A 57,671-nucleotide genomic window follows, 5' to 3' on the forward strand; every position below is an offset into this window, starting at 1 on the left:
AGAAATACGACATCAGCCGTGAGCAGCAGGACGCCTTTGCCGCTCAGTCTCAGCAAAAGGCCGCGGCCGCCATCGAAGCTGGCCGCTTTAAAGATGAAATCACCCCCATCAAGGTGCCTCAGCGCAAGGGCGACCCCCTTGTCTTTGATACCGACGAAGGCCCCCGCGCCGGCACCACTGCCGAGAGCCTGGCCAAATTGCGCCCGGCCTTTAAAAAGGACGGCACCGTGACCGCCGGTAACGCGTCGAGCATCAACGACGGTGCCGCCATCGTGGTGATGATGAGCCGCGAAAAGGCCCAGCAGCTGGGTCTGGAAGTGCTGGCCCATGTCAAAGCCTACGCCAACGCCGGGGTGGACCCGTCCATCATGGGCATTGGCCCTGTCCCCGCTACCCAGCGCTGCCTGGCTCGCGCCGGCTGGAAGGTAGAAGACTTGGACCTGATTGAGGCCAACGAAGCCTTTGCCGCTCAATCCCTGGCGGTGGGTAAAGAGCTGGGCTGGGACACCAGTAAGGTCAACGTCAACGGCGGCGCCATTGCCATTGGCCACCCCATCGGCGCCTCCGGCTGCCGGGTGCTGGTCACCTTGGTGCACGAGATGCTCAAGCGGGACGCCAAAAAAGGCCTGGCGACCCTGTGCATCGGCGGCGGCCAGGGGGTTGCCCTGGCCATCGAGCGGGACTGATAACCGCGTTTTAAAAAAGGGGCCGGTTGGCTCCTTTTTTATTGGTTGGGTGCATTGATTTCAAGCCAGCGCGGCACCGCATCGGCCGGCAGCGGCCTTGAAAAATAAAAGCCCTGGGCCTGCTGGCAGTGATGTTTGGCTAAAAACTCAGCCTGGGCCGCCGTTTCCACCCCTTCGGCTATCACCTCCAGCCCAAGGCCTCTGGCCATCCCCAGCACCGCCAGGCTTATCTCCACCTCCCCTTGGCTGCCCGGCAGGTTCTGTACAAAGCTGCGGTCCAGTTTCAAGGCATTGATGGGCAGTTTGCGAAGGTACGCCAGGGACGAATAACCGGTGCCGAAATCGTCGATGGAAAGGCGAATACCACGGCTGCGAATGGCCTCGAGCATGGCCAGCATCGCCTCGGCCCGTTCGGGAATAAAAAAGCTCTCGGTGATCTCCAGCTCAATCAGCTCCGGGGCTATCTGATAGCGGCTCAGGCAGTGGTCCAATACCCGCAGGAAGTGCTCAGACTGCAATTGCAGCACCGAGAGGTTTACCGCCACCGGCACCCGGGCCAGGTGCTGCCACTTTTGAAGCTGCGCGCACACCATCTCCAGCACCTGGGTGCCCAAGGTTTCAATCAGCCCCAGCCGCTCGGCCAGGGGAATAACCTCAGCCGGTGACACTTGGCCCAGCTCGTCGTCATGCCAGCGCAGCAGGGCCTCCAGCCCTTCAAGGCAGCCGCTGGCCAGGTTGATTTTCGGCTGGTAATGAAGGTTGAGCGCCCCTTTGGCAAGGGCATGGTGCAGCCGTTCTTCCAGGCGCATTTCCTGGCGGGTACGCTCGCTCATCTCGCTGTTATAAAAGCGAAACTTGTTACGCCCCAGCTCCTTGGAGCGGTACATGGCGGTATCGGCAAAGCGCAGCAGCTGTTCTTCATTGCTGCCGTCACCGGGAAAAAGGCTGATGCCGATACTGGCTGACACAAAAAGTGCCCGGCCATTGATGTGCATCGGCTCGTAGATGGCGTCAATCAGGCGCTGGGCCAGGCATTCCAGGCCGCCCAGGCTATCGATTTCCGGCACCAGCACCGTGAACTCATCGCCCCCCAGCCGCGCCACCGAATCTCCTTCACGCACGGTTTTCTCAAGGCGACGGGCCACCTCGATAAGCACCCGGTCGCCGGCCAGGTGGCCGAGGGAATCGTTGATGCGTTTGAACAGGTCCAAATCCACAAACAGCAATGCCACCTGATGGCGATGGCGGCGGGCGTTGGCAATGGCCAGGCGCAGCCGGTCGGTAAAAAGGCGCCGGTTGGGGAGCCCGGTCAGCTCATCAAAATAAGCCAGAGACTGGATGCGGGCCTCTTTTTGCTTGCGGTCGGTAATGTCGGTAAAGATGCCGGCGTATTTGCAGATGGCGCCGCTGTCGTCATGAATGGCGGTGATGGTCAGCCACTCGGGATAGACCTCGCCATTTTTGCGCTTGTTCCAGATCTCCCCTTGCCAAAAGCCCTGCTCTTGGAGCTGGCGCCACATCAGTTGGTAAAAATCGTCGCCGTGGCGGCCCGAGCTCAGCAGCGCCGGGGTCTTACCCACCACTTCATCCTGCTGGTAGCCGGTCATCTCTGAAAAACTGGGGTTAACCGACTCTATGGTGCCGTCGGGGGCGGTGATCATGATGCCGTCCAATGAGGCATTGATCACCTGGGTGGCCAGGCGCAGGTGCTCTACCGAGAGCCGAAGAGCGGTGTCTCGCTCGTCCAGCAAGCGGCGCAGCTGGTTGACATATTCGTACTCGATATTGGCCAGCACGTCGCTGTAGGACAGCAGCCCTAAAAGGTCGCCGCTGGTGTCCAGCACCCCTAAGTGCCGGTAGTGCTGCTGCTGAAGGGTTTGCACCGCCAGCATCAGGCTGGCGCCGCTTGGCATGGAAAAAAGCGGATAGGTGGCAATGTCATCCAGGCAATGGCCGGACGGCTCGGCCACCCAGGCCACCAAGTCGCGCTCGGTGACAATGCCTTGGGCGCCATCGGAGCGCTCCACCACCAGCGCATCGACGCACTTTTCGGCCATCAAGGCCTGGGCGGTAGCAACGCTCTCCCCTGCCGGCACCTTGACCGCCGGGCGGCGCAGGGTGCTGGCCAAGTCGCGCATCAACAGGTAATGCTCAACGCCTTGAAAACGGATGATGTCAGATTGGGTCAACATGCCCACCGGTTGCTCGGCCTCGTTCAGTACCAACAGCCGCCGCACCTGATGGCGCTTGAGCAGGTTGGCGGCCTGCCCCAAAGGCAGCGCGGCCGGCACGCTTTTTACCGGGGCGTGCATCAAGGTGGAGATGGGCGCGGTAAGGCTGGCAGGGGAGGCTAAATCCAGGCGGCGCACGTCGCCTTCGGTCCAAATGCCCAGCACCTTATCGCCTTGTTGTACCAAGATGCAGCTGACCCTGGCCTGTTGCATCAGGCGGCAGGCGTCGCGCACCGTGGTGGCGGGCGGGCAGCTTAGCAAGCCGCCACTGATGATGCTGCCAACAGTGGGTTCAGCGCTTAACGAAAAAGGAGCAACGGCAGACATAGGCATTCCATGCAGAAATTCGCATGGAAAGCCTAATCAGAAAGCAAGGGCGAGATATTACGCTGGATCAAGTTCCCTATCGGCTCAGAGCAGATAACGGGCCACGTCGATGCTCCATTCGCTGGGGTCTTCGGCCTTTTCGATGGAATCGCTGGAAAACAGCAGGTTGAGATTCTGTACCGGCAGGTGGGAATGGCTGGCAATGGAATACACCACCTTGAGCTTGGGCCTAAGCGCCGACTCGGGGTTAAGCTCCACCACCACCGCCAGGCGGCCAGATTTAAGCCTAACCAGGCTGCCCACCGGGTACACCCCCATGCAGCGCACAAACTGGCGCACCAGGTTGTCGTCAAAATGGCTGCCGGCCAGCTCCATCAGCAGCCGCATGGCTTTGGTCGGGGCCATGGCTTCCTTGTAGCAGCGCTCGGCGGTAAGGGCGTCGTAGACATCGACAATGCTCACCATCCGCGCATACATGGACACCTCTTTACCCGACTTGCCTTTGGGGTAACCGTTACCGTCGATGCGCTCATGGTGGTTGGCCACCACGTCCATCACCTCCGGCGGCAGATCTTTTTCTTCGGCGAGGATAGCGGCCGAGTGCACCACATGGCTTTTCATCACCTCGAATTCGGCGTCGGTGAGTTTGCCGGGTTTCATCAAGATGGTTTCCGGCACCATCACCTTGCCAAGGTCATGCAGCAAGGCGCCGAGGGCCAACTTGTCGATAGTCTCCCGGGCAATACCCAGGTGGTTGGCAAAAATCGCCATCAGGATGCACACATTCAAAGAATGCTCCATCAGGTAGGCGTCTTTTTCGCGGATGCGGGTCAAACAGGACAAAGTCGTGGGGTGCTTGAGGGCGCCGTCAACAAAGGTGGAGGCGTATTGCTGGGCCACTTCCACATCCGGGATGCCGCCATCCGACACCAGAGAGTAGAAGTCGGCCATCTGGTCGCGGGCCTTGGCGTAAAAGGTGCGGCTTTTGGCCACGCTGCCAGACACCGCCGGCGCCTCTTCACTGGCAGCAGATGTATCAGGGGCAGGTGCTTCTTCTTTTTGCTCGGTGCGCGGCTCTATCCAGACACTGCTGACCCCGGCGCTACGCAGCGCCAGGATGTCCTGGGGTGATTGGATACGGCCGGATTTTTTCAGTCGATAGCCTGTGCTTTCTTCTATTCGGATGACCAAGTCACCCACTTTTAACGCTTCTATGGAGACGCAAATCTCAGGCATCTTTCCCCCTCACTGCCTGCCGATAAGCCAAAGGTGCCAGCCATGCACCTTGTCGGTTTTGCCCATCTGCAGGTAACGATACAACACGATTTCACCGCCGGGTAAGCCGCAGCCTACCTCAGCATCCATGTTAAAAAGGCTTTCAGGGCGCCCTTGGTGTAGGGCGGGTAAATCATTGCATTCAGGGTCCAGCGCCCGCGCTTGAGCACCGGTTTGGCCTTGGACAGGCTAAGCACCCCTTCCTTGCCATGGTAGTGGCCCATGCCAGACGGCCCTATGCCGCCAAAGGGCAGGTCCGGTGCCGCCACCTGCAACAGGGTGTCGTTGATACAAACCCCACCGGCATGTATCTCATCCAAGAGGCGCCGCTGCACTTTCTTTTTAAATGAAAAAGGATAAAAAGCCAGTGGTTTGGGGCGCGCTCGGATAAAAGCCACGGCCTGGGCCAGGTTGTCGTACTCGATAATGGGCAAAATCGGCCCGAAGATCTCTTCTTGCATCACCGCCAACCCAAGAGGCGGGTTGATAATAAGGTGCAGCCCCAGGCGCCGGCGGCTGTCGATTCTATCGGGTCCGCTGTGCAGCATCTGGCACCCGGCGCCTCTGGCCTCATCCAGGTAGCCACAGAGCCGCTGGTATTGGGCGCCGTTGATGACTGACGAGTAATCGCTGTTATCCTGCCAGTCCGGGTAGCGGCGGTTAAAGCCCGCCAGCATGGCCTCGGCCAGAGCTTGACCCTTGCCTTTGGGCACCAACACGTAATCGGGGGCTACGCAGGTTTGGCCGGCGTTGAAGCATTTACCGAATAACAGCCGCTCGGCCGCCAGCGCCAAAGGCACATCATCATGAATCAGGGCCGGCGACTTGCCACCCAGCTCCAAGGTCACCGGCGTGAGGTTCTCGGAAGCGGCATGCATCACCATGCGGCCCACCGCGGTTGAGCCAGTGAACACCAGGTGATCAAAGGGCAACCGCGAAAACGCCGCCGCCACTTTGGCATCCCCCTGAACCACCTGCACCACCGCCGGTGAAAAATACTGGCCAATCAGCCGGGCAAAGAGCGCCGAGGTAACCGGGGTGTGCTCGGACATTTTCACCAGCACCCTGTTACCGGCAGCCAACGCCGCCGTCAGCGGGCCTATGGCGAGATACAAGGGGTAGTTCCAGGGCACCATCACCCCCACCACCCCCAGCGGGTGATACTCCACCCAGGCTTTGGAGGGCCACAGGCTAAAGCCGGGGCTGCGGTTGTCTCGTTGCAGCCAAAAACGCAGGTATTTGAGGTGATGGTCGATGCCTTCGATAGCGGGCAATAGCTCGCCAAGGCTGGTCTCCATGGGGCTTCGGCCACCAAAATCGCTGTCGATGGCTTCTCTTAACTGCTGCTGGTTCTCTACCAGCAACAGGCGCAGGGTCTCGAGCCATTGGCGCCGGGTTTTAATTGTCGGGAATGGCTCGCTTTCAAAAGCACCCCTGGCCTGGTCCAGCAAATTGGACAGACTGCTTGGCATGCTTTGCACGCGGGGGAAGGTGGCCACTTTTCCTGACATGATTTCCTCTTACCGCCTTTCTGGCGTTTTTGTTCACGCTACGCCAAAGCCCGGCGTAAAAAAAGCCTCAGCCCTGCGTGGGGCATTCCACAATACGCTCGGAAAAGAGCCCCAGGAAGCAAGGCGGCTGTTCAAGCAGGCAAGGCAGCAGGTATAACTCGTCGTTTTGCACCCAGAAGATGGCGTTCTGCTCCAGCTTCTGGCCAAGAGCCAGGGCCGGGGTTTTCGCCATCACCAGCGCCCAGGATTTCTCGCGATGTTTAAGGTCTGGCGAGCAGCCCCAAAGGCTTTGCGCCTTGACGCCGGCGGCGGTGAGTTCAGCGGCCAATTGCAGGTCCCGATGGTGATTGGCCTGCTCGCTGAGCAGCTTTCCCCTGGGGTTGTGAGCAGTGACGATGGCAAAGTCCAAACGCTTCGATAGGGGCTTTGGCATCAGAAACACTGTGTTTTGATACAACAGCCATTGATCCATCGTGCTTTCCAGCAAAGAACTTTATGATTATTTTAGGCTTTGTAACAGTCTTTAGCCTAGTGCGTCAGCTTGTTAGGCCGCTGTTACATCGCTTATACTGCTCGCCCCACAGCAAGGACAAAAATTGAGCATCGAAGGGGTTTTACTGGAGTTCGGCAGTGCCGGCTGAACTTTATTGAATAGGTAGAACCCAAGTTAGCAGTTGTCGGTGTGGATTTAAGGGATTGTCAGCGCTTCGTTGCTAAAATCTCAGAACGTACATTAGTTAGTCCTTGCCCATTGTTGATGCAAAATTTTGAGTCCTAAAATTAGGTAAGCCCATGCAAACCCCTCATATTCTCATTGTTGAAGACGAAACGGTAACTCGCACCACCCTTAAAAGCCTGTTCGAAGCAGAAGGTTACGCGGTGGTGGAAGCCAGTGACGGCGCCGAGATGCATGATGTATTGGCCAACCATCCTATCGATCTGGTGATCATGGACATCAACCTGCCGGGTAAAAACGGCCTGTTGCTGGCTCGCGAAATTCGCGAGAAAAAAGATATGGGTCTGATTTTTCTGACCGGTCGCGACAATGAAGTCGACAAGATCCTGGGCCTGGAAATTGGTGCCGATGATTACATCACCAAGCCCTTCAACCCCCGTGAGCTGACCATCCGTGCCCGCAACCTGCTGGGCCGTACCCTGGCCAGCGGTAAGCCGGAAGAACACTCGGAAATCGAGCGTTACAAATTCAACAACTGGTCTTTGGAAGTGAACAGCCGCTCTCTGGTCAGCCCCAAAGGCGAGAGCTTCAAGCTGCCTCGCAGCGAGTTCCGCGCCCTGCAGTTCTTTATCGAAAACCCCGGTAAAATTCTGACCCGCGCCGAGCTTTTAAAGCAAATGACCGGCCGCGAGCTCAAGCCTCATGACCGTACCGTAGACGTGACCATCCGCCGTATCCGTAAGCACTTTGAATCCGTGCCGGAAACCCCGGAGATCATCGCCACCATCCACGGTGAAGGCTACCGTTTCTGTGGCGAAATCGAAGCCACTGAGACCGCTATCTGAGACTGACCGCGAACAAAAAAGCCGCCCCCTAGGGGCGGCTTTTTTATGGCCGGTTAACTGCGTTCATCGAGCCATTGGCGCAGCAGCGCCAAGTCCGATTGCCACTGCTCGACTATTTCATCCACCCATTCGTGAATGTTCTCGTCCCAGGCCGGGGCCTCGCCGTGCTGGGCATGGTTGGCCAATTGCTGGATGCGCTTAAGCCCCACGGCCGCAGCCGCCCCTTTAATTTTATGGGCCATCTCGCAGGTGGCTTTCTTGTCGCCGGCCATCAGGTTAGACTCGAGCACCTTGAGGTAGTCGGGCATCTGGTTTTCCAGCAAGTCTACCGACTGCTGCATGATGGGGGCGCCAACCGCCTCGACAAACTGGCTGAGGATATCGGTGTCGAGCAGTTTGTCTTCGTCTTCCTCGGTTTCGCGGCGGGTAGCCAATACCGCCCCCGGCTCACCGTAAAACTCGTCGATAATGGCGCTCACCGAGGCCACCGACAGCGGCTTGGAAATGGCGTCGTCCATGCCGTTTTCAAGATACTCGTCCTTGTCTTTAATGACGTTGGCGGTGAGCGCCACGATGGGCAACTCGGCAAAGCGCTCTTCTTCGCGAAGCGCACAAGCCACCTCAAAACCGGTCATGTCCGGCAGTTGGATATCCAACAGTACCAAATCAAACAAATGATGCTGGCAAGCGGTAAGGGCCGCCTGCCCGTCCATGGCGACCGTCACCTGGTGGCCAAGCTTGGTGAGCAGCGCCTTGGCAACGGTCACGTTGAGTTCGATGTCTTCGACCAGCAGGATGTCGAGCTTGCGCTGGGCAGCGGGTTCTTCTGCTGGCAGCGCCTTGGGTTTGTCGCAAAGCGGCAGGGTCAAGGTCAAGGTAAAGGACGAGCCCTTACCGGGCACCGATTGTACATCCAGCTCGCCGCCCATGGCCTCGGCTAGGTTGCGAGACACTGCCAGCCCGATACCGGTACCGGTGGCGTGTTTCTTGCCACCCGATTCCACTTGGTAATACATGGCAAAAATCTTATCCAGCTCGGCCTTGGGAATGCCGATGCCGGTATCGGTTACGGTAAAAGCCAGGCGGGTGCTGCCGGTAGGAGCCGGCTCCACCTTCACCGCCAGCCCCACCTTACCTTGCTCAGTGAATTTGACGGCGTTCCCCAAGAGGTTCCACAGCACCTGGCGGGTGCGGGTTGCGTCCATCTGCACCCGCTGCGGCAGCTCGCCCTGGCATTCAAACTGCCAGCCAAGGCCTTTTTGCTGGGCCATCAGCTCGGCCAAGTTGGCCAAGTCTTTGATAAAGGCCGGCAGGTCTTGAGAATCCGGCACTATGGTCAGGCGGCGCCGGTCGGCTTTATCCAAGTCGATGATGTCGTTAAAAAGGTTACCCAGGGTCTCGGCCGACACATAAATGGTGTTGAGGTAAGAGCGCTGCTGCTCGGTCAGCTCGGTGTCTTTGAGCATCCTGGCAAGGCCTACGATGCCGTTCAGCGGCGTGCGCAGCTCGTGGCTAAGGGTGGCAATAAACTGGGTTTTTTCCCTGGCGGCCTTTTCCAGGGCGTCGGCGGCCTTTTTACGCTCGGTGATGTCGCGGCCAAAGCCCAGCAGCCCCAGGCGCCGGCCAGAGGCAGAGAAAAACGGTACCTTGCGCATCTCAAACAGCGCCTTGCGGCCATCGGGGTATTGCAGCCACTGCTCGTAGGTCACCTGCTGGTTGTTGGCAAACAATACCTTGTCGGTTTCGATGGCCCGCATCGCCACTTCGTTGGGGTACACCTCGAAAGGCGACAGGCCAATAAGTTCTTGCTCCTTCTTGCCGGTCACCTCTTCTACCGCCTTGTTGCAGCCGTAGAAAATACCCTTCTCGTTGCGAAAATAAATCATGTCCGGCGAGGAGTTGATAAATGAGCGCAGCAAAGCGGTCTGTTCACCCAAGGATTCCTGGGTTTTCTTGCGCTCCACCACCTCAAGGCTCAGCCGGTCGATGGCGTCCTGGCGGGCAAACTCGGCCTTTTTACGCTCGTCTATCTCAAAGTTAAGCTGCTCGACCTTGTCCTTTAGGCTCTGGTTAAGCACTTTATCCTGCTCGCGCAGCTGCTCGAGCTGCTCGACCAGTTGGAAGAGATGGCGCCTTGAACGCTCGAGCTGGGCAATCATTTCCAGAAAGAAATAGAGGATCCAGGGCGCGGTCAGCAGGGTCAGCAGCAGCGGGGTCAGCAGATCGTAAACCGTGACGTTGCCGTGCAGCAGAATATCGGTGGTGCTGGTTCCCACCAGGCTCACCAGCAGAATAAGGCTGAAAAGGGCGATACTGAACCGCGCCGTTCCCAGACGGGTCAGCAGCTCGGTAAATTTCTGCGCCCAGGCTGTCATCATAGGGTGTCGTCCTCCACAACTGGGGGCATTGTCCTTTACTCAGCCCCCCGGGGCAATCGGCAGGACAAAGAAGCACAAATGCGGCTTTGCCGGCCAAGGTCCCTTGTTAGGTACTGAATATTCCGTTGGTTTCCCGATTGCGCAGTATTTTCACAAACAAAAAATTTATTCAGGCCTTCCGGACGGCTAAATAGCCAAATAACCACATGATTTATCTGATAAAGGCGGAAGTTTTCTTCCGCTTTGTGGCGGCTTTACTGTGCTTGGGATCGCAAAAAGCCATTGACCACACCCCGGCAGGGCCTATAGGGTGAACAGTCCGCAACTGAGCATTAACATTTTTTATGCTGCATTAATGCATAAAAATGATGGAGGTGGACACATGGTTGAAGCCCATGACAACTGTGGTTTTGGCTTGATCGCCCACAAAGAAGGGCAAGCCAGTCACAGGCTGCTTCGCCTGGCCCTGCAGGGGCTTTCTCGCATGCAGCACCGTGGTGGTGTTGCCGCTGACGGCCGTACTGGTGACGGCTGTGGCCTGTTACTTTCCCTGCCGACAAAATTCTTTCGTGCTGTGGCCGAGGAAAACGGTTTCCGTTTGGCCAAGCGCTTTGCCGTGGGCATGGTCTTCCTGCCCCAAGACCCGGCCCGCGCCAAGGCCATCATCGCCGATGAGCTGGCCAAGGAGACCCTGACCATCGCCGGCTGGCGGCCGGTGCCGGTAGACGAGTCGGTGCTGGGCTATATCGCCCTGCACAGCAAACCCGTTATCGAACAGGTGCTGGTCAACGCCCCGCCCGGCTGGCGTAAGCGCGAGCTGGAGCGGCGCCTCTACATGGCCCGTCGCCGCGCCGAGAAGCGCCTGGAAGCCGAGCAGCAAGACGCTTACATGGCGTCCCTGTCCTGCGTGGTCATCGTCTATAAAGCCCTGACCCTGGCCGCCGATTTGCCCCGCTTTTATACCGATCTCACCGATCTGCGTATGGAAAGCACCATGTGTCTGTTCCACCAGCGCTTCTCCACCAACACCCTGCCGCGCTGGGAACTGGCTCAACCCTTCCGTTATCTGGCCCACAACGGCGAGATAAACACCATTTCTGGCAACCGCCACTGGGCCCGGGCCCGCAGCCACAAGTTCGCCTCACCGCTACTGCCGGATCTGCAAACGGCCAAGCCCTTTGTGTCGTCCAACGGCTCTGACTCCCAGGCCATGGACAACATGCTGGATCTGCTGCTCTCCGGCGGTATGGATCTGTTCCGGGCCATGCGTCTTATCATGCCGCCGGCCTGGGAACAGGACCCGGTAATGGCCGATGACGTGAAAGCCTTCTTCGAGTTCAACTCCATGCACATGGAGCCCTGGGACGGCCCAGCCGGTGTGGTGATGGCCGATGGCCGCTACGCCGCTTGCCAGTTGGACCGTAACGGCCTGCGCCCGGCGCGCTGGGTAGAGACCTCTGACGGCCTCATTACCCTTGCCTCGGAAGTGGGTATCTGGGATTACGCCGAAGACGAAGTCATCGCCAAGGGTCGGGTCGGACCCGGCCAGCTGCTGGCCGTGGACACCTTCAAGGGCCAGGTGTGGTTTAGTGATGCCATCGACCGGGACTTGGCAGGCCGCCATCCCTATCGTGAATGGCTGAGCGAAAACCACACCAAGCTGACCCCTTTTGAGGATTTGTCGGCCGCCCAGGCCGGTATTCGTGACCTTAGCGACGACCAGCTCAAGAAGGTCCAAAAATACTTTGGCCTGACCCGTGAAGAAATTCATGACGTGGTAGAAGTGTTGGGCCGCGACGGTAAGGAAGCGGTGGGCTCCATGGGTGACGACACCCCCCTGGCCGGTTTTTCCAAGACCTCGCGCAGCCTTTTTGATTACTTCCGCCAGCGCTTTGCCCAGGTGACCAACCCGCCTATCGATCCGCTGCGCGAAGCCTTCGTGATGTCGCTCACCACCTACATCGGTGCCGAGCAGAACGTCTTTTGCGAGACCTCAGGCCATGCCGAGCGGGTGCAGTTTAAATCGCCGGTGCTGCTCTATTCAGACCTTCGCCAATTGCTGGACAAAAAGGTCCACAAGACCCTGAGCCTCGCCTACCCCAAAGACGGCGACCTTAAAGAAGCCATTATCGAGCTCTGTGACGACGCCGAAAACGCGGTCAAAGACGGCGCGGTGCTGGTGTTGCTGTCGGACCGCCATATCCACGCCGATCAGTTGATGATCCCGGCGCCACTGGCGGTTGGAGCGGTGCAAGAGCGCCTGGTTGACCGCCACCTTAGAGCTAGCGCCAACCTCTTTATCGAGACCGGCAGTGTTCGCGACCCGCACCACTTCGCCGTGCTGCTGGGCCTGGGCGCCACCGCTGTCTACCCCTATCTGGCCTTTGAGTCTCTGGCGGCGCTGGTGGATGCCGGTATGCTGGATGACTCCTTGAAATCGGTCCTCATCAAATACCGTAACGGTATCAATGGTGGCCTCAAGAAAATTCTGTCCAAGATGGGCATCAGCACCATCGCCTCTTACCGGGGCGCGGCGCTCTTTGATGTGCTGGGCCTTGACGACGAGGTGTGCAAGCTGTGCTTCCCGGGGCTCAGAAGCCCCATCGGCGGCAAGACCTTTGCTGCCATCCAGCAGCAAAGCCTCGCCGTGCATAACCAAGCCTTTATGCCGGGACCACTGCCTTTAGGCGGCCTCTTGAAATTCCAGCCGGGCGGCGAGTATCACGCCTGGAACCCGGACGTGGTGCGCACCTTGCAAACCGCGGTGCGCAGCGACTCTTGGGAAGCCTGGCAACAATACGCCAAGGCCGTACATCAGGGCCGCGATGGTTTCCTTCGCGACAAGCTGAGCTTCAAGGCCAACACCAAGGCCATCGAGGTCGAGCAGGTGGAAGCGGCCGAGAAGCTGTTCCCGCGTATGGATACCGCGGCCATGTCCATCGGCGCCTTGTCGCCGGAGGCGCACATAGCCCTTGCCATTGCCATGAACCGCCTGGGTGGTCGTTCCAACTCCGGTGAAGGCGGCGAAGATCCCAAGCGCCGCCGTTCCGAGGGCCGCTCTAAAATTCGCCAGGTGGCCTCAGGCCGCTTCGGCGTGACCCCGGAATACCTGGCCACTGCCGAGGTTATCCAAATCAAGATGGCCCAGGGCGCCAAGCCCGGTGAGGGCGGCCAGTTGCCCGGCCACAAGGTGTCGGTAGAAATCGCCAAGTTGCGCCACTCCACTCCCGGCACCACTTTGATCTCGCCGCCGCCGCACCACGATATCTACTCTATCGAGGACTTGGCGCAGCTGATTTACGACCTTAAAACCGTCAACCCCGAGGCGTTGGTGTCGGTGAAATTGGTATCGAGCCAAGGCGTGGGCACCATTGCCTGCGGCGTGGCCAAGGCCGGCGCCGACCTTATCACCCTGTCCGGTTACGACGGTGGCACCGGCGCCAGCCCGCTGACATCGGTCAAATACGCCGGCGGCCCCTGGGAGCTGGGGCTGGTAGACGCCCACCACGCCTTGATAAAAGAAGGCCTGCGCGACCAGGTAATACTGCAAGTAGACGGCGGCTTTAAAACCGGCCAGGACGTAGTCAAGGCCGCCATCATGGGCGCCGACAGCTTCGGCTTCGGCACCGCTCCCATGGTGGCGCTGGGTTGCAAATACCTGCGCATCTGCCATCTGAACAACTGTGCCACCGGGGTAGCTACCCAGCACACCGTGCTGCGTGACAAGCATTTCCGTGGCCTACCCGAGCAGGTGGAGTCCTTCTTTACCCTGATGGCCCGCGAAATTCGCGAGCTGCTGGCAAGCCTTGGCGTGGCCAGCCTCGACGAGGCCAAAGGCCGCCTGGATCTTTTAGAATGCAGCGACAGCAACATCGGCAAGGTGCTGCTCAAACCCTTGCCGGCCCTGCCCGATTACGAGGTGGTGCTGCCGGTGCCCGAGCACAGCCTGAATGACAAAATTTTGGCCGAAGCTCAGCTCGACACCCCTTGGCTGGCTTACTACCCCATCAGCAACACCGACCGCACCGTACCGGCGACCCTGAGCGGGGCCATCGCTAAAACCTATGGTGACAGTGGCTGCCCGCAGCCCATTCGCCTGCAGTTCCGCGGCACCGCTGGCCAAAGCTTTGGCGCCTTCAGCCTGCCCGGCATGGAAGTACGGCTGGTGGGCGACGCCAACGACTACGTCGGTAAAGGCCTTGGCGGCGGCACCCTGGTGCTGAGCCCGCCTCCTGGCAGCCATTTTGTGGCCGCTGACACCCTGATCATGGGTAACACCTGCCTCTTTGGCGCTACCGGCGGCGAATGCTTTGCCGAAGGCCAGGCCGGTGAGCGGTTCGGGGTACGCAACTCCGGCGCCACCGCCGTTGTCGAAGGTGTAGGTGACCATGGCTGCGAGTACATGACCGCCGGTATGGTGGTGGTGCTGGGTAAAACCGGCCGCAACTTCGCCGCCGGTATGACCGGTGGCCTGGCCGTGGTGTTGGACCTGGACGACCGCGCCGTCAACAACGAGTTGGTGCAGTGGTGCCCGTTGAGCGCTCATAGCGACATAACCCAGCAGGTGCGCGCCCTTATCAAGCGCCACCAAAACCTTACCGGTTCGGTTCGCGCCGGTGAGCTGCTGGAAGATGCCGACTGGGCCCAACGCTTTACCTTGATCCATCCACAAGGCTGGCAGCCGCAACTGAGGGAGGCCGTATCGTGAAAGATCCCCTGCACTTTTTAAATTTCGAGCGCCAGACCGGCGAGGTAGTGCCGGCCAAGGAACGGGTCACTCAATTCAAGGAAGTTCAGGCTCAGCAAAACCAGCAGGTGCGTGAAGAGCAATCTTCACGCTGTCTGGACTGCGGCACCCCTTATTGCCAGTGGAAATGCCCGCTCCATAACGCTATTCCCCGCTGGCTGGAGCTGGCCGGTGAAGGCCGCATCATGGAAGCGGCGGAGCTGGCCCACCAGACCAACCCGCTGCCAGAAGTGTGCGGCAGGGTTTGCCCGCAGGACAGGCTCTGCGAGAGCGTTTGCACGCTGAACGACGAGTTCGGCGCTGTGACCATCGGCCAGGTGGAGCGCGACATCACCGACTTGGCCCTGGACGCTGGCTGGCGCCCCGACCTTTCTTATGTGGCCAAGACCGGCCACAAGGTGGCGGTAATAGGCGCGGGCCCGGCCGGTATCGGCTGCGCCGATTATCTGGTACGCGCCGGTGTGGCTGTCACCGTCTATGAAGCAGAGCCCGTTATCGGCGGCCTGCTCTCTACCGGTATCCCCGGCTTCAAGCTGGAAAAAGACATCATCACCCGCCGCTTTGAGGTGCTCAAGGACATGGGCGTGGAGTTTGTGTTGGGCACCAAAGTCGGCCAGGACATTAGCTTCAAGGAGCTGCTGGACGGCTATGACGCCGTGTTCCTGGGCCTGGGCGCCCCGCGAAGCGTCGATTCCGGCCTGGCTGGCAGCGACGCCGAGGGCTGCCTGGAAGCGGCTCATTACCTCTACGACCAGAACCTCAAATTGATGCAAGGCACCGAGCTGCACTTTGACCAGAAGGGCAAGCACGTGGTGGTCATCGGTGGTGGCGATACCGCCATGGATTGTTCCCGCACCGCCCTTCGCCAGGGCGCGGCCAGCGTCACCCTGCTCTATCGCCGAGACCGCGAGAACATGCCTGGCTCGCCCAAGGAAGTGCGTTTTGCCGAGGAAGAGGGCCTGCAATTTGCCTTTTGCCACCAGCCGCTGGAAGTGCTGGCCCAAGGCGGCAAAGTGGAGGGCATTCGCGTTCAGGAAACCCAACTGGGCGCCCCTGATGCCTCTGGCCGCCGCCGCCCTGAACCTGTGGCAGGCTCTGAGCGCGACCTCAAGGCTGACACCGTGGTGCTGGCCCTTGGCTTTCGCCCGCAGCTGCCGCCTTGGCTCTCGGAAGTGGGTGTAGTTGCCGACGAAGCGGGCCGCGTGCTGGCGCCGGACGGCAAGACCCTGCATCCGAAGATCTTCGCTGGCGGCGATATGGTGCTGGGGGCCGACCTGGTGGTGACCGCCATCGCCAACGGCCGCAAAGCCGCCATCGGCATTCTCGACAAACTCGGCCTCACGGCTGGGGTGACCGCAGCCTAAGGCTCGGGCTATCATTGGGGTTTTCCCCTCCGGTTAGGATGAACCCCAATGAAGCTCGGCATCATCGGCGCCATGGAACAGGAAGTGGCGCTTCTTAAAAGCCAGATCAGTAACCTCAGCACCGAAGTCGTCGCTGGCTGCGAAATTTACAGCGGCCAACTGGGCGGCGGTGAGGTGGTACTGATGCGCTCCGGTATCGGCAAGGTGGCAGCCGCCATCGCCACCACCATCCTGATTGAACGCTTCGCTCCCGAGGCCATCATCAACACCGGCTCTGCCGGCGGCTTCGACCCGACTCTGGAAGTGGGCGATGTGGTGATCTCCAGCGAAGTGCGCTACCACGACGTGGACGTGACCGCTTTTGGTTACGAGCTGGGCCAGGTGCCGCGCATGCCAGCTGCCTTCCAGGCTCACCCCACCCTGGTTTCCGTGGCTCAGGACGTGATTGGCGAAATGGCCAGCCACAAGGCCAAAACCGGCCTTATCACCACCGGTGACATTTTCATGTCCGATCCGGTGCGTGTTGAAGCCACCCGCAAGGCCTTCCCCACCATGATCGCCGTGGAAATGGAAGCGGCCGCCATCGCCCAAACCTGCCACCAGTTCGATGTGCCCTTCGTGGTTACCCGGGCCTTGTCCGACATCGCTGGTAAAGAATCCCCCATGTCTTTTGAAAGCTTCCTGGAAAAAGCCGCTACCCACTCCGCCGAGTTGGTCATGGCGCTGGTCGCCAAACTCAAAGACAGTGAACTGGCCTGAGTTAACCCTCCTTCTTGCCTGGCCGGCAGCCTTGGTGCTGCCGGCTTTGCCGTTTTGGCAGGCCATCTCGCGCCTGGCAGACCGGCTGGCAGCCAAGGTCAATAAAGGTGAACCCCGCCAGCGGCGCTTGGCCGGGGTGCTGGCTTTTATTCTGCTGTGGGGCAGCCTGGCGCTGCTGGCCGCGTTGCTGTTTTACAGCGCCGAGCTGCCGCTGGTGATCCAGGGCCTGGCCTTTTACCTTGCCTTTAGCGACCCTCGCCCGGCCAAGCTCAGCGCCGTCGAGTCCCTGGCCAAGGCCCCGGCCAGAGAGCTATTGGGCTCGGTGCTTAAGCGCAATTGCAGCCGCTACTCCCAAGAAGGGCTTTATAAAGCCGCTATCGAGGGGCGTTGGCGGGTAACCAAGGAGCGCCTGCTGCTGGTGGTGCTGCTGGCCTTTGGTGCCGGTCTGCCGGCCTTTTTGATCCGTGCCTGGTGGGTGATTAGCGATCGCTGGCACCCGGCACGTACCGGCTTTGGCGATTTTGGTAAGGCCTTGGTGCCCATCGCCTGGCTATGCCGGGCCCTCGGGGCGCCGCTCGCCCTTTTTTGGACCGTGCTGGCACTCAAACCTTCGGCGCTTTTTAGCCGGGAAAAGCCCCGGCAGATGGCGATGCTGGCCACCGCCCTTGGCTGCCAATTGGGAGGGCCGCTTCTTATCGGCGGCCATAAGATAAGCCGGGAGCGTGTTGGCCCAGGCCAGCCTGCCGATGCCGCAACATTAAGGCGTCTTCGTATCCTGGCCATGGGCGGCGAGAGCGCCACCTTCCTGCTGGTGGCCCTGGCCTTGGTGCTGGTGCATTAACGGCGCCTTTTGCTAAGCTTCGACACTCGGCCAGCGCAATGAAATCAAAGGAAAAAGTGTGGAACTGACCCTCACCACCCCGGCGGTGCTCTTCCCTGCCATCTCGTTGCTGCTGCTGGCATACACCAACCGGTTTTTGCACCTGGCCAATCTTATCCGCCAGATGCACGCCACGGAACTTAGCCCTCGCGTTCGCCGTCAAATCGCCAACCTGCGCCGCCGGGTCATTCTTATTCGCTACATGCAAGAAGCCGGAGTGCTGAGTTTTCTGCTGTGCGTGCTGACCATGCTGGCCTTGTATGTAGGTTCGCCCACTCTGGCCTGGTGGCTGTTCGGGCTGTCGCTGCTGCTTTTGGGGATCTCCCTTTGCCTGTCGGTGGTAGAGATCCGCATCTCGGTCAAAGCCCTGGACATCCACCTGGACGAGATGGGCTGACTTGGCGAGGCAACGGGGGTCTGGCAAACTCCGCATTTGTCATAGTAAAGAGACCCCTGAATGAGAGCGCTGTACCTGCTTATCTTGCTTTTCTGCCTGCCGGCCTTCGCCGATGAAGATGCGCTGCTGCTGGCCAGAAAGTACATGCAGGCCTACACCGCCATGGATTACGGCGAATTAGAGCAGTTCTACCACTTCGACGCCGTGTTCCAAGACCCCAGCGCCTCGGTGCAAGGCAACAGCCAGAACATCGCCGGGCGCACCGCCATCCTCGAATTTTTGAAAAAAGCCGAACAAGGGGTGGCCCAGATCCGCTTTGTGGAGAACAACCACATGGTCGTTGGCAACTGGGTCATTTTGATGGGGGAATACCACTATCTGGTCTCTGGCCCCCAGTTTGGGCTTGGGCCACAACCGGTGTGGATAGTGGTTAAAGGTATTACCGAGTTACAGGTGGATACCGGCGCCGGCCAAATCCGCATTCATCGCGACATGTTGGACTACGAATCGGTCCCCTCTCAGCTGCAATAATCCTTCATAGACAGGCATTTAATCTGCATAAATCGTTTACCCCTGCCTTTTCAGTCCGTATGCTGAAATGGATGAAGGGGGACCTTTATGCACCAGGTTATACAAGACGCCGTCAAGGCCCATGGGTTACCTGAGCAGTTCCAGGAAACCGTTACCCAGCACTACCTGCCCCTGGCAGAAAAAATCATTGCCCGCAGCCAGTGGAGCCCGGCGCCGCTGGTGGTAGGGGTGACCGGTGCTCAGGGCACCGGTAAATCGACCCTGGCCGACTTTCTGGCCATCTTGCTAAGGGAAATGGCCGCCTTTAAGGTGGCGGTTATCTCTCTGGACGACCTGTACCTGACCCGCGCCGAGCGCCTGGCCCTGGGCGATACCGTGCACCCGCTGTTAAAAACCCGCGGCGTACCCGGTACCCACGATGTGGCCCTGGGCGAAGCGGTACTGGACGCCTTAGCCACCGCTTCCGACCAGCAACACACCGCCCTGCCCCGCTTTGACAAAGCCGTTGACGACCGCGCCCCCCAAAGCCAGTGGCCGCACATCACCGGCCGCCCCGATGTGGTTATTCTTGAAGGCTGGTGCCTGGGCGCCGGCGCCCAGGACGACAGTGCCCTGGCGCAACCCGCCAATAGCCTTGAAGCCAGCGAAGACAAAGATGGCGCCTGGCGCCAATACGTCAATGACCAGCTCAAAGGGCCGTACCGGCGCTTTTTCGACCGGGTGCAATACCAGATTTTTATGCAGGCGCCGTCCATGGACGCGGTGCTGGCCTGGCGCCAAAAACAGGAGCACAAGCTCAAGGCCCGGGTCGGCGATGGCCCCGGCATCATGAGCGATGCCCAAATCGCCCGTTTTATTCAGCATTACGAGCGCCTGACCCGCCATTTGCTGGCCGAACACCCGCGCAACACCTTGGTCAGGTTCGAGCTGGACGACAACCACAGCATCAAGGCGGTGCACCATGCCTGAGTGGGTGGTAGTAACCGACCTCGATGGCACCTTGCTGGACCATCACAACTACAGCTGGGCACCGGCCCAACCAGCCCTGGACCGCCTGGCCGAGCTTGGTATCCCGGTGGTGCTCAATTCTTCCAAGACCCGCAGCGAAATTCGTGAGTTGCAAAGCCAGCTTGGGCTAAGCGGCCCCTTTATCGCCGAAAACGGCGCCATACTGGATTGGGGCGATGGCCAGGTTGAAGGTTTTGCCGAGCCGCGCCAGCATCTACTGACGGTGCTGGGCCAGCTGCGCCAGCAAGGTTTTGCCTTTGAGGGCTTTGCCGATTGGAGTGCCCAGCAAATTGCCGCCAAAACCGGCTTGAGCCATCACGGCGCCTTACTGGCCGGGGACAGGGAATTTACCGAGCCACTGGAGTGGCAAGGGGATGAGAGCAGCAAGTGGGCCTTCGAGCAGGCCCTGGCCGGGCATCAGCTTCAAGCCCAGCAGGGTGGGCGCTTTTTTACAGTGATGGGCCAGTATTCCAAGGCCGCCGCCTTTGACGCCCTGCGCCGCCATTACCCGGGCGCCCGGCTGATCGCCCTGGGCGACAGCCCCAACGACGGCCCCATGCTGGACGCTGCCGATATCGCCGTGGTTATCCAATCGGCCCGCAGCGACCAGCTCCAGCCCAAGGGCCCCACCATCAGGACAACGGCGCCCGGCCCCAGCGGCTGGAACCAAGCCATACAGGACATTCTTAATCACAGGAGCTAAGCATGGCGGATTTTCACCAGAACGGGACCATCGCGACGCTGCACAACCTCACCCGCAGACCGGTAGAAGATCTGGAAAAGGAGTTGATGCGCTTTCGCCGCTATAGGCCCATGAGCCTGGTGCTGCCTTCCCTTTATTCGGAACTGCAATCACCGGCCCTGGCCGGGATCCTCGATGAGCTGGAAAAGGTGCCCTATTTGTCGGAGATCATCATTGGCCTGGACAGGGCCAATGAGGACGAATACCGCCACGCCCTGAAATACTTCTCGCGGCTGCCGCAATTTCACCGGGTGCTGTGGAACGACGGCCCCCGCCTTCGGGAAATAGACAAACTGCTGGCCAGCCACGACCTTGCTCCCAAGGAAATGGGCAAAGGCCGTAATGTCTGGTACTGCCTGGGGTACATGCTGGCCAGCGGCAAGGGCCAGACCGTGGCCCTGCACGACTGCGACATCCTCACCTACGAGCGTGGCCTGCTGGCAAGGCTGTTCTACCCGGTAGCCAACCCGGTGTTCAACTACAACTTCGCCAAGGGCTATTACGCCCGCTGCGCCGGCGGCAAGCTCCATGGCCGGGTCAACCGGCTGCTGGTGACTCCTCTTATCCGCAGCATGCAAAAGGTGTGTGGCTACAGCGAATACCTCAACTACATGGACGGCTTTCGCTACTCCCTGGCCGGGGAGTTTTCCATGCGTAAAGACTTGGTGGCGCACCTGCACATCCCCAGCGACTGGGGCCTGGAGATTGGCGTGCTCTCGGAGATGTTCCGAAGCTACGCCACCCAGCGCATCTGCCAGGTGGATATCAGCGACAACTACGACCACAAGCACCAGGACTTGAGCGCCGACGACGCCAATCAGGGCCTGTCGAAAATGAGCACCGACATCGCCAAGGCCTTCTTTCGCAAGCTGGCCACCAACGGCGAGATCTTCAGTACCGAGAAAATTCGCACCATCAAGGCCACCTATTACCGCATCGCCCTGGATTTCATCGACATCTTCAACGACGACGCCATGATCAATGGCCTCCAATACGACAGGCACAAGGAAGAACAGGCGGTGGAGCTGTTTGCCCAGAACATCGTCGATGCCGGCACCGGCTTTTTGGCCAACCCCATGGAAACCCCCTTCATGCCCAGTTGGAGCCGGGTGATCAGCGCCGTACCCAATATCCTCGATGACTTGAAATCCGCCGTAGAAGAAGACACCAAAGCCTATTTAGGAGCCTGAGCCATGGACACCCCGCTAACGCGCAAGTTATTGGCCCATTTAAGGGTGATTTACCCCGAGGCCGACAACGGCCCGCTGGTGGAGCAGCTCATTGCCACCATGGCGCTGGACCCGGCCTCTCAGGCGCCCCCTACCCACAGAAACCTGTGGAACCAGAACGATGTGTTACTGATCACCTACGGCAACTCGGTGGTAGACGAAGGGGAAAAGCCCCTGGTCACCCTCAACAAGCTGCTGACCAACGAGCTGGACGATTGCCTGTCGGCGGTGCATATCCTGCCCTTTTTTCCCTACAGCTCGGACGACGGCTTCTCGGTTATCGACTATGTGTCGGTCAACGAAAGCCTGGGGGACTGGGGCCATGTCAGCACCATTGCCAAGCGCAAGCACCTGATGGCGGATTTGGTTATCAACCATATGTCGAGCCGCAGCGCCTGGTTCGAGAACTTCAAACGCCGCCGCGACCCGGGCAAGGATTATTTCAAAGAAGCGAGCCTGGAAGACGACTTGAGCCAGGTGGTCAGGCCCCGCTCCAGCCCGCTACTCACCCCGGTGCAAACCGACGACGGCGAGCGCATGGTGTGGTGTACCTTCAGCCCAGACCAGGTGGATTTGGACTTTGGTAACCCCCAGGTGCTGGTGGAGTTCGTGCGCATCATCCACTTTTATCTCGAACAAGGGGTGCGCATTTTCCGCCTCGATGCGGTGGCCTACCTGTGGAAGGTGCCGGGCACCAGCTGCATTCACCTGCAGCAGACCCATGAAGTGGTCAAACTGATGCGCACCCTCATCGAGCATGGCTACCCCAACGCGGTGATCATCACCGAGACCAACGTGCCAAACCGGGAGAACCTCACCTACTTTGGTAACGCCAACGAAGCCCACGTTATCTACAACTTCTCGCTGCCGCCGCTGCTGGTGCACTGCCTGCTCTCGGGCAGTTGCCGGCACTTAAAAACCTGGGCCATGAGCATGCCGCCGGCCCAAAACGGCACGGCCTACCTGAACTTTATCGCCAGCCACGACGGCATCGGCCTGCGCCCGGCCGAAGATCTGCTGAGCGAGGAAGAGCTGGCCGAGTTTATCGGCACCATCAGCCGCTCCGGCGGCATGGTCAGTTACCGGCGTAAAGGCGACGAAGACAAACCCTACGAGCTGAATGTCAGCCTCTGGGACGCCCTCAAAGACACCGTAGACGGCGGCAAGAGCCACCAGCAACTGGCCCGCTTTTTGTGCGCCCACACCATCATGCTGGGCCTCGAAGGCATACCGGCCTTTTATATCCACAGCCTCTTTGCCACCGAGAACGACACCCAGAAGGTGGCGCTCACCTCCCGTAACCGCTCCATTAACCGCCATACCTGGAGCCTGGAGGCGCTGCGCACCGCATTGAGTAACGGCAGCCACCACCAGCAGGCTTATGAGGCGCTGCGCCACCTTATTCAGACTCGCCGCGCCCAGCCCGCCTTTCACCCCAACGCCACCCAGTTCACCTTGCACCTGGGGCTGGAGGTATTCGGGTTCTGGCGCCAGAGCCTGGACCGAAGCCAAAGCATCTTTGCCATCCATAACGTCTCCAGCGAAGTGCAGCAGGTGGCGCTTTCCACCATCAACCTGGTGAGTACCGATTTGTGGTTCGATCTCATCACCGGCCGCCATTTCAACGACCCCCACGCCGAGCTGACCTTGCAGCCCTACGAGTGCCTGTGGCTCAGTAACCGGAATTTTTGCGGCCAGGAAGCGCCGCTCGAAGACTAAAAAGCCCGCCGAATGGCGGGCTTTTTCAGGGCTTAGACTTCGGCGCCAACCGCCTTGTCGGCGGTCATGGCCACAAAACGCTGGTAGAGCTCGGGGGTGGAGAGCAGCCAGGCCCTTTCTTTGTTGTCCATAAAGGAGAAGGCTTCGAGGGGGTCGGTGGTGTCGGAAAGCTTGGTAAACACCAAGGCGTCCTGGCCTTTAACCACCCCGGCCTTACGGGGCGCGACCGCATCAATGAGCGGCAGGCGGCGGCGCGCCATCACCGGATCGGTAGCCAAGGTTTCCAATGTCGGGGCCTTGGCCAGCCGCTCCTCGTAATAAGGCAGGGTTTGGTCCAGCGCCTTCTCGATGGCGGGCGCCTCTGCCTCTTCGGGAATACGCAGCCAGCCGCGCTCGGCAAAGTACTCACCCAGCTTGGCCGAGGCGGTGTAGTAGGACAGCGGCACCGCCAGCAACATGCCGAGGATGGCCGGGGACAACCAGGCCAGCAACTGCCAGGAGTTGTACCAGGCGGCCAAGCCTAAAATCACTCCTGCCGCCACATGGCTGCGGTGGCGGCGCCACACATCGCCCCAGGGTAGGCTGCCATCATCCCGGCGCTGAGGGTTCCAGCCGCTGTCGGCGCCCAAGAACACCGACATCACGGCGCCGGAGTGGATGAGCATCATCACCGGGGCGATCAGCGCCGAGAGAATGACCTCCAAAAAGAAGCTCTTGATAAGGCTCCAGGCGCCGCCACTTTCCTGGCGAAGGCTTTTATCAGAAAGCCCCAAAGCCAGCCCCATCAGCTTGGGCGCAAAGAGTACCAGCATGGTCACCGCAAACAGCCACAGCGCCCGTTCGGAGTCCAGCACCGGCCAGGCGGGGAACAGCGAGAAGGTGTCGGGGAAGTATTCGGGGCGGATAAACTGCGCCTGCAGGGCCAGGGCGAAACCGGCCAGTACCAACAGCAGCCACAGCGGCGAGCTCAGGTAAGACATGATGCCGGTCACCATGTGCATGCGGCTTACCCAGCTAAGGCCACGGGTGGGCAGCACCTTGGCGTGTTGCAGGTTACCCTGGCACCAGCGCCGATCACGCACCGCCATATCAATCAGCGACGGCGGGCTCTCTTCATAGGAGCCATCCAGATCCCAGGCGATATCCACCACCCAACCGGCGCGGCGCAGCAAGGCGGCTTCCACAAAATCGTGGCTGAGGATATGGCCGCCAAAAGGCGCCTTGCCGGGTAGCTCAGGCAAACCGGCACATTCCATAAAGGCGCTGGTACGGATAATGGCGTTGTGGCCCCAGAAGTTGCCGTCTCGGTCAACCCACCAGGCAAGGCCGGTGCCGACGATGGGCCCGTAGATACGGGTGGCAAACTGCTGGACCCTCGCCACCAAGGTGGTGCCGCGAATAAGGCGCGGAATGGTCTGGATAAGGCCGGCATCAGGGTTGGCCTCCATGCGCCGGGCCAGTTGAATGAGGGTGTCGGGCGCAATAAGGCTATCGGCGTCCAGCACCAGCATATGGTCGTAATGGCGCCCCCAGCGGCGGCAAAAATCGGCGACATTACCGGCCTTACGGGCCAGGTTTTCGCGGCGGCGCCGGTAGAAGATGCGGGCCTTGTCGCCCAAACGCTCACGGATGGCCAGCAGCGCTTCTTCTTCTTGGAGCATCACCTCGGGGTTGGTGGTGTCGGCGATGATAAACCAGTCAAAGGCCTCGCCTTCCCCGGCCTCGATAATGCCGCTTGCCATGGCTTCGATAGCCGCGAAGATCCTGGCCGGATCTTCGTTGTAGGTGGGCATTAGCACCACCGTCTTTTTGGTGAGCGGCGCCGTTTGCCACTGGGGCTTGGGGCCAAAACGCAGGGCGTAAAAGCCGGCCAGGCCAGTGCTGCAAGCCAAGGCTATCCAGCAAAAGGTCATGGCAAAGAGCACCATGACGATGTACTCGGGCCAGGTTATCTTCCCGGCGGCAAACACCATCCACATCTCATAGACAGCGTAGGCCGACAGCGCCAAGGCGCTGCCCACCACCAACAGCCGCCGCCACCAGCGGGATTTGACGGCTTTGGGGTCAACCGGGGTACGGCGGTAAACGGATTTGAGGTCCTGGGGCGGCATCAAGCCGGCCAGTTCCTCGGGAGTCCCAGTACTCATGAGCCACTCACCCAGCGATACAACCAGGTTTCGGCTTGCCGGCCGTCTTCAAATTTGAGCTCCATGCGCAGCTCTGCGAGCTTGGCATCGCCGGGGTGCAGCTTAAAGCTCACCCGGTAGCCCTGCACCTTGGGATTGGGCACCACGGTGACGTCGCTGATATTACCGGCCGAGGCGGTTACGACCGCTTTGGGCGGGGTGGCAGAGGGCGGCTGGGTGTCCTGGTAGTCCACCACGTAGAGGCGATCTGGAGTCGGGCCCTTGATGTCGCCGCGGCCAGAGGCGGTTTCCACCACTCGCACCGCACGGGACAGCGGTTCGGTGCCCCAGCTCAAGCGGTAGGAGAAGCTGTACTCGGAGCCGGCCTTGAGCACTTCTTTGGGGTTCCAGAAGGCGATGATGTTGTCGTGGATCTCTGACTGGCTGGGGATCTCAATCAGGTTGACCGAGCCCTTGCCCCAGTTGCCCACCGGCTCAACCCACAGGCTCGGGCGCTTTTCAAAATGGGCGTCGAGATCCTGGTAGTCGTTGAAGTCGCGGTCGCGCTGCATCAGTCCAAAGCCCATGGGAGCGGTGTCTTCAAAGGCGCTCAGCTGCAAACTGGTGGGGTTAGACAGCGGCCGCCACAGGCGCTCGCCTTTGCCGTTCAAAATCAGCAGGCCATCGGAGTCGTGTACCTGGGGGCGATAATCGTCGGCGCGGCGGCGGTCGTTCATGGAGAACATGTACATGCTGGACGCCGGTGCCAGGCCCACCTTGGTGAGATCGGTACGGGGGAATACCACCGCTTCTACGTCCATCACGGTGTTCTCGCCGGGGCGGATGGTAAAGCGGTAGGCGCCGGTGGCGCTGGGGCTGTCCAAAAGGGCGTAAACCAGGATGGAGTTGCTTTCCTTGGAGGGCTTTTCAATCCAGAAGGCGCGAAAAGCCGGGAACTCCTCACCTTGAGGGTCGGCGGTCTTGATGGCAAGGCCACGGGCAGACAAGCCATAGTTCTGGCCTTTGCCCAGGGAGCGGAAGTTGCTGGCGCCTTGGAATACCGCCACTTCGTCGTAATAACCGGTGGCAAAAGGTGCGTGCAGGCGCAGCCCGGAGAAACCGATGTCTTGATTAGGCAGCGGCTTGGTCATGGCCTTGCCGGTGGTGAACATGGTCGGGTCAAAGGCCAGGTGCTTGGCTTCGCCGTTATTGACGATGGCCACTTCGACCGGATCTTTGAAATACAACCCGCGCAGGAACAGCTGCATCTGGTAAGGCAGCCCTTCTTTGGCCCAAATGGCCTTGTTGGGGTCGAAATGAATATCGCTGTATTCGTCGTAAGAGAGGTCGTCAAGGACGTCAGGCAGGGGTTTGTCCGCAGCCTTAAAAGGCTTTTTAGCCAGTTGCCGGGCCAGTTCGACCACGGTGTCACGGCTAAAGGGGCCGTCTTTGGTGTAAGTGGCCACTTCGGGGGCATCAGCCGCCATGGCTCTAGCCATCAGGCAAAGTGGCAACAGCAGCAGCGCGGCTATTCTTAGAGTTGGTCGGTTCACCCTTCCTCCTTGGCCCAAAGGGCCCGTAAGACCAAACGGTAATCTTTCCATGCCCCCAATAAACTCATGCTGTATAAGCACATGGAGAAATTACCGAACTGGATCACAACAGCTTGTTATAGAAACGTTTTCGTAAAAAATCTTCTTTTTATGAAGGGAATCGGCGTGTTAATGGCTAGACACAAGTTTTTCACAAAAAAGGAGTTTGCCCATGATCTTGGACACCCACACCGCTTCCCCCAGCCTGACCCTGTCGGCCAAGCTGCCTGAGTGGATCATACCGTTAGTGGACTGGCAAAAGCACTATCAGGACGATAATGAAAAAATGCGTCTTGCCATACAACTGGCTAAAGAAAATGTGGCAAGGGGGACCGGTGGCCCGTTCGGCGCCGCCATTTTCAGCGAACAGGACGGGCGATTGCTGGGCGTTGGGGTCAATGCGGTGGTGGCCAACCACAACTCCTGCCTGCACGGGGAAGTGACCGCCATCATGATGGCCCAGCACCAATTGCAGGCCTTTTCCCTCAAATCGGTGCCCTGCGCCCTCTTTACCTCATGCGAGCCTTGCGCCATGTGCCTGGGTGCCACTTTGTGGAGTGGCGTGCAGCGACTGGTGTGCGCCGCCAGCGGCGACGACGCCCGGGCCATCGGCTTTGATGAGGGCCCGGTGTTTTACGAGTCTTACCACTATCTGGAAAAGGCCGGCGTCAAGGTAGAACGTGGCCTATTACGTACTGATGCAAAAGGAGTTTTAGACAATTACCAGCGCGATGGCGGCCCCATTTACAACCCCTGACCCTGTATAAAAATACTGTTGGATAGTGACCCGTCAGCGGTATCAAAAGAGCGATCGCGATCACTACAGAATTGAAACATTTGTGAAATGGTGAAGCCCCCCTGTGCCCCAGATAAGGCAGTCGGTAAAAGCACAGGACAACAACAATGCAGAGGACGACTCACCATGAAAGTATCGCAAGTGTCTTTGCGCCTGGCCCCCGTAGCCCTGGCTCTTTGTTCTGTTTTGGCTCCCTCGGTCAGCGCCGCCAAAGGCATGACCCCGCCCTTCCTAGATGACAGCAACGACCAAACCGCGACCCGCTATATCGTCAAGTTCAAGGAGCGGGGCAACATGAGCCTGCAGGCCATGAACGCCCTGGAGCGCAAAAGCCGCGCCCTGGAAAACGCCAACCTGGTAACCAAGGCCGGCGGTAAGGTCCGTAACCGCCTGGAGCGCTTCAACGCCATTGGTGCCACCCTCACCACCGCCGAATTCCGTAAGCTCAAAGCCGACCCTGATGTCGACTACATCGAGCCCGACCCTATTCGTAAGCCCATGTCCACCACCCTTGGCGAAATTTTGCCCTGGGGTATCAGCAAAGTGCAGGCCGCCGGCACCCTGGGCGCCAACGCGCCGTCCGGCAAGAAGGTGTGCATCATGGACACCGGCTTTGCCCTGGGCCATCCCGATTTGACCACCAGCAATGTCAGCGGTGAAGGCAACAGCGGCACCGGTGTGTGGAGCTCCCCCGGCGTTAGCCACGGCACCCACGTTGCCGGCACCATCGCCGGTATCGGCGGTAATGGTGAAGGGGTGGTGGGGATCTTCCCGAACCAGCAGGTTGACCTCTACATCGTCAAAGTCTTCGACAACAACGGCAACTGGCCTACCGCCTCTGATCTGGTGGATGCCGCCGAGGCCTGTGCCGACGCCGGCGCCTCCGTTATCAACATGAGCCTGGGTGGCGGCGGTTCGTCCACCACCGAGTCCAACGCCTTCAGCCAGTTGCTGAGTAACGGCGTGCTCTCTATCGCTGCTGCCGGTAACGACGGCGACAATTCCCTGTCCTACCCCGCCTCCTACAACTCGGTGGTGTCGGTAGCGGCGGTGGATAACAACGAAGACTGGGCCTATTTCTCCCAGTACAACAACCAGGTCGAACTGGCTGCCCCCGGTGTGGCGGTGCGCTCCACCGTTATCCCCGGTGACGGCCGCGAAGCCCAAATCACCGTCGGCGGCACCAGCTACGCCGACCAGGGCGTGGTGCCGCATCAGCGCTACACCATCAGTGGCAGCAGCTATGTGTCCAACGACATCAACGGTTCGGTCACCGCCGACCTGGCGGCCTGTACCACCACCGGCTCCAGCGCCAGCTGCAGCGGCGCCAGCGGTAAAATCTGCGTGGTGGAGCGTACCGCCAACGAAACCGTCAGCACCTACCCCGAAGGGGATGCTGCCCAGGCTTGTGCCAGCGCCGGCGGCGTCGGTGCCATCATCTACTCCAAGTCGTCCCTGCCTGGCCTGGAAGCGCCTTACCTGATTGATTCCACCGGTAATGCCGACTTCCCCACCGCCTCGGTTGACCGTGCCACCGGCCTGGCCCTGGCCGCCAAAGCCGGCCAGAGCGCCACCCTGACCGTGTCTGGCGGCCAGGATTACGACTACTACAACGGCACCTCCATGGCCACCCCGCACGTTGCCGGTGTTGCCGCCCTGGTGTGGAGCTACTTCCCGAGCTGCTCCGCCACCGAGATCCGCTCCGCCCTTGACGCCACCGCCAAGGACCTTGGCTCCAGCGGCCGCGACAACTACTACGGCTACGGCCTGGTGCAAGCCCAGGACGCCGTTGACTACCTGACCGAATACGGCTGCGCTGGCGGTAGCGATGGTGGCGACGGCGGCGATGGCGACACCGGTGGCTTTACCGAAAGCAACCTGTCTGCCACCCGCAACAACTGGCTGTACTACCCGGTTGAGATTGCTGCCGGCACCACCAGCCTGGACGTGTCCATCAGCGGTGGCAGCGGCGATGCCGACCTGTACCTGCGCCAAGGCTCCCAGCCCACCACCACCAGCTACAGCTGCCGCCCTTACCTGAGCGGTAACAACGAAAGCTGCTCTATCAGCTCTCCTGCTGCCGGCACCTGGTATATCGGTATCCGGGCCTACCGCACCTTCAGCGGTGTCACCCTGACCGCCAGCTACCAGTAACAAAAAAGCCCCTCGCTTAAGGGGCTTATCAATAAAAACGGCGCCCTTGGGCGCCGTTTTTATCATCAGGCCACGGTGACCCTGGCAAACTTGCGTTTACCCACCTGGAACACCGCGGTGGTGCCTTTGGCTACCACCAGCTTGGCATCATCGACCTTCTCGCCGTCCTGCTTGACCGCGCCTTGCTTGATCATGCGCATGCCGTCGGAGGTGGAGCCCACCAGACCGGCGTCTTTCAAGAGGTTGGCAATGGCCAGGCCTTCGCCTTCAGCCTGCACTGTCACTTCATCCATTTCATCGGGGATGGCGTTTTTCTGGAAACGCTGGATAAAGTCTTCGTGGGCCGCTTCTGCGTCGGCATCGCTGTGGAAACGGGCGATGATCTCCTTGGCCAGCAGGATTTTATAGTCGCGGGGGTTGGCGCCGCCGCTGATGGCCTCTTTGAAGCCGGCAATTTCGTCCATGGGGCGGAACGACAGCAGCTCGAAGTAGCGCCACATCAGCTCGTCGCTGACCGACATGATTTTGCCGAACATCTCGGTGGGAGCGTCGTTGATACCGATGTAGTTGCCCGCCGACTTGGACATCTTCTTGACGCCGTCCAGGCCTTCAAGAAGCGGCATCATCATCACCACCTGGGTAGGCTGGCCTTCGGACTTTTGCAGCTCACGGCCCATCAGCAGGTTGAACTTCTGGTCGGTACCGCCCAGCTCCACGTCGGCCTTGAGGGCCACCGAGTCATAACCTTGCAGCAGCGGGTACATAAACTCGTGAATAGCGATAGGCTGGTTACCGGCAAAACGCTTTTTAAAGTCGTCCCGCTCCAGCATCCGCGCCACGGTGAGGTTGGAGGCCAGTTTGAGCATACCGGCGGCGCCCAGCGCTTCAAGCCAGGAGGAGTTGAACACCACCTGGGTCTTGGCCGGGTCGAGAATTTTGAACACCTGCTCTTTGTAGGTCTCGGCGTTACGCAGCACGTCTTCGCGGGTAAGCGGCGGGCGGGTGGTGTTTTTGCCTGAGGGGTCACCGATCATGCCGGTGAAGTCACCGATGAGAAAGATCACCTCATGACCCAGATCCTGGAACTGGCGCATCTTGTTCAGCACCACGGTATGGCCGAGGTGGATGTCGGGTGCGGTCGGGTCGGCACCCAGTTTGATGCGCAGCGGGCGGTTTTCCTTGAGCTTGGCGACAAGCTCCTCTTCAACCAGGATCTCTTCTACACCCCGTTTCAGGATTTCCAGGGCGTCCTGGGCCAAAGTCATGATCAAAACCTCATTTCACGGCAAAAAGTCATAAGGGCCTAGTGTATCCGATTGGCTAAGGCCAATAAAAGCCGATAGACTGCCCAAGGATTAGGCAGCTCAGCTGCATTCAATAACTTACCTGCCCAAATCGCCTATGCTGCAGCATTTTCAAGCCCTACCGAAGGGCCATAAAATTCTGGTAAGTGGTATCAGCGCCCTGTTGGCGCTGGCGCTGCTGCTTCCGTCCGAAGACGCCGAAGCCACCCGCGACCATGACCTTGAAAAGCTCAAGATCGGGGAGCGCTACCCGCTGGTGGTTAATGTCGAGTCCCGCCCGTTGGTGGAATCCGACACCGCCCCGCAATACGCCTGGCACACCGAGACCGTCAAATCCGGCGATAGCCTGGCCAAACTCTTTGACCGCGCCGGCCTGTCGGCCCGTACCCTGCACGACATGCTGGCCAACCTCGGCGCCAAAGCCAAACCGCTCACCGAGCTTCGCCCCGGCGAGAAACTGGACTTCGCCAAAGACGAAAACGGCACCCTGCTGGCCATTCGCTACGCCATGAGCCGCACCCAAATCCTCAACGTGGTGAAGCAAGACGGCAACTACCAGTTGCAAAGCGACACCATTCCCGTTGAACACCGCGAACAGTTCGCCACTGGCACTATTACCTCCAACTTCTGGAACGCCGGAGTCCGAGCTGGCCTGAGCCCGGCGGTGATTGACGGCATCGCCAACATCTTCGGCTACGACATCGACTTTGCCCTTGAGCTTCGCCACGGCGACAGCTTCGCGGTGCTTTACCAGCAAGATTATGTGGACGGCGATTTCGTCTCCGACGGCGATATCCTGGCGGTCAGCTTTACCAACCAGGGCATCACCTACAACGCGGTGCGCCACAGCGACGGCAACTACTACACCCCCAACGGCCAGTCCCTGCGCAAAGCCTTCTTGCGCTCGCCGGTGAGCTACAAGTACATCTCGTCAAGCTTCAACCCGCGCCGCCTGCACCCGGTAACAGGCCGAGTACGCCCCCATAACGGCATCGACTACGCCGCAGCCGTGGGCACGCCGGTGTATGCCTCGGGCGATGGCCGGGTAGTGAAATCGGGCTACTCAAGCCTTAACGGCAACTACATCTTCATCAAGCACGGCGAGCAGTTCGTGACCAAGTACCTGCATCTTTCCAAACGCTTGGTGGCGGCCGGTATGAAGGTGCGCCAGGGCCAGACCATCGGCAAGGTGGGTGCCACCGGCCGGGTTACCGGCCCACACCTGCATTACGAATTTTTGGTTAATGGCGTGCACCGCAATCCTCGCACCGTGCCGCTGCCAGAAGCCGCCCCGGTGCCCAAAGCCGAGCTGGCCGATTTCAGGACCCAGGCCCAGGACATGATGGCCCGCCTGAGTAACCAAAAGCGCATCATGCTGGCCATGAAATAACCAGCCGCCGCGTCAAGGCTGAACCCCGTCACAACGCCCGCATTTAGCGGGCGTTGTTGTCTGTGCCAAACCTGCCAAATACGCCCCTTGCCATGTATGCTGGCCACAGTAAAAAGCCCTGTGCACAAAAGGGAGATTGGCATGAGCCTCTACATTGGCCTGATGAGCGGCACCAGCATGGACGGCATCGACGCGGTGCTGGTGGATTTTGAGCACCCGGCGCCCAAGCTGCTGGCCACCCACCTCGAACCGCTGCCAGACAAACTCTGCGAGGGGCTGCACCTATTGTGCCAGCCGGGTAGCGACAGCCTCGATGCGGTGATGAGCATGAGCCTGGCCTTCGCCAAGGCCAGCGCCAAAGCCTGCCGAGCGCTGTTGAAAAAAGCCGCCATTTCCCCTGACCAGGTTGTGGCCATTGGCAGCCACGGCCAGACCATTCGCCACCGCCCCCAATGGGGCTTTAGCGTGCAGATTGGCGACGCCGCCACCCTGGCGGTGGAAACCGACATCGATGTGGTCAGTAACTTTCGGATGAAGGACTTGGCCCTTGGCGGCCAGGGCGCACCTTTGGTACCGGCCTTTCATAAGGAAGTGCTGAAAAGTGATGCGGTGCTCAACATCGGCGGTATTGCCAATGTCACCTTCCTCGGCGACAGTGTCTGCGGCTTTGATACCGGCCCCGGCAACACCCTGATGGACGCCTGGATGCGCCGCCACCAAGGCCAGAGCTTCGATAAAGACGGCGCCTTCGCCGCCACCGGCAAGGTGCTGCCCGAGCTACTTGAAAAACTGCTCACCGAGCCGTATTTTTCCCAGCCCTGGCCCAAATCCACCGGCCGCGAGCTGTTTCATCTGGACTGGCTGGACGGCTTTTTAACCGGCAAGGAAGCGCCAGCCGATGTGCAGGCCACCTTGTTGCAGCTCACCGCCGAGTCGGTCGCTTTGCATTTAAAGGCCCTGGCGGTGACAGGCCGGGTGGCAGTGTGCGGCGGCGGCGCCCAGAACCCGGTACTGATGCAGGCCTTGAAGGCCAAACTGCCGGCCCTTGACTGGACTACCACCGACCAGCAGGGCATCCCCGGCGACTGGCTCGAAGCCATGGCCTTTGCCTGGCTGGCCCGGCGTTTTGTAAAAGGACTTCCCGGCAACCTGCCACAGGCGACCGGCGCCGCGCGCCCCGCCATTTTGGGACAACTGACCAAAGCCCACTAAGCAGGGGCGCTTTCTTATTGCAGTACAACAGGGACAATCATGGCGAGTCTTAACCGAATCATTCTTATCAACACTCACCTCAAAGGCGTGGTGGAGCTGGTACTGGACGACCACACCAACATTTGCGGTACCAATGCCTCGGGCAAGACCACCTTACAGCGTCTAGTACCGGTTTTTTACGGCGAATACCCAAGCCGCGTAGTGCCCTCAACCCGCGATAGCTTCGAACGCTGGTATCTGCCCACCGAACAAAGCTACATCATTTACGAATACAAGCGTCCTGGTGGCCAGTTGGCCCAGGCGGTGTTGGCGTCGGCAGGTGATGGTAAAGGGGTCAATTATCGTTTTATCGGCAAAGGTTTTGAGCTCGATGACTATGTCAAAAGCCGCCAGGGCGACAGCCTGACCTTCTTGACCATGCAGGAATTGGGACGTGAGCTTAAACGTGCCGGCACAGAGCACAGTAACCTCATCAATAGTACTAGTCAGTTCAAAGCCGTTATCCAAAACGACCGCTCCTTACTGGGCACTGGCGGTAACCGCAGTGAGCTGCGCCATGCTGCGCGCCTCTTTTCCCTGTGCCAGCCGGAGCATTCCCTGCGCCATATCGAAAAACTGGCCAAGGCAGTGCACTCCAAGGAAGGCAAGATGGAGACCATCAAGTCGATGATCGCCGCCATCTTGGAAGAGGACGGCGTCACACCTCCCACCTCTAAACTGCGGCCACAGTTGGTGGAAGCCTGGATAAGAGAGAGCCAGCTCATTCAGGGCTTTAATGCTATCCGCCCCGAATTTGACAAACTCGAGCAAGAATTTGAGGAACTGGGCCAGTGTGAACTACGCCTCAGCGGCCTGACGCAAGGCTATAAGACAGATGAACCCCGGCAGTGGCAAGCCAAAGAACAAAACGAAAACCTGATAGAGGAACTGGGGTTTCGCAAAAACCAGTTGGAAAACAGCTGGAAGGGGCAACGTGACGCTCTGAACCAATCGCTATCCCGCACCCAAAGCGACCTAAAAACGGTTTCAGAAGAACTGGATCGCCTCGAAGAGCAACACCAGGCCTATATGGATGCCGATATCGAGCAAGCCAAAGCCGACTTGGAGCGGATCCCTGCCTGGCAGAACGACCTCAATGATCTGCGCCAACGCCACAAACTGCAGACCGAGAATCACTTGGACGTGCAGGCCGCTTATAAAGAGCGCCTCTATGCCATTACCCAACAGTTAAACGCTGTACTAGAAGAGCTGAGCGCCCAGCAAGAAAGCCTTCAAGAACAGCGCAGCGCCAAGCTGCAACAGCAAGGTGCCGAACTAACCGAACTGGATCAGGGTTTTGATAAGCGCCGCCAGCAAGGCCTCGACACTTATCGGGAGAAGATCCACCAACTGGATCTGGAATATAACGCCATCCAGGCCCGCATCGAAGGGGCAGCCTATCTGGAGGAGGAACGCCAGACCTTACTGGTGCTCGATGAGCGTATTTACCTGGCCGAGGAAGCCATGGAGGGTACTTCAGCCAAAGTGGAGCAGCTTGGGCAGCAGGAACGGCAACTGCTCGCTAAACGCGAAGAGGCCAACGAAAGCTGGCAACAAGCCAGCCGACGGGTTATCGAGCGCCAAAGCCAGTTGGACGACATCAAGCAGCACCTTTACCCCGGCCATCACAGCCTGCTGGAATTTTTGCGCCGGGAAAGTCCCCAGTGGGAAACCCGCCTGGGTAAGGTGATAAGCCCGGAGTTGCTGCACCGCAGTGACCTCAAGCCCAGCCTCGGTGGTGATAACGATTCGCTGTTTGGCGTCCAGCTCGACTTGGCTGCCCTCGACATTCCAGAACATGCTCAAACCGAGCAAGCTTTGCGCCAGCGCCTGGAACAAGCTGAAGCCGAGCTGGAAGAGGCCCAGAGCACCCAGCATGAAGCAGAAGATCTCCTGGTTGCCGCCGGCCAAGCACTTAACGCGCTACGCGAACACTTGATCTTGGCTCGCACTAAGGAGAAGAACGCCAAGGAAGAGCGTCGCCGCTTGGTAGACGAGCGCAAGGCCCAACAAGACAAGATCAATGCAGCCTTGGCCGAGCGCAAGCTGCAAGGCAAAAAGCAACTGAGCGCGCTGGATAGCCAACGCCAACAACGGCAAAGCGACCATCAGCTTTGGCTAGACCAGCTCAAGGAGCAAGCCCTCGAAGCGCGCATGGAAAAAACCGCCTATTGGCAAGAGGTGGTAGGGGCAATGGATGAGCAGCTTAAGCAACTCAAGGCACAAATTCAGGAGCGCCGCGCCCGAGCCAAAGAGGAAGAGCAAGCCTGCGAAAAATGGTATCGCCAGGAACTGAAATCTCAGGGCATAGATGAAACAGCCATCTTCAAGCTTGAGCAAGAGATAACCAGCCTGGAAAAACGTATCAACAGCACCGAACAGCGCCGGGCCAAGGTCGCGGAGTTCAACAACTGGTACCAATACCACTGGCTGCAACGCAAACCTCGCTTACAACAAGAACACACCGAGCTGCAAAGCCGGTCTGCCGAGCTGGACCAACAGCTAAAAGACGCCACTAGCCAGTACAAGCAGCAGCGCAGCGAACTGGAACAAGCCGGTATACAAGCAGGGCAAGCTTTAGCGAAAGCCGAAGATTACCTCAGTAAGATCAAAAGCCTACTAAGGCGTATGGGTGAAATAAAGTTGCCCAAAGAGGGCGTTGACGCCATGGGCGGCCTGGACGAACGCCTCGCTCTTGGCGAAGATCTGCTGCAGCAGCGTGACCAGCACCAAGCCGCCGTCAAAGCCTATGTGGACCGCTTCGACAGCGTCATTGCCAGCCAATCCGGCTCCAGTCTTAGCGAAACCTGGGAGCGCAGCCGCGAGCAATGCACCCTGGTCAACGACAAAGGCTTTACCTTGCTCGATTATCGCAAGCTGGTGCCTGAATTGAAGCAGTTGCTGCAGGTACTAGTGCCCCAAAGCGTCACGGCGCTGCGTGAACAGGGCCGCATCTTTGGTGACGATCTTAACAAGTACCACCAGATATTGGCCGACATCGACAGGCGTATCGCTTCCCAAAGTACCCGCATCACCCGCGAGGTTGGCGAGGAGCTGTTCCTGGACGGGGTGTCCGACTCAGCAGTGCGCATTCGCTCCAAAATCAGCGAGCTGGAATTCTGGCCAGAATTACAAGCCTTTATCCGCGCTTACAAGGCATGGCAGGCCGACGGCTTTACCGAGCTGCCCAACGAAGACTACACCAGCGCCATGCGCCGGGCCTTGGACATCATTGGCCGCTCGGCACTCGCCGGCAGCATTGCCAACTTGCTGGAAATTGAGCTGCGGCTGCGCGAAGGTAACTCAGATTTGGTGATCCGTACCGATCGCCAATTGGGAGAGTCCTCCAGCCACGGCATGGCCTATCTCATACTCTGTAAATTCTTGTTGGCCTTTACCCGTTTGCTACGCGGCAACACCGGGGTGACTATTCATTGGCCCATCGACGAATTGGGCACCCTGCACTACAACAACGTCAAAAAAATCTTCGACGCTTGTACCAACAACAATATCCGGGTGCTGGGCGCTTTCCCCAACCCGGACTCGGAAGTGCTGGGGCTTTTTGCCAACCGCTATATCGTCAACAAACAAACCCGGCAACTGCAGGTGGTTAAACCCAAGCATGACCCCATAGCCGAGCGTCTCAAACTCAAAGAACGTCAGCGGGAGGTGGTGTAAATGCTTTCAACCACAGCACAACAGGTTGTCGAGCAACTGCTGCGCGGCCAATTTATCTGTCGCACCACCAACGAGGAAGGCTGGCGCCTGCTCAAGAGCCCGGCGGGCCGTGAGAAGGTGGAAGATTTCCTCGGCCAACTCAACCGCACCCTGGCCCAGGTCGGCACAGGCAACGACGGCGATGTGTTCTTTTGCGGTTATCGGGCGCTTAACGAGAGTGAGCGTCGGGTCATTAGTCAGCAGTTCAAAGATATCTGCCATGCCCTGACGCCCTTGGTGGAATGGCTGGTACTGGTGCAGGAGGCCACAGCCCAAGACGCACCGCTGACCGAAGGCGCCGCCGTGCGTCTTGGCGAGCTACAAACCATAGTGGAAGACACCCCCGCTTTTCGTGAAAAACTAGCAAAAATAAGCCACTTTCGCTTTTTCAACTCCACGTCTACTCAGGTCGACGGCCAGATAAAACAGGTATTCAAGCGCCTAGTCGACGAGGGCTACCTTATCCGGCCCAACCCGGACAAACAGATCTACATCGCCACCGGCAAGCTTGATTACCTCTACGAGGTGATCCGTTTTATCGACGAAACCGAAGGGCTAAACCTGGAAGCCCAGGCCGAAACCGCCAGCCAGGCGAGCCTGCTATGAACCCGCAACTACAACAGGCCGGGGTACGGTTTCTCAAACTGCTGGGCCGCCACAGCGACGTGATCATGGACGCCTACCTAGGCGGCGAAGTGGCCGACGGCCAGCTTGAAGAAGGCGTGGAGGAGCGGCTTAAAAAGGAAGGCATTCTCTACCGCCCCGAGCAGGGGGCCAACCTGCGCTTGCGTAAATCGGTGCGTACCCTGCTTGAAGAAGCTCTCAAGGACGAACGCAACCGCCAAATAGACACCAACCTTGGCTCGGCCCTGGCCGCCATCAAGACCCTGGCAGCCCATTACAAGGAAGCCCGGCACAGCGGCGATTACGGCGGTGCCGAGGCCTACCTGTCGGACTTGGCCGAGGCAGTTTATTCCTTTGCCGAAACCCTGCGCCACGATATTCGGGCATTGTGGGGGCGTATCAACAACGCCTTTGGTTACGTGGGCACTATCAACGCTAAGATCCGTGAGAATGAGTTGGCGCAGTCCCAGGTAAGCGATCTGTTGGCAGGCCTGGAAATGGTCAACTTTCAGGAACTGGCAGATATTGCGGGGGATATTCGCGAGCTGCGCCGGCTAATGGTAACCAGCCTGCAAAGCACGTTGTCCGAGTGCACCCAGGAACTGGGCATGGTGCAAGCAAGGCTATTGGAACTGCTGGGGCGGTTTCGGGAGATCCGTGGCCGCACCCGGCTCTTAAAAGGCTGGCTGTTGCACCAGGATCAGCACCCTGACTACCAAGTTGGCAACCACGCCGGGCACCAAGCCTTGCCGCAACTGTTCAACCAAGCCGAAGCTATTTTGGCACCGGCCTGGGCGACTGTTCATAACAGCCAGCACGAACAGATGCTGATCGAACTGGTGGATCAGATCAAAGCCCAGGGCCTACTCGAGAGAACCACCAGTCAGCCTCAGGAAGCACTGCCTCTGGTGATGGAAGAGGTGGACGATTTTGAAGTGGCCCCAAGCCCCATCAAGCAAGCGGTGGATGATTACTTTATTGCCGTTATCGACAGCGGCGAGGAAGAATCCGCCTTGGGTTACCTGGCAAGGCACCAACTGCCCTGGGACGCCGAGAGCTGGCTTTACCAAATCATCAACGGTTATGAGGGCCTGGCCGAAGAGCAGCGCCGCCACTTCGAGTTGGACCCCATAGGCGAACCCCACCCCATCTACAGTGGCAACTTTATTATTCGGGATCTGAGCCTGTGGCTGGCCTAACGCGAGGGCATCTCAAGGCGGTACATGAGCTGCTCTACCATCGAAAAGACAAGGTGGCAGCCAACGCGCAGTGGCAAACTATCTGCGCTCAATTAGAACTGTCGCCGCCCCGCCAGGGGAAGTTCTTGCTGTTCGACGGGGCGCTGCGAAAAGAGCTTAGGCAAGTGGCCGAAGCCGTCACCGGTTATGATTTGATGTCGCCTTTGCCAGAGGGCGACCGCAACCTTTATGCCAAAGCGGGCTTTCTCAATGAGAAAGTCTCACCAGTAAAACCCAACCAAGGTTATGTACTGCTAAAAGGGCAAATCCCTGGCTTGCCACAACTGGACCCGGCGGTCAGCGTAAGGCTACCGCTGACCAGCCTGGCACTGGGCGCCTTGGAGACGCTCGTGGTCATGGAGAACCTCGACAGCTTCGACAGTTGGCACCGCTATGTTGTACCTGCCGAGTTACAACAGGCGACAGTCCTCTACCGAGGACACGGCACAATGGCTGGCAGCAAAGCCTTATTGGCAGAGCTACCCGTCTCGGTCAGGCTGGTGGCCTTTACTGATCTCGACCCCGCCGGGCTGCGCACCGCCCACGCCGAACTTAAAGCCCAAGCGTTACTCACTCCCCAACTGAGCAGCAGCCTGATAAAAGTAAGTGTGCGGGATGACTTCAATCACCAGCACGAAGCTCAGGCTTATTTGGAAAAAGCCGAACTGGGTGGTTGGCAGGCTCTTTGGGAGCGGGTAAAAGCGGCCAAACTCAGTATCAAACAACAGCATATGTTGGCCCAGGCCGTACCTCTTACACTGCTTCAAAGATAACGGCCGTACCGAAAACGCCATGCCCAATCGCCGCTACCTGTATCTGCAAACCGCAGACTTCGCCGATAACAACGCTTTTGCCCAATGGCTGCTTGGCGCCCTGGAAAAAGAAGGCGTCATCACCGGCAATGTGACCGACGAAGATTTTATGCAGGTGGTGGAGGCTAACGTTGCTGGCATGCCAGTGTCGTTTTATCTCGGTAAAACCGAAGATGACACCACGCCACCCACTTGGTTGGTCTGGCCGCAACAACAGTGGAGCTGGCTTAGTCGCTTACTTGGCAAGGCCAATTACGACGCTGAAGCCGAGGCTCAAGCCTTGCTGGAAAAGGCAGCGAGCAGCGCCGGATCCTTTACCCATATCGAATGGGACGACAAATAAAAAGGGAGGCAAAGCCTCCTTTTTTATTGCTGGAAGACCTTATCCAACAGACCAAGGGCCTCGGCCACCTCGGCCTCGCTGATATTGAGCGCCGGCATAAAGCGCAGGGTATTGGCCCTGGGAGCGTTGATAAGGAGCCCCAGCGCCATGGCCTTTTCCACCAGGGCGCTGGCATCCAGCATTCCGGTATTGAGCGCCAGCAGCAGGCCCTGGCCACGCACCTCGCCAAGGCCGTACTTGGCGCTCAGAAGACTCAGGCCTTCTTTCAATTGCTGGCTGCGGGCATTGACCCCTTCCAAAAAGCCGGGGGCGGTGACCGCCTCCACCATGGCCTGGCCCACGGCGCACATCAGCGGGTTACCGCTGAAGGTGCCGCCCTGGTCGCCGTATTCAAAGCAGCTGACCGCTTTATCTATCAGCATCGCCGACAGCGGCACGCCGCCGCCTAGGCCCTTGGCCAGGGTCATGATATGGGGCTTGATGCCGTGGTGCTCATAGGCAAAGAGTTTGCCGGTGCGGCCGATGCCGGTTTGCACCTCATCGAGGATCAAAAGCGCCTGATTTTCCTGGCAAAGGGCGGCCAAGCCTTGCAGGAAATCGCCGCTAGCCTCCACCACTCCCGCCTCCCCCTGTATGGGTTCGAGCATCACCGCCACCGTGGCGTCGTCCATGGCCGCCGCTACCGCCGCCAAGTCGTTAAAGGGCACCTTGATAAAGCCCGGCACCTTGGGCTCGAACAGCGCCTCAAAGGCCGGTTTGCCGCAGGCAGACATGCAGGCCAGGGTACGGCCGTGAAAGCCCCCTTCGAAGGTGATGATTTTAAAGGCGCCGTTCTTGTGTTTTTGGCCCCAGCGGCGGGCAAGCTTGATGGCCCCTTCGTTGGCCTCGGCGCCGCTGGAGGCAAAAAACACCTGGTCGAACACCGAATGCTTCACCAGGGTGTTGGCGAGCTCCACCATGGGGCCGTTGTAAAAACCAGGGCTGGCGTTCACCAGGGTGGCGGCCTGGCGGGCCAGGGCTTCTTGCATGGCTAAAGGGCTATGGCCCAGGGTATTTACCGCCCAGCCCTGCACCAGATCCAGGTAGCCCTTGTTGGTATCGTCAAACAGATAACTGCCCTGCCCTTTGACAAAGCGTTGCCCGGGGCGCTTGGCCACGGGGATAAGGGCACAATAGTCGGGGCTGGTCATAGGGTCTCCAGGCAATAAAAAACCGCAGCGACGGCTGCGGCTTGGGCGCGATAAACCAAGCTCAGCCGCGGCACCAAAGGAGGCGTCGGTACTGAGTAAGGCGTGTAAAACAGGCATCAGGTTGCATGGCGGCACTATCGTGCCGAAAGAATAAAAAATCAATATAAAAACATAATAATTCAAATGAGATTTTTAATGTGCAGCAGCTCCTGCCTAAATAACCCTTTTATTACATTCTGTTGCCGGCCTTGATGTTGCCCAAAACTCTCCTAGGCTAAACAGATAATCAGCGAGCCCAAGCCAAGACTTGGCCGCCACCTCAGCATTTCGCAGCCCACATAACTCCCGCCTTCGGCCCCTTGATAGAGGCTGGCGGCAACCTATGTTTTGCCTGGAGGAACGACGTAATGGCGACAGCGCAACAAGAGGTATCGGTAGATCTGGCGCTACAAGGCGGTGGCTCCCACGGCGCCTTTACCTGGGGCGTGCTGGACAGGTTGCTGCAGGAACAATGGCTGACCATAGAAGGCATTTCCGGCACTTCCGCCGGGGCCATGAACGCGGCGGTACTGGTGGACGGCTACGCCGAAGAGGGCCGGGTGGGTGCCCGGCGAAAATTACACCAGTTCTGGCGGATGGTGGCCAACGCCGCCATGTTCAGCCCCATTCAGCGCACCCCGCTCAATGTGCTGCTGGGCAGTTGGTCGCTGGAGAACTCGCCGGCCTACCAGCTGATGGACATGACCGCCCGCATGCTATCGCCTTACGATCTCAACCCCTACGGCGGCAACCCGTTGGCGATGATCCTCGACAACTGCCTGGATTTCGAGCGTATCGCCAATGGCCCCATCAAGCTTTTTATCAGCGCCACCAACGTGCACACCGGCGCCGGCAAGGTGTTTCGCCAAGAGCAAATGAGCACCGCTGTGCTGCTGGCCTCGGCCTGCCTGCCCACCCTCTATCACGCCGTGGAAATAGACGGTGAATATTACTGGGACGGCGGCTACTCCGGTAACCCAACCCTTGGCCCGCTGATGCTGGGCTCAAGCGCCAACGACACCATTTTGGTACAGATAAACCCGGTGCTGCGCGATGAGATCCCCACCACCGCCCACGCCATCACCAACCGCATCAACGAGGTGTCTTTTAACGCCGGGCTTTTAAAAGAGCTGCGGATGATCGCTTTTTTACGGCGCAGCATCTGCTCGCAATTCCAGGAGGGCAACCGCTGGGCCACCATGCGCATGCACCGCATCACCACCGACATGATGCTCAAGCTCGACTACTCCTCCAAGCTCAACGCCGAATGGTCTTTCCTAGTGGTGCTAAGAGACGAGGGGCGCCGCGCCGCCGAGCAGTTTTTGACCGAACACGGCCACCGCATCGGCAAGGAAGCCACCCTGGATCTGGACGCCATGCTGCCCAGCCATGAATAAACAAGGGGGCGGTTCCCACTGCATCAATTGTCACCCAGCTTGGGTAAGGTAGACAAAACACCCCGGACAAGGACCCCCGATGCTGCGCTACCTACTGCTTACCTGCCTGGCCCTTGGCGGCTGCCAATCGGCCCCCAAAGTACCGGCCCAGGTGGGGCCACGGCCCTTTTATCTGGTCGATGACATGAGCCCTGGCCCCCTTAAAGACCGCCTGGAGCAGTGCCGCACAGGGCCTTTTTATCGCAGCGATTTCGTGTTTGGCCACCGCGGCGCGCCGCTGCAATTTCCCGAGCACACCCAAGAGGCCTACCAGGCCGGGGCCGTAATGGGGGCCGGCACCCTCGAATGCGACGTCACCTTTACCAAAGACAAAGAGCTGGTGTGCCGCCACAGCCAGTGCGATCTGGCCACCACCACCAATGTGCTGCTCATCCCCGACCTTGCCGCCAAATGCTCGGTCCCCTTTACCCCGGCAAACGGCGACCAGCCTGCCCAAGCGCAGTGCTGCACCAGCGATTTCACCCTCGCCGAATTCAAGCGCCTTAAAGGCAAGATGGACGGCTTTAACCCCAGAGCCCAAACCCCGGCCCAGTACCTCTTGGGCTCCCCGGGTTGGCGCACCGACCTATACAGCCAGACCGGCACCCTGACGACCCTCAAAGACAGCATCGCGCTTTTTAAAAAGCTCGGCGTCAAACAAACCCCCGAGCTCAAGGCGCCCATGGTGAGGATGCCCTTTAACGGCATGACCCAGCAGGCCTACGCCCAAAAACTCATCGACACCTTTGTCGACGCCGGCATCGACCCCAAAGACGTCTTCCCCCAGTCCTTTAACCTTGAAGACATCCGCTACTGGCTCAAAGCCGCCCCAGCCTTTGGCAAACAAGGGGTCTTTCTTGACGAGCGGGACGAGCAACCGGGTTTTGACCCCATGAACGCCGCCAGTTGGCAGCCTTCCATGGCCGAGCTAAAGGCAGAAGGGGTGAATATCCTGGCGCCGCCACTGTGGATGCTGGTGACCCTGGACGAGAACGGCCAAATCGTCCCCTCTGCCTATGCCAAGGCGGCCAAGGCCGCCGGCCTTGACATCATCACCTGGAGCTTTGAGCGGTCAGGGCCCCTGGCCGGGGGTGGCGGCTGGTATTACCAAAGTATTGCAAAAGCCATCCACAAGGACGGCGACCGAATGACGCTTTTAGACGTGCTGGCCCGCCAGGTAGGGGTGAGAGCCATCTTCAGCGACTGGCCCGGCACCGTCACCTACTACGCCAACTGCATGGGCCTTGACTGAAAGCCACTAGCCCGCCGCCCGGTCCTTTGTGCTTGCCCCTTACTCACAACACGGGAGGCAAGATGAAAACCCTCACCATGGCGGCCCTGGCCCTTGGCCTGCTGTCACCCCTCGCCCTCGCCGACCCTGGCAACAACCAGGGCCGGCGAAGCGGCGGCACCCCCATTTATGTCACCAGCCAGGGCTTGTACTTCGACACCTTTGCCGCCGTCGATGCCCTGCCCGGCTCAGGCCGGTTCCAACAACTGATTATGGGCGCCGATGGCGCCCAAACCGAGTTTGGCCCCGGCGATGTGGGCTACCTTGGCGGCCGCTGGTGGATAGATCTCAACGGCAACGGCCAGATGGACCAAGAAGATATGTACTTCCTGTGCCCACTGCTTGGCCCAGGCCGCAGCGAGCCGTAAATATCAAGGGCCTGCCAAGGCCCTTTTCAATGGGTAGCAAAGCGGGCGTAGATGGGGTTGTGGTCGGAGATCACGTCGGTGTCGATGGCAATTGCCGCTTCCAAGGTCAGGCCACGGTAGAAGATGAAATCCAGGGGCAGGCGGAACATGCTTTTGATGTGGTGGGGGTTTTCCATCACCGCCTGGGTTAGCCCTAACTCCTTGGCAAAGGCGGCCAGGTAGCCGTTTCGTTTGTGGTTCCAGACATTAAAATCCCCTGCCACCACCATGGGCCCGCTGTGGTGATGCAAGCGCCCGCGAAGCTCCTCCATCTCCGCCCAAAAACGCCGGTGATGCACAAAGTTCACCGCATGCACGTTGGCCACCAGCAGCGGCCGGCCGTCAGGGAGCCGGTGCCAACTGAGCATGGCGCTTTTGTGGGTGGCAAAGCGCAGCTCGCGGCTGTGGCTAAGCAAGGGCTCAAGCTCACTGAAATGGCAGTTCGAGGCGGTCAGCACCCCGTATTGGTGGGAGGCGGTCTGGATGTTGGGGGCCATGGCGTAGGAAAGGCCGGCCAGGTTGATGCGCTGGCCAAGGGGCAGCTTGGCCTCCTGGAGCAGCAACATGGCCGAAGGGTACTGGTGCACCAGGCTCCACAGCCGATATTGAAAGCGCCTATCCAGAGTTTTCTTTTGGGTGTTCCAGCAAAGCACCCCAAAGCTCTGCTCCAGATGAGTATCTTGGTGGCAAAGGTGCTGAGGCAACGACAAGGGCTTTAGCATACCGGACCCAAAAACGCGGGAAGTGGCATTAATCCTAACACCGGCCGCCAAAAGCCGCGCCTGACCTGACGCAATTCTCTGTTGCTTTACTCAGGGTATTTTTCAACCACCTCCAGGTGCAAAGCCCGGTTCTGTGATACCTTTGACTACTTAAGGAAAACGTGAACATCTGGCATAGGTAAAAGGATTTATTATGCTGCTCCCTCTCGTTATCGGCTCTATCGCCCCCTTGTTGATGAACCAAGGCGTCGACATTGCCTATCGCGCCGAAACCCTCGACGCAACTGGCGCCCCTCAGTACCAGGAATTTACCGCTCGCTCAGCGCGCTGCGAGCTTAAAGTGCTGGCCTGGGACACACTCAGCCGCCCTACCCCCAACCGCCTTGCCTACCAGGGCAATGTGCGTTTCAGCGTCAACGGCTGGCAATACAGCAGCGACAGCCTGGACGTGGAAAGCCCCCAAGGCCTTTATGACTGCACCTACAGTGCGCCAGCGGTTAAAGCGAGGATGGGTGAATAAATTGTGGCGCCGGTCACAAAAAAAAATCTCCAGAAACACATGAACCAGCGACTCTGATAAAACAAAAGCGCTTGAAATAACTGATATTTCGTTTCTGATAAGGATATCTCTTCATGAAAAAAAGACTATTGGGTCTTGCTATTGGTTTGTCTTGCCTACCCACCCTCTCCTTTGCCGACATGCATTTCTCCGTCGGAACAGGCTATCCCTTTTTTGTCGTCCCAGAGCTTTCTTATGGTACCGCTGACGATCAAAATCGTTGGTACCTAAATGGAAAGTTTGGTGTGACAGGAGGCGCATCTCTTGGGTTTGAGCACGCCCTGGATGGCGAGAAACACCACGCCATAGGCGTAGTGGGTGGTGCTTTGGGCATAAGAAATGGCCATACTTTCTGCAAAGAGGGTCAAAACGCTGGAGAGGCATTTGTTTGTATTTTTGCCACGGGTTTTGACTGGGAAGTGGTAAACGGTGTCGGCCTGACCTACAGCTACAACTTCAAGGGTCTTAATAACAGGGGCTTTCGCATTCGCTTTGAAGGGGGCTTTGGCGAAGGCAGCAGAAGTCACAAATCAAAGGGTAGCGGTAGCGTGATACTAAGCTACCAGTTCTAAATAAAGCCGCCCAAGGGCGGCTTTTTCAGCTGATTTGAATGGTTTTAAAGGCAAGCAGCGAGCCGTCTTCGTTTTGTTGCCACTCGAAGAGGTAGTCGTCGTAATCACTGCCATAAACGGTGTCGCGGCCACTGGCAAGGGTGGTGTCCTGGATGCCTCGGCTGGCGTAATCGCTTTGGGTGGTGCAGATATTGGCGGTCAGGGCGTCGGGGAAGCAAAACTGGGAGACCAGCTCTTGGTTGCCGTTGCTGGTGATTTTGAAATGGATATGGATGGTGCGGCTCGAATACCAGCCGGGAAAGCAGCTTTTAAAATTGACCCGGCCGCTGCTGTCGGTCACCTGGTAGCCGCGAAACCATTTCGATTGCAGCGCTTCGCGGTCGTTGTCGCTACAAAAGGCACTGTTAAATTGTTGCCCGCCGTCGTCGGCATCGCTGGTGTCGCCAGAGTAAATCCCCGCCACGTCACAGTGCCACACCTCCACTTCCAGCCCGGAGACCGGGTTGCAGTCGCTGTCAATAACCTGCAGGCAAAGCTGCATCGGCAAGCCATCCAGGCCCTCTGAAATATCGTCGAGACTACCAACGCTGAAGTAACAGGGCCCCTGGGTAAGGGTGCCGGTCAAGGCCAGGGCGCAGGCACTGGCACTGTCAAAGAGGCTGTCGTCAGGGAAATTGGCGGTCAGGGCGCTGGTGCCGCCGCTGGCCCAGCTGTAGCTGAGGTCGAGATCCGAGCCGGTGCCTGTTGAGCCGGTGCTGCCCGTTGAACCGCTGTTGCTGCTGTCGGTCCTGGTAACAGTAGTGTCGCTTGAATCTGACGAGCAGCCGCTCAAGGTCCAAAACGGCAAGGTAACGGTGGCCGCGCCCAGGCCGGTCAGTACGGTTCTGCGGCTCAGCGGCCGCTTGTTGTGATGACTCATGGTGTCCTCCGGCGGTTTGTTAACGCAATGCAAAAACCTGTCAATCGGAGGTTAGAGAGAAGGCTGGGAAAAAACCTGACAAAGAATAAGGAGAGCGGGCTCAGTTAAGAGCCATGCGGGCAAGAGCCCTTAACCTTGCACTATCGCGCACCGCCCAGCGCAGCACCTTAGCACTGCCATGAATGCCCCGGCGCACCCAGCGGCGCTTGGACTCGCTCATATCGACCGCCAAGGCTTCGGCGGCCCAGCCAGGCAGCAGGTCACAGCCGCCAGCCATAAACAGCGCCAACACCGGGGAGAGATGCGGCGCGCCATCCAGACCGCCTCGCAACAGATCGCGAACGGTGCGGGTCCGCTCATCCACTTTTAAAAGCGGCCGCATTGCTTCTAGGTACTCGGCCACCTGGCGGCTACTTTTAGGCACCGACCTTGCCCCTAAAAGCTCGGCGGTACGGGCGGCCTCTTGGTAGTAGCGGTCTTGCTGATCAAGGCTCAAGGGGCCTTTATAGCGAAGGTAGGCGGCCAGAAAGCTCGACACCTCAGTGACATGCACCCAGGTCAGCAATTGCGGAGAGTTGGCGCTGTAAGGCTGGCCATAAGGGCAGATGCCGCTAACCTTGCCGTGAATGCGCTTAACCTGCTCGATAAGAGCCAGGGCTTGGTCTTCACTGGCAAAGGAAGTGGCGGCGATAAAACGAGCGGTGCGGCGCAAGCGCCCCAGCATGTCTTGGCGAAAATTGGAGTGGTCCCACACCCCGGCCAGGGTACGCGGTTCCATCATCTGCAGCAGCAGCGCCGCGATACCGCCACAGAGCATGGAGGTAAAATCGCCGTGGACCTGCCAGACCATAGACTCAGGCCCGTAAAGCCCAGGGTCGTGCTTGGGGTGATGGTAATCCACCCCGCCAATGGCAAGGCCGGTCAGGCTCAGTACCTGTTTTTCGATCAGCTGGCGCATCACTGCCCTACCTCGGATATGCTCGCCACAGCCTACCCTAAAGCCTGGCCAACCTTAATAAAAACAAGCCATTGCTTGGGCAGATTGGCGCTTTTCTCCTAGCATGGAAAAAACATTCAAGGACTTTGCCATGAGGTTATGGCTGTTAAGCCTGCTGCTGACCGGCTGCACCGGCCTGCCCATCAGTCAGATGCCTGCCAAAAGTTATAACGACAGGGTGCAGTTTCTGGTGCTGCATTTTACCGCCGAGGATTTTGCCGGCTCGGTCGGCGACCTGGCCAAGGGCGATTATGTCTCCAGCCACTATCTGGTGCCCGAATCTGGCGACCCCAGCTACCCCTACGGCACGCTCAAAATATTCCAACTGGTGGATGAAAACCAGCGGGCCTGGCATGCCGGCGCCAGCGACTGGCAGGGCCGCAGCAACCTTAACGACACCGCCATCGGCATCGAAATTGTCAACGTGCCCCAGTGCGATCCGCCCCCTTATCCTCAAGGCATCATCCTGCGCCACTGCGACTACCCACCCTTTGATAAAGCGCAAATCGCCTTGGTAACGGCCCTGGCCCAAGACATCCTCAAGCGCCACCCGGACATCGGCCCCACCCAGGTGGTGGGCCACGCCGACATTGCCCCGCTTCGCAAGGACGACCCCGGCCCGCGCTTTCCCTGGCACCAGCTTTACTTAAGCGGCGTTGGCGCCTGGTACGACGCCGATACCCAATCGCGCTTCCACCAGCTGTTCGACCAACGCTTACCGTCCACCTTGTTGATGCAAAAGGCCTTTAACGCCTACGGCTACGCCCTGGAGCCCAGCGGCCAACTAGATACCCTGAGCCAGGCAGTGGTGACCATGTTCCAAATGCACTTTCGCCCCAGCCGTTATGATGGCGTCTGGGACAGCGACACCGCTGCCTGCCTCTTTGCCTTGTTGGAGAAGTATTTTCCCGAGCGGGCCGAGGCGCTGATGGCCCAGTACCGCCAAGAGCCGCTGCAAACTACGCCGTCCACGTCCAAAAAATAATCACTAAGGCCTTGCATTGGCCATTAATTCGATCAAGTATTTGCTTACTCAAGCATAAAGCAAGCACAACGCAAATGTCTATTCATAGCGACGCCCTGTTGACGATCAACGCCCTTAATAGCCAGCTCACCAAGCAACTGGAACGGCGCTTAAGCCTGCACGGGCTCAGCTTTACCGAGCTGCAGGTAATGCAGCAGCTGGCCCGGGCGCCGCAAATGAGCCTGCGCCGTATCGACTTGGCCGAGCAAACCGGCCTCAGCGCCTCGGGGGTCACCCGTCTGCTGCTGCCCATGGAAAAGCTGCACCTGGTGGAGCGAGAGGCCAACCCGCGGGATGCCAGGGTCAGTTTGGTCAGGCTGTCGGCCGCCGGGCAGCAGCGCCTGGCAGAAGCCGAAGCCACCTTCCATCAAAGCGCCGACGAGCTGCTGGGCACCTTGCCAGAGAGCGACATCGTAGCGCTGACCGGCCTTTGCCAACGCCTGTTGGAGCGAAAATAACATGCGCGATCTGACCCAAGGCTCGGTAACAAAGCAAATCCTGGCCATGGCCCTGCCCATTACCGTCGGCATGGTGGTGCAGACCCTGTACTTGATGGTGGACCTGTACTTCGTTGCCAGCCTCGGCAGCACCGCCCTTGCCGGGGTGAATGCCGCTTCCAACGTGATGATGCTGGTGATGGCGCTCACGCAAATGCTGAGTGTGGGCACCGTGGCCCTTATCGCCCGGGCCGTGGGCGCCAGGCAGACCGGCAATGCCAACCTGGTGTTCAACCAGGCGCTGTTGATAGCCCTGCTGCTCACCGCCCTCACCTTGGGCTTTGGCTATTGGGTAGCAGATACCTACATGGCGTCCCTTGCCGCCGACGCGCCGACCCGGCAAGCCGGCATCGTTTACCTGCACTGGTACCTGCCGGGGCTGGCGCTGATGTTTGTCAGCAGCGTGATGGGGGCCGCCCTTCGCGGCACCGGCATCGTCAAACCCACCATGGTGGTGCAGATGCTGACGGTGCTGGCCAATATCATCCTCACCCCCATCATGACCGCCGGCTGGCTGACCGGGTACCCGCTGGGGGTGATGGGGGCGGCCTTTTCCAGCACCCTGGCGGTGCTGGTGGGGGTGGTGCTATTGGCCTGGTATTTCCTGCGCTTAGAGCACCTGGTGAAACTCGATATTGCCCTGCTCAAACCCAACTTCGCGGTGTGGAAACAGCTTTTTAATATCGGCCTGCCCTCGGGGGGCGAGTTTTTAATGCTGTTTGCCTCCACGGCGCTCAGTTACTGGGTTATCAAGGACTTTGGCAGCCAGGCTCAGGCCGCCTATGGGGTGGGCAGCCGGTTGATGCAGTTCTTCTTTATGCCGGCCATGGCGGTGTCCTTCGCGCTGCCGGCTATCGTCGGCCAGAACCTCGGCGCCGGCCAGGGAGGGCGTATCCGCGAGGCCCTCAACAAGGCACTGCTGATTGAAGTGGTGCTGATGACCTTCGCCATGTTGCTGTGCCAATGGCAGCCCCAGGCCCTGGCCGAGGTCTTTACCCAAGACCCTGCGGTACTGGCCTTTGCCGAACAGTTTTTGGCCATCATCTCCTTTATCTTTGTGGCAAGCGGCATCAACTTTACCTGCTCCAGTTTCTTCCAGGGCATGGGTAACACCTGGCCGGCACTGTTTACCGCCGCCAGCCGCCTGGCACTCTTTGCCGCCGGCGCCTTTTACCTGGCGCACCAGGGGGATTTTGCCCTAACGGAACTCTGGCATTGGTCGGTGTGGGTGGGCTTTATGCAAGCGGTGCTCAGTTATGTTTTGGCAAGACGCGAGATGGCCAGAAAACTGCCCACCCTGGTGCCGCTGGATGCACAAGGCTGAGGCGAGGCAATAAAAAAGGCAGCCATCTGGCTGCCTTTTTTGCGGGGCGGGCTTAGACCGAGAAGCTCGAGCCGCAACCGCAGGTGGTGGTGGCGTTGGGGTTATTGACCAGGAAGCGGGAGCCTTGCAGGCCTTCGGTGTAGTCGACAGTGCCGCCCACCAGGTATTGCAGGCTCATGGGGTCAACCACCAGGGTCACGCCTTCTTTTTCAATCAGGGTGTCGCCGTCGTTTACCTTCTCGTCGAAGGTAAAGCCGTACTGGAACCCAGAGCAGCCGCCACCGGTCACATAAACCCGCAGTTTCAGCTCAGGGTTTTGCTCTTCCTCAATCAGGCCTTTGACCTTGAGGGCCGCCGCATCGGTAAACTGGATGGGCATGGGTGCTTCGCTCATTAGAGACTCCGAAAACCAAAGTACCGGACATTATCCCCCCGCTAAGGCCCCGGCTTCAACCATGGGCCTTGTGAGGTTATTCAGGCCGAGGCCGCTTCCTTTTGTGTGTCCATCTGTTGGGCCTGGGCTTTGGCCCGGGCCTCTGCCGCCAGGGTGCGGGCTAAAAGCTGGCCGTAAAGGGGCTTGCCGCCCAGCGCCTGGGCCACCATGGTGGCGCCAAGGCAGGTGATGAGCAGCGGCAAAATCAGCAGATAGTTGTTGGTCATTTCGATGACCAAAATAATGCCGGTCAGCGGCGCCCGCACCGTGGCGGCAAAAAGCGCCCCCATACCGGCGATGGCAAAGGTGCCGGGCTGGATGTCCAGCCCCGGCAGCAGGCTCTGGCTCAAGGAGCCAAAACACATGCCAAAGAGGGTGCCAAGGGCCAGCATCGGCGCAAAAATGCCCCCCGGCGCCCCGGAGCCAAAGCACAGCAAGGTGGTGACCACCCGGCCGATAAAGAGCAGCAGCAAAGTACCCACGGTAAAGCTGCCCACGGTCACCGCCGGGATGATCTCAATGCCGCCACCGGTGAGATCCGGCCCATACACGGTCAGCAGCCCAAGCACTGCCCCCAAAATGGCGCCAATCACCAGGCGGCGGCCAAGCTGGCCTTGGTGGTAGCGGGCGTACCAGTCCTGGGTCCACACCACCCCTTTATTAAAGAGGATGCCAAAGGCGCCAAAGAGGCCGCCCAGCAGCAGGTACAGGGCAAGAGTGTTGAGATCCGGCGCGCTGTAGCTTGGCATCTCGATAGAGGCCTGCTGGCCAAGAAAGGCGCGGCACACCACGTTGGCTACCACGGTGCCAATCAGTACGCATTTGATGGAGATAAGGCCGTAGCGAAACTGCGGGCGCATCTCTTCAATCACAAACAGCACGCCGGCCAAAGGCGCGTTAAAGGCTGCCGACAAACCGGCTGCCGCCCCCGCTGCCAGCAGCGCATGGGCGTTGTCTTTACTGACCTTAAACAAATCGCCCACCATCTTGCCCGCGGCGCCGCCCAACTGCACCGTCGGCCCTTCACGGCCCAGCACCAGGCCGCCGCCCTGAGCCAAAAAGCCGCCAAAGAGCTTGACCGGCAGCACTCGCCACCAGCGTACCGGCCGCAAGTTATCCAGAGCCCCTTCGATTTCGGGGATGCCGGAGCCGGCCGCTTCAGGGGAGAATTTAAAGGTGAGCCACAGCGCCAATACCGTCATCAGCGCGGTGCTGAGCATGGCTAAAAACCAGCGCGGCAGGCCCCATTGAGCCCAGAGACTAATGCCTTCAACACGCCAGGCCAGCACCTGGTGCAAGCCGGCCTGAAAGCCGGTTGCCAGCAAACCGGCGATGCCGCCCACCAGGGCCGAGAGCAGCAAAAGCCATAGCGGCACCTTGTCGGCTGCTAAAAAAAGCCGGACCAGGCTGCTTGACTGTGCTTTCGGTTGCATGGCGTTGGAAGTCAGTAGGTTAGGAAGGCTTGGCAGTATAACAAAAGCGACGCAAAAGTTGGCTTTTGTGAGGACGCCATAACCACTATAATGCCGGTCCAGCCAGGCCAGCCCCGCTGGACGGCGCCCTGCCCCCACCCAACGAGGACGCCCATGAACTTCACCGGTACCAATATTCTTTCCGTCAAGCAACTGGACCGCGATGCCATTAACGACATCTTCGGCGTTGCTGACCGCATGGAACCCTACGCCCATCGCCGCAAACGCACCAAGGTGCTGGAAGGGGCCATCCTCGGCAATCTGTTTTTCGAGCCCAGCACCCGTACCCGGGTGAGTTTTGGCTGCGCCTTCAACTTGCTGGGCGGCATGGTCCGCGAAACCGTAGGCCTGGCCAGTTCATCGCTGAGCAAAGGCGAGAGCCTTTATGACACCGCCAGGGTGCTCTCAAGCTATTCGGATGTGATTGCCATGCGCCACCCCGACTCCTTCTCGGTGGCCGAATTTGCCAAGGGCTCGCGGGTGCCGGTGATCAACGGCGGCGATGGCGCCAACGAGCACCCCACCCAAGCTCTTTTAGACCTTTACACCATCGAGAAAGAACTCAAGGGCCGCGGCCAGGGCATCGACGGCATGCACATCGCCATGGTCGGCGACCTCAAGCATGGCCGCACCGTGCACTCTTTGGCTAAACTGCTGCGCCTGTACAAAGACATTCGCTTTACCCTGGTGTCGCCGCCGGAGCTTGCCATGCCTGACGAAGTGCTCAGTATTCTTGACGACGCCGGCCACCAGATCGTCATTACCGACCGCCTCGAAGGCAGCCTCAGCCAAGCCGATATCTGCTACCTGACCCGCATCCAGGAAGAGCGCTTTCCGTCTTTGGAAGACGCCCGCCAATACCGCGGCCGCTTTCGCCTCAATCAAAGCATTTACACCCAGCACGCCAAGTCCAACACCGTGATCATGCACCCCCTGCCCCGCGATTCGCGGGCCGAGGCCAATGAGCTGGATAACGACCTGAACGAGCACCCCAGCCTTGCCATCTTCCGCCAGGCCGACAACGGTGTGCTGATTCGCATGGCGCTGTTCGCCCTGACCCTTGGGGTCGACCACCTGCTGGAAAAATACGACGCCCCCGTGCTTTGGCACTCCACCAAGGCATCGCTATAAGGAATTGACATGTCCCGTTCTGAAGACCTGTTCAGCAAAGCCCGCCGCCGCATCCCCGGTGGCGTGAACTCCCCGGTTCGCGCCTTTAACGGCGTGGGCGGCACCCCGCTCTTTATCGAGCACGCCGACGGCGCCTACGTCTTTGACGAAGACGCCAAGCGCTACATCGATTACGTGGGCTCCTGGGGCCCGATGATCCTCGGCCACAACCACCCGGCTATTCGCGAAGCGGTGATCAAGGCCGCACAAAAGGGTTTGTCTTTTGGCGCCCCCACCGAGCTGGAAGTGGCCATGGCCGAGAAGGTCTGCACCCTGGTGCCGAGCATGGACATGGTGCGGATGGTCAACTCTGGCACCGAAGCCACCATGAGCGCCATCCGCCTGGCCCGTGGCTACACCAACCGCAATAAGATCATCAAGTTCGAAGGTAACTACCACGGCCACGCCGACACCCTGCTAGTCAAAGCCGGCTCCGGCATGCTGACCATGGGCGTGCCCACCTCTCCTGGGGTACCGGCCGAATTTGCCAAGCACACCCTCACCGCCACCTATAACGACTTGGCCTCGGTAGAAGCCATTTTCAAAGAAGTGGGTGACGACGTGGCCGCCATTATCGTCGAGCCGGTGGCTGGCAACATGAACTGCGTGCCGCCCATCAAAGGCTTCCTCGAAGGCCTTCGCAGCCTTTGTGACCGCTACGGCGCGGTGTTGATCTTCGATGAAGTGATGACCGGCTTTCGGGTCGCCCTTGGCGGCGCCCAGGCCTTTTACGGCGTGAAACCGGATCTGACCACCCTGGGCAAGATCATCGGCGGCGGCATGCCGGTGGGCGCCTTTGGTGGTAAGCGCGAAATAATGGAATTCCTGGCGCCCCTGGGCCCGGTGTATCAGGCCGGTACCCTCTCCGGTAACCCGGTGGCCATGTCGGCCGGCCTTGCCGCCCTTAACGCCCTGGACCAACCCGGCAACGAAGCGGCCCTGGCGGCCAAAACCGAGAAGCTGGCCCTGGGCCTCAAAGCCGCTGCCGATAAGGCCGGTGTAGCCCTGGCGGTAAACTACGCCGGCGCCATGTTCGGCTTCTTCTTTACCGGTGAAGAGACGGTCAGCAACTTCGAGCAGGCCTGCGCCTGTGATGTGGAGAAATTCAAACGCTTCTTCCACCTGATGTTGCAAGAAGGCATCTACCTTGCCCCCAGCGCCTTCGAGGCGGGCTTTTTGTCCCTGGCCCATACCGATGCCGACATCGACGCCACCCTGGCGGCGGCGGCCAAGGCATTCGCCGCGCTGTAAGTACCACTCAAGGGGCTGTCGCAACAGCCCCTTTACATTTCCCCTGCCCCCGGTCTAGATTGGCCTGGACGCTCACTCATTATAAAAATCATGTTTAATACGAGCTGGAGTTTGGCCCCCGACAGTCGTCAGGCGGCCGCCCAATTGGTTAGGCGCCAACCCAATGTTCAAGGCGCACGCTGGGGGCTGTTATTTGCCAGCGGATTTCACGAGGCCCAGGGGCTGTTCAGCGATGTGCAGCGCCGCCTGGGATCCCTTCCTCTTATCGGTGGCAGCTGCTGCGGCATCATCACCCCAAGCGGCGTTGAATACGGCGGCTTTGAAGCCATGCTGCTGCTGTTTGATAGCGAGCCGCAGTTCAACGTTTTCAAGCAAAGCGAACTGGGCCAGGTTGCCGATTGGCAAGGCGAAGACTTTGCCCTGTGCTTTTTTGATCACTTGGCCGGCTGGCCCGCCACGGCCCTGGAGCCCCTTCGCCATTGCACCCTGATGGGCGCGTCCTTGCTGGGGGATTTTAACCGCCAGTCCAGCTTCCTCTTTTGCGGCGACCGGGTTGCCAACGACTGCCTGGTGGCGGTGAAAATACCGCAGCCAACCCAAAGCGCCGTCAGCCACGGCTCGGTGCCCATCAGCGAGCCGCTGACGGTAACCCAGGCTGACGGCCAATGGGTGCAGCGCCTTGACGACAAGCCGGCGCTGGAAGTCATCAGCCAAATAACGGGGCTTGATGAAGCCGAGCTTCGCGGCGCCTTTCTGCGTCATCTCTCTTTGGGACAACCCTGGCAGGAGCATTTTTCCAGCCACCTTATCGCCGAGGCCAACGCCGAGGATAAAAGCCTGCGCATGGCCACCGGTTACTTCCCTCCAGGCCAGCAGGCGGTGCTGATGAGCCGCAGCGCCGACAGCACCTTCGTGGATGTAGAGCAGCAACTGGGCGGCTTTATCCCCAACAAGCCGAGCTTTTATATCAACTGCGCTGGCCGCACCGGCGCCTTTAGCGGTGCCTTGCAAGAAGAAGCCGACTTGGTGCGCCAATACCTGGGTAAGGATGTGGTCGGTATCTTCTCCGGCGCCGAGCTCGCTTCCCAAGGCGGCGAGAGCCGGCTTATCAACTGGAGCGGAGTGCTGCTGCAATGGTAGAGCATCAGATCCGCCAGCAACTGGTGGCCGGGCTTGCCGAGCGCACCCGCCTGAGCCGTGAAGTGCGTCGCAGCCGAGTGCTCTCCCGCCTGGTGCGCGACGGCTACCAGGAAGCCGCCGAGGCCGAAGAAGAATCGGCCCTTATTCGCACCCTGCTGCACCTTTTTTTGAAAAGTGGCCTGCTGGACGCCGTGGCTCTGTATCGGCCGGTAGACAACGCCTGGCACTGCATCGGCCAGCTTGGCCGCTGGCAAGGCGCGTTGCCGGTGCTTGCCCGTGGCGAGAGTCAGCTGCTTTGGCAAGCACCCAACCCATTGCCGCCCTGGCTGGCTGTATTAGGCGAGCCGCCTTTGTTTTCACGCTTGGCCTTTAGCAGTAACCACGAATTGGCACTGCTGATTGGCCTGAAAAGCGAAGACGGCCATGGCCTCACTCTAAGTGCCGACGAAGTGCCCTTCCTCGAAGCGGTGTTATCGCTCTTTTGTGAGCTTATTCACCGCTTTCGCATGACCCAGAGCCTGAAAAAGCAAACCACCCTCGACAACCTCACTGGCCTGCCCAACCGGCTGCTGGCCT

General features: G+C 59.4%; 47 protein-coding genes and 1 pseudogene (2 of these 48 running past the window's edge). 33 read left to right on the forward strand and 15 right to left on the reverse strand.

Translation table 11 applies throughout. The features are described from left to right. Window positions 1-686, forward strand: partial view of an acetyl-CoA C-acetyltransferase gene (locus EDC28_RS00560; RefSeq protein WP_123420314.1) — the 3' portion only. It extends 496 nt beyond the left edge of the window; 686 of the gene's 1,182 nt are visible here — the last part of the coding sequence; its start codon lies off the left edge, out of view; it ends in the stop codon at window positions 684-686. A gap of 38 nt (window positions 687-724) precedes the next feature. On the opposite strand, the gene EDC28_RS00565 is transcribed toward EDC28_RS00560, so the two are convergent. The 5 genes and pseudogenes from EDC28_RS00565 to EDC28_RS00580 form a co-directional block, all read right to left on the reverse strand. After that, a complete protein-coding gene (locus EDC28_RS00565; RefSeq protein ID WP_419179022.1) occupies window positions 725-2,665 on the reverse strand; it encodes a putative bifunctional diguanylate cyclase/phosphodiesterase in 1,941 nt (646 codons plus the stop codon). Between the two features lie 45 nt (window positions 2,666-2,710). Then, window positions 2,711-3,250: pseudogene (locus EDC28_RS20475) on the reverse strand (CBS domain-containing protein); the annotation flags it as partial. A 78-nt stretch (window positions 3,251-3,328) separates the two neighbouring features. Beyond that, entirely contained in the window at window positions 3,329-4,480 is a 1,152-nt protein-coding gene (locus tag EDC28_RS00570; protein WP_123420316.1) for an HD-GYP domain-containing protein, read from the reverse strand. A gap of 113 nt (window positions 4,481-4,593) precedes the next feature. Beyond that, window positions 4,594-6,030, reverse strand: a complete 1,437-nt coding sequence (locus EDC28_RS00575; protein WP_123420317.1) for a coniferyl aldehyde dehydrogenase — start codon at window positions 6,028-6,030, stop codon at window positions 4,594-4,596. 67 nt (window positions 6,031-6,097) lie between these two features. Continuing rightward, the gene (locus EDC28_RS00580) at window positions 6,098-6,502 is read right to left on the reverse strand and encodes a DUF3293 domain-containing protein (RefSeq protein ID WP_050657718.1); all 405 of its coding nucleotides are present in this window, start codon (window positions 6,500-6,502) and stop codon (window positions 6,098-6,100) included. A gap of 320 nt (window positions 6,503-6,822) precedes the next feature. Here EDC28_RS00580 and arcA point away from each other — a divergent pair, with 320 nt between their 5' ends. Continuing rightward, a complete protein-coding gene (gene arcA, locus EDC28_RS00585) occupies window positions 6,823-7,551 on the forward strand; it encodes a two-component system response regulator ArcA (RefSeq protein WP_123420318.1) in 729 nt (242 codons plus the stop codon). A gap of 53 nt (window positions 7,552-7,604) precedes the next feature. On the opposite strand, the gene arcB is transcribed toward arcA, so the two are convergent. Then, window positions 7,605-9,929, reverse strand: a complete 2,325-nt coding sequence (arcB, locus tag EDC28_RS00590; protein WP_123420319.1) for an aerobic respiration two-component sensor histidine kinase ArcB — start codon at window positions 9,927-9,929, stop codon at window positions 7,605-7,607. Window positions 9,930-10,311: 382 nt separating this feature from the next. Between arcB and gltB the strand changes: the two genes are divergently transcribed. From gltB to EDC28_RS00640, 10 genes are all read left to right on the forward strand, one after another. After that, on the forward strand, window positions 10,312-14,637 hold the full coding sequence (gene gltB, locus EDC28_RS00595; protein WP_244946517.1) for a glutamate synthase large subunit: 4,326 nt from the start codon (window positions 10,312-10,314) through the stop codon (window positions 14,635-14,637). Next, window positions 14,631-16,040: a glutamate synthase subunit beta gene (locus EDC28_RS00600; RefSeq protein ID WP_211355713.1), complete on the forward strand. Its 1,410-nt coding sequence runs from the start codon at window positions 14,631-14,633 to the stop codon at window positions 16,038-16,040. Before gltB ends, EDC28_RS00600 begins: the two co-directional genes overlap by 7 nt. Window positions 16,041-16,088: 48 nt before the next feature. Then, the gene (mtnN, locus tag EDC28_RS00605) at window positions 16,089-16,799 is read left to right on the forward strand and encodes a 5'-methylthioadenosine/S-adenosylhomocysteine nucleosidase (RefSeq protein WP_050657723.1); all 711 of its coding nucleotides are present in this window, start codon (window positions 16,089-16,091) and stop codon (window positions 16,797-16,799) included. 34 nt (window positions 16,800-16,833) lie between these two features. Beyond that, window positions 16,834-17,640 (forward strand): CobD/CbiB family protein, encoded by an 807-nt coding sequence (locus EDC28_RS00610; RefSeq protein WP_211355706.1) that lies wholly within the window; start codon window positions 16,834-16,836, stop codon window positions 17,638-17,640. A gap of 58 nt (window positions 17,641-17,698) precedes the next feature. Continuing rightward, complete coding sequence (locus tag EDC28_RS00615; RefSeq protein ID WP_123420322.1) at window positions 17,699-18,076, forward strand: DUF2721 domain-containing protein; 378 nt, start codon at window positions 17,699-17,701, stop codon at window positions 18,074-18,076. Between the two features lie 60 nt (window positions 18,077-18,136). Beyond that, a complete protein-coding gene (locus EDC28_RS00620) occupies window positions 18,137-18,607 on the forward strand; it encodes a nuclear transport factor 2 family protein (RefSeq protein ID WP_050657726.1) in 471 nt (156 codons plus the stop codon). A gap of 87 nt (window positions 18,608-18,694) precedes the next feature. Then, complete coding sequence (locus EDC28_RS00625) at window positions 18,695-19,576, forward strand: kinase (RefSeq protein WP_050657727.1); 882 nt, start codon at window positions 18,695-18,697, stop codon at window positions 19,574-19,576. Next, complete coding sequence (locus EDC28_RS00630) at window positions 19,569-20,318, forward strand: HAD-IIB family hydrolase (protein WP_123420323.1); 750 nt, start codon at window positions 19,569-19,571, stop codon at window positions 20,316-20,318. Before EDC28_RS00625 ends, EDC28_RS00630 begins: the two co-directional genes overlap by 8 nt. Window positions 20,319-20,320: 2 nt before the next feature. Continuing rightward, the gene (locus EDC28_RS00635) at window positions 20,321-21,547 is read left to right on the forward strand and encodes a glycosyltransferase family protein (protein WP_123420324.1); all 1,227 of its coding nucleotides are present in this window, start codon (window positions 20,321-20,323) and stop codon (window positions 21,545-21,547) included. A 3-nt stretch (window positions 21,548-21,550) separates the two neighbouring features. Continuing rightward, a complete protein-coding gene (locus EDC28_RS00640; protein WP_123420325.1) occupies window positions 21,551-23,305 on the forward strand; it encodes a sugar phosphorylase in 1,755 nt (584 codons plus the stop codon). A 32-nt stretch (window positions 23,306-23,337) separates the two neighbouring features. Here EDC28_RS00640 and mdoH read toward each other — a convergent pair whose 3' ends face one another. Further along, complete coding sequence (gene mdoH, locus EDC28_RS00645) at window positions 23,338-25,452, reverse strand: glucans biosynthesis glucosyltransferase MdoH (protein ID WP_050657731.1); 2,115 nt, start codon at window positions 25,450-25,452, stop codon at window positions 23,338-23,340. Further along, on the reverse strand, window positions 25,449-26,984 hold the full coding sequence (locus EDC28_RS00650; protein ID WP_336391474.1) for an OpgD/OpgG family glucan biosynthesis protein: 1,536 nt from the start codon (window positions 26,982-26,984) through the stop codon (window positions 25,449-25,451). Before EDC28_RS00650 ends, mdoH begins: the two co-directional genes overlap by 4 nt. Window positions 26,985-27,195: 211 nt before the next feature. Between EDC28_RS00650 and EDC28_RS00655 the strand changes: the two genes are divergently transcribed. Further along, entirely contained in the window at window positions 27,196-27,780 is a 585-nt protein-coding gene (locus tag EDC28_RS00655; RefSeq protein WP_050657733.1) for a nucleoside deaminase, read from the forward strand. 165 nt (window positions 27,781-27,945) lie between these two features. Continuing rightward, window positions 27,946-29,973, forward strand: coding sequence for a S8 family serine peptidase (locus tag EDC28_RS20385; RefSeq protein WP_123420326.1), 2,028 nt, complete (start codon window positions 27,946-27,948; stop codon window positions 29,971-29,973). A 65-nt stretch (window positions 29,974-30,038) separates the two neighbouring features. Here EDC28_RS20385 and tyrS read toward each other — a convergent pair whose 3' ends face one another. After that, window positions 30,039-31,238 carry a tyrosine--tRNA ligase gene (gene tyrS, locus EDC28_RS00665; RefSeq protein ID WP_050657735.1) on the reverse strand — a complete coding sequence of 400 codons (1,200 nt, stop codon included), beginning with the start codon at window positions 31,236-31,238 and terminating at the stop codon, window positions 30,039-30,041. 136 nt (window positions 31,239-31,374) lie between these two features. Here tyrS and EDC28_RS00670 point away from each other — a divergent pair, with 136 nt between their 5' ends. The 7 genes from EDC28_RS00670 (at window position 31,375) to EDC28_RS00695 (ending at window position 40,652) form a co-directional block, all read left to right on the forward strand. Continuing rightward, entirely contained in the window at window positions 31,375-32,667 is a 1,293-nt protein-coding gene (locus EDC28_RS00670) for a peptidoglycan DD-metalloendopeptidase family protein (RefSeq protein WP_123420327.1), read from the forward strand. Between the two features lie 141 nt (window positions 32,668-32,808). Further along, entirely contained in the window at window positions 32,809-33,879 is a 1,071-nt protein-coding gene (locus EDC28_RS00675; protein WP_123420328.1) for an anhydro-N-acetylmuramic acid kinase, read from the forward strand. Between the two features lie 39 nt (window positions 33,880-33,918). Further along, on the forward strand, window positions 33,919-37,596 hold the full coding sequence (locus EDC28_RS00680) for an ATP-binding protein (RefSeq protein WP_170163982.1): 3,678 nt from the start codon (window positions 33,919-33,921) through the stop codon (window positions 37,594-37,596). After that, window positions 37,597-38,241 carry a condensin complex protein MksE gene (locus tag EDC28_RS20075; RefSeq protein WP_170163983.1) on the forward strand — a complete coding sequence of 215 codons (645 nt, stop codon included), beginning with the start codon at window positions 37,597-37,599 and terminating at the stop codon, window positions 38,239-38,241. It begins immediately after the preceding gene. Then, a complete protein-coding gene (locus EDC28_RS00685) occupies window positions 38,238-39,458 on the forward strand; it encodes a phosphoenolpyruvate carboxylase (protein ID WP_123420329.1) in 1,221 nt (406 codons plus the stop codon). The genes EDC28_RS20075 and EDC28_RS00685 overlap by 4 nt, the downstream gene beginning before the upstream one ends. Beyond that, the gene (locus tag EDC28_RS00690) at window positions 39,446-40,270 is read left to right on the forward strand and encodes a DUF7281 domain-containing protein (RefSeq protein ID WP_148049772.1); all 825 of its coding nucleotides are present in this window, start codon (window positions 39,446-39,448) and stop codon (window positions 40,268-40,270) included. Before EDC28_RS00685 ends, EDC28_RS00690 begins: the two co-directional genes overlap by 13 nt. 19 nt (window positions 40,271-40,289) lie before the next feature. After that, window positions 40,290-40,652 carry a hypothetical protein gene (locus tag EDC28_RS00695; RefSeq protein ID WP_123420331.1) on the forward strand — a complete coding sequence of 121 codons (363 nt, stop codon included), beginning with the start codon at window positions 40,290-40,292 and terminating at the stop codon, window positions 40,650-40,652. Window positions 40,653-40,675: 23 nt separating this feature from the next. Here EDC28_RS00695 and EDC28_RS00700 read toward each other — a convergent pair whose 3' ends face one another. Further along, window positions 40,676-41,842, reverse strand: coding sequence for an acetylornithine transaminase (locus EDC28_RS00700; RefSeq protein WP_123420332.1), 1,167 nt, complete (start codon window positions 41,840-41,842; stop codon window positions 40,676-40,678). Window positions 41,843-42,249: 407 nt separating this feature from the next. On the opposite strand from EDC28_RS00700, the gene EDC28_RS00705 reads away from it, so the two are divergent. From EDC28_RS00705 to EDC28_RS00715, 3 genes are all read left to right on the forward strand, one after another. Then, complete coding sequence (locus tag EDC28_RS00705) at window positions 42,250-43,278, forward strand: patatin-like phospholipase family protein (protein WP_123420333.1); 1,029 nt, start codon at window positions 42,250-42,252, stop codon at window positions 43,276-43,278. A gap of 79 nt (window positions 43,279-43,357) precedes the next feature. After that, window positions 43,358-44,569, forward strand: a complete 1,212-nt coding sequence (locus EDC28_RS00710) for a glycerophosphodiester phosphodiesterase family protein (protein WP_123420334.1) — start codon at window positions 43,358-43,360, stop codon at window positions 44,567-44,569. Window positions 44,570-44,631: 62 nt separating this feature from the next. Beyond that, window positions 44,632-44,976 carry a hypothetical protein gene (locus tag EDC28_RS00715; protein WP_123420335.1) on the forward strand — a complete coding sequence of 115 codons (345 nt, stop codon included), beginning with the start codon at window positions 44,632-44,634 and terminating at the stop codon, window positions 44,974-44,976. A 26-nt stretch (window positions 44,977-45,002) separates the two neighbouring features. Here EDC28_RS00715 and EDC28_RS00720 read toward each other — a convergent pair whose 3' ends face one another. Further along, complete coding sequence (locus tag EDC28_RS00720) at window positions 45,003-45,737, reverse strand: endonuclease/exonuclease/phosphatase family protein (protein ID WP_123420336.1); 735 nt, start codon at window positions 45,735-45,737, stop codon at window positions 45,003-45,005. A gap of 193 nt (window positions 45,738-45,930) precedes the next feature. Here EDC28_RS00720 and EDC28_RS00725 point away from each other — a divergent pair, with 193 nt between their 5' ends. Both EDC28_RS00725 and EDC28_RS00730 read left to right on the forward strand, forming a co-directional pair. Further along, window positions 45,931-46,257, forward strand: coding sequence for a hypothetical protein (locus EDC28_RS00725; RefSeq protein WP_123420337.1), 327 nt, complete (start codon window positions 45,931-45,933; stop codon window positions 46,255-46,257). A 113-nt stretch (window positions 46,258-46,370) separates the two neighbouring features. After that, a complete protein-coding gene (locus tag EDC28_RS00730) occupies window positions 46,371-46,868 on the forward strand; it encodes a hypothetical protein (protein WP_123420338.1) in 498 nt (165 codons plus the stop codon). A gap of 25 nt (window positions 46,869-46,893) precedes the next feature. Here the strand turns inward: EDC28_RS00730 and EDC28_RS00735 are convergent, their stop codons facing one another. Together EDC28_RS00735 and EDC28_RS00740 are read right to left on the reverse strand one after the other, a co-directional pair. Beyond that, on the reverse strand, window positions 46,894-47,787 hold the full coding sequence (locus tag EDC28_RS00735) for a dioxygenase family protein (protein WP_123420339.1): 894 nt from the start codon (window positions 47,785-47,787) through the stop codon (window positions 46,894-46,896). 100 nt (window positions 47,788-47,887) lie between these two features. Further along, a complete protein-coding gene (locus tag EDC28_RS00740; RefSeq protein ID WP_123420340.1) occupies window positions 47,888-48,745 on the reverse strand; it encodes an oxygenase MpaB family protein in 858 nt (285 codons plus the stop codon). Between the two features lie 190 nt (window positions 48,746-48,935). On the opposite strand from EDC28_RS00740, the gene EDC28_RS00745 reads away from it, so the two are divergent. From EDC28_RS00745 to EDC28_RS00755, 3 genes are all read left to right on the forward strand, one after another. Then, on the forward strand, window positions 48,936-49,769 hold the full coding sequence (locus EDC28_RS00745; protein WP_170164008.1) for an N-acetylmuramoyl-L-alanine amidase: 834 nt from the start codon (window positions 48,936-48,938) through the stop codon (window positions 49,767-49,769). Between the two features lie 74 nt (window positions 49,770-49,843). Then, window positions 49,844-50,266, forward strand: a complete 423-nt coding sequence (locus tag EDC28_RS00750; protein WP_123420342.1) for a MarR family winged helix-turn-helix transcriptional regulator — start codon at window positions 49,844-49,846, stop codon at window positions 50,264-50,266. Between the two features lies 1 nt (window position 50,267). Then, a complete protein-coding gene (locus EDC28_RS00755) occupies window positions 50,268-51,629 on the forward strand; it encodes an MATE family efflux transporter (protein WP_244946519.1) in 1,362 nt (453 codons plus the stop codon). 52 nt (window positions 51,630-51,681) lie between these two features. On the opposite strand, the gene erpA is transcribed toward EDC28_RS00755, so the two are convergent. Beyond that, a complete protein-coding gene (erpA, locus tag EDC28_RS00760; RefSeq protein WP_050657756.1) occupies window positions 51,682-52,023 on the reverse strand; it encodes an iron-sulfur cluster insertion protein ErpA in 342 nt (113 codons plus the stop codon). 80 nt (window positions 52,024-52,103) lie between these two features. Further along, window positions 52,104-53,495 (reverse strand): H(+)/Cl(-) exchange transporter ClcA, encoded by a 1,392-nt coding sequence (gene clcA / locus EDC28_RS00765; protein ID WP_050657757.1) that lies wholly within the window; start codon window positions 53,493-53,495, stop codon window positions 52,104-52,106. A gap of 153 nt (window positions 53,496-53,648) precedes the next feature. Between clcA and EDC28_RS00770 the strand changes: the two genes are divergently transcribed. The 4 genes from EDC28_RS00770 to EDC28_RS00785 all read left to right on the forward strand — a co-directional run. Further along, entirely contained in the window at window positions 53,649-54,665 is a 1,017-nt protein-coding gene (locus EDC28_RS00770; RefSeq protein WP_050657758.1) for an aspartate carbamoyltransferase, read from the forward strand. A gap of 9 nt (window positions 54,666-54,674) precedes the next feature. Then, a complete protein-coding gene (hemL, locus tag EDC28_RS00775) occupies window positions 54,675-55,955 on the forward strand; it encodes a glutamate-1-semialdehyde 2,1-aminomutase (protein ID WP_123420343.1) in 1,281 nt (426 codons plus the stop codon). Window positions 55,956-56,066: 111 nt separating this feature from the next. Continuing rightward, complete coding sequence (locus tag EDC28_RS00780; protein WP_211355707.1) at window positions 56,067-57,095, forward strand: FIST N-terminal domain-containing protein; 1,029 nt, start codon at window positions 56,067-56,069, stop codon at window positions 57,093-57,095. Beyond that, window positions 57,089-57,671, forward strand: partial view of a putative bifunctional diguanylate cyclase/phosphodiesterase gene (locus EDC28_RS00785; RefSeq protein WP_050657761.1) — the start only. 1,259 nt of this gene lie beyond the right edge of the window; 583 of the gene's 1,842 nt are visible here — the first part of the coding sequence; its start codon is at window positions 57,089-57,091; its stop codon lies off the right edge, out of view. The genes EDC28_RS00780 and EDC28_RS00785 overlap by 7 nt, the downstream gene beginning before the upstream one ends.

Origin of the sequence: Gallaecimonas pentaromativorans, assembly GCF_003751625.1 — a bacterium.
In the GTDB taxonomy this organism is placed as follows: domain Bacteria; phylum Pseudomonadota; class Gammaproteobacteria; order Enterobacterales; family Gallaecimonadaceae; genus Gallaecimonas; species Gallaecimonas pentaromativorans.

Coding starts and splice junctions, on each gene's coding strand:
- EDC28_RS00570 (WP_123420316.1), bottom strand. CDS start 4,480: ATGCCTGAGATTTGCGTCTCCATAGAAGCGTTAAAAGTGGGTGACTTG.
- EDC28_RS00575 (WP_123420317.1), bottom strand. CDS start 6,030: ATGTCAGGAAAAGTGGCCACCTTCCCCCGCGTGCAAAGCATGCCAAGC.
- EDC28_RS00580 (WP_050657718.1), bottom strand. CDS start 6,502: ATGGATCAATGGCTGTTGTATCAAAACACAGTGTTTCTGATGCCAAAG.
- arcA (WP_123420318.1), top strand. CDS start 6,823: ATGCAAACCCCTCATATTCTCATTGTTGAAGACGAAACGGTAACTCGC.
- arcB (WP_123420319.1), bottom strand. CDS start 9,929: ATGATGACAGCCTGGGCGCAGAAATTTACCGAGCTGCTGACCCGTCTG.
- gltB (WP_244946517.1), top strand. CDS start 10,312: ATGGTTGAAGCCCATGACAACTGTGGTTTTGGCTTGATCGCCCACAAA.
- mtnN (WP_050657723.1), top strand. CDS start 16,089: ATGAAGCTCGGCATCATCGGCGCCATGGAACAGGAAGTGGCGCTTCTT.
- EDC28_RS00620 (WP_050657726.1), top strand. CDS start 18,137: ATGAGAGCGCTGTACCTGCTTATCTTGCTTTTCTGCCTGCCGGCCTTC.
- EDC28_RS00625 (WP_050657727.1), top strand. CDS start 18,695: ATGCACCAGGTTATACAAGACGCCGTCAAGGCCCATGGGTTACCTGAG.
- EDC28_RS00630 (WP_123420323.1), top strand. CDS start 19,569: ATGCCTGAGTGGGTGGTAGTAACCGACCTCGATGGCACCTTGCTGGAC.
- EDC28_RS00635 (WP_123420324.1), top strand. CDS start 20,321: ATGGCGGATTTTCACCAGAACGGGACCATCGCGACGCTGCACAACCTC.
- EDC28_RS00640 (WP_123420325.1), top strand. CDS start 21,551: ATGGACACCCCGCTAACGCGCAAGTTATTGGCCCATTTAAGGGTGATT.
- mdoH (WP_050657731.1), bottom strand. CDS start 25,452: ATGAGTACTGGGACTCCCGAGGAACTGGCCGGCTTGATGCCGCCCCAG.
- EDC28_RS00655 (WP_050657733.1), top strand. CDS start 27,196: ATGATCTTGGACACCCACACCGCTTCCCCCAGCCTGACCCTGTCGGCC.
- EDC28_RS20385 (WP_123420326.1), top strand. CDS start 27,946: ATGAAAGTATCGCAAGTGTCTTTGCGCCTGGCCCCCGTAGCCCTGGCT.
- tyrS (WP_050657735.1), bottom strand. CDS start 31,238: ATGACTTTGGCCCAGGACGCCCTGGAAATCCTGAAACGGGGTGTAGAA.
- EDC28_RS00670 (WP_123420327.1), top strand. CDS start 31,375: ATGCTGCAGCATTTTCAAGCCCTACCGAAGGGCCATAAAATTCTGGTA.
- EDC28_RS00675 (WP_123420328.1), top strand. CDS start 32,809: ATGAGCCTCTACATTGGCCTGATGAGCGGCACCAGCATGGACGGCATC.
- EDC28_RS00680 (WP_170163982.1), top strand. CDS start 33,919: ATGGCGAGTCTTAACCGAATCATTCTTATCAACACTCACCTCAAAGGC.
- EDC28_RS20075 (WP_170163983.1), top strand. CDS start 37,597: ATGCTTTCAACCACAGCACAACAGGTTGTCGAGCAACTGCTGCGCGGC.
- EDC28_RS00685 (WP_123420329.1), top strand. CDS start 38,238: ATGAACCCGCAACTACAACAGGCCGGGGTACGGTTTCTCAAACTGCTG.
- EDC28_RS00695 (WP_123420331.1), top strand. CDS start 40,290: ATGCCCAATCGCCGCTACCTGTATCTGCAAACCGCAGACTTCGCCGAT.
- EDC28_RS00700 (WP_123420332.1), bottom strand. CDS start 41,842: ATGACCAGCCCCGACTATTGTGCCCTTATCCCCGTGGCCAAGCGCCCC.
- EDC28_RS00705 (WP_123420333.1), top strand. CDS start 42,250: ATGGCGACAGCGCAACAAGAGGTATCGGTAGATCTGGCGCTACAAGGC.
- EDC28_RS00710 (WP_123420334.1), top strand. CDS start 43,358: ATGCTGCGCTACCTACTGCTTACCTGCCTGGCCCTTGGCGGCTGCCAA.
- EDC28_RS00715 (WP_123420335.1), top strand. CDS start 44,632: ATGAAAACCCTCACCATGGCGGCCCTGGCCCTTGGCCTGCTGTCACCC.
- EDC28_RS00720 (WP_123420336.1), bottom strand. CDS start 45,737: ATGCTAAAGCCCTTGTCGTTGCCTCAGCACCTTTGCCACCAAGATACT.
- EDC28_RS00725 (WP_123420337.1), top strand. CDS start 45,931: ATGCTGCTCCCTCTCGTTATCGGCTCTATCGCCCCCTTGTTGATGAAC.
- EDC28_RS00730 (WP_123420338.1), top strand. CDS start 46,371: ATGAAAAAAAGACTATTGGGTCTTGCTATTGGTTTGTCTTGCCTACCC.
- EDC28_RS00735 (WP_123420339.1), bottom strand. CDS start 47,787: ATGAGTCATCACAACAAGCGGCCGCTGAGCCGCAGAACCGTACTGACC.
- EDC28_RS00740 (WP_123420340.1), bottom strand. CDS start 48,745: ATGCGCCAGCTGATCGAAAAACAGGTACTGAGCCTGACCGGCCTTGCC.
- EDC28_RS00745 (WP_170164008.1), top strand. CDS start 48,936: ATGCCTGCCAAAAGTTATAACGACAGGGTGCAGTTTCTGGTGCTGCAT.
- EDC28_RS00750 (WP_123420342.1), top strand. CDS start 49,844: ATGTCTATTCATAGCGACGCCCTGTTGACGATCAACGCCCTTAATAGC.
- EDC28_RS00755 (WP_244946519.1), top strand. CDS start 50,268: ATGCGCGATCTGACCCAAGGCTCGGTAACAAAGCAAATCCTGGCCATG.
- erpA (WP_050657756.1), bottom strand. CDS start 52,023: ATGAGCGAAGCACCCATGCCCATCCAGTTTACCGATGCGGCGGCCCTC.
- clcA (WP_050657757.1), bottom strand. CDS start 53,495: ATGCAACCGAAAGCACAGTCAAGCAGCCTGGTCCGGCTTTTTTTAGCA.
- EDC28_RS00770 (WP_050657758.1), top strand. CDS start 53,649: ATGAACTTCACCGGTACCAATATTCTTTCCGTCAAGCAACTGGACCGC.
- hemL (WP_123420343.1), top strand. CDS start 54,675: ATGTCCCGTTCTGAAGACCTGTTCAGCAAAGCCCGCCGCCGCATCCCC.